This window comes from Pseudomonas sp. 5P_5.1_Bac1 (assembly GCF_025466015.1).
Classification (GTDB): domain Bacteria; phylum Pseudomonadota; class Gammaproteobacteria; order Pseudomonadales; family Pseudomonadaceae; genus Aquipseudomonas.
The window spans coordinates 1-57,671 of the sequence record NZ_JANLNX010000037.1 but is presented as its reverse complement, the minus strand read 5'-3'; the positions used below and the strand labels follow the sequence as shown (position 1 = coordinate 57,671).

The 57,671-nt window shown below is 57.7% G+C and carries 48 protein-coding genes and 5 tRNA genes (1 of these 53 running past the window's edge); 14 read left to right on the top strand and 39 right to left on the bottom strand.

The annotated features are described in order from the left end of the window. On the bottom strand, positions 1-2,036 hold the beginning of the coding sequence (locus tag NTD82_RS06470) for a beta strand repeat-containing protein (RefSeq protein ID WP_262128119.1). The gene continues 3,796 nt to the left of window position 1, outside the view; 2,036 of the gene's 5,832 nt are visible here — the first part of the coding sequence; the start codon lies at positions 2,034-2,036; the stop codon falls past the left edge of the window. 649 nt (positions 2,037-2,685) lie between these two features. Next, entirely contained in the window at positions 2,686-3,573 is an 888-nt protein-coding gene (locus tag NTD82_RS06465; RefSeq protein WP_262128118.1) for a hypothetical protein, read from the bottom strand. Positions 3,574-4,351: 778 nt separating this feature from the next. On the opposite strand from NTD82_RS06465, the gene NTD82_RS06460 reads away from it, so the two are divergent. Together NTD82_RS06460 and NTD82_RS06455 are read left to right on the top strand one after the other, a co-directional pair. Next, on the top strand, positions 4,352-9,235 hold the full coding sequence (locus NTD82_RS06460; protein WP_262128117.1) for an NACHT domain-containing protein: 4,884 nt from the start codon (positions 4,352-4,354) through the stop codon (positions 9,233-9,235). Between the two features lie 435 nt (positions 9,236-9,670). Beyond that, positions 9,671-10,821 (top strand): IS3 family transposase gene (locus NTD82_RS06455; protein ID WP_262128116.1). Its coding sequence is split into 2 segments (ribosomal slippage): positions 9,671-9,908 and positions 9,908-10,821, totalling 1,152 coding nucleotides; the frame shifts between segments, so codons are not numbered across the junction. Between the two features lie 1,388 nt (positions 10,822-12,209). On the opposite strand, the gene NTD82_RS06450 is transcribed toward NTD82_RS06455, so the two are convergent. Beyond that, positions 12,210-14,861 carry an AAA family ATPase gene (locus NTD82_RS06450; RefSeq protein ID WP_262128115.1) on the bottom strand — a complete coding sequence of 884 codons (2,652 nt, stop codon included), beginning with the start codon at positions 14,859-14,861 and terminating at the stop codon, positions 12,210-12,212. Between the two features lie 562 nt (positions 14,862-15,423). Here NTD82_RS06450 and NTD82_RS06445 point away from each other — a divergent pair. Then, the gene (locus NTD82_RS06445; RefSeq protein ID WP_262128114.1) at positions 15,424-17,115 is read left to right on the top strand and encodes a reverse transcriptase domain-containing protein; all 1,692 of its coding nucleotides are present in this window, start codon (positions 15,424-15,426) and stop codon (positions 17,113-17,115) included. Positions 17,116-17,304: 189 nt separating this feature from the next. Here NTD82_RS06445 and NTD82_RS06440 read toward each other — a convergent pair whose 3' ends face one another. From NTD82_RS06440 to NTD82_RS06380, 13 genes are all read right to left on the bottom strand, one after another. After that, entirely contained in the window at positions 17,305-18,159 is an 855-nt protein-coding gene (locus NTD82_RS06440) for a hypothetical protein (protein WP_262128113.1), read from the bottom strand. A 95-nt stretch (positions 18,160-18,254) separates the two neighbouring features. Further along, positions 18,255-21,128 (bottom strand): DUF927 domain-containing protein, encoded by a 2,874-nt coding sequence (locus NTD82_RS06435; RefSeq protein WP_262128112.1) that lies wholly within the window; start codon positions 21,126-21,128, stop codon positions 18,255-18,257. Continuing rightward, positions 21,125-21,409, bottom strand: coding sequence for a DUF3077 domain-containing protein (locus NTD82_RS06430; RefSeq protein WP_262128111.1), 285 nt, complete (start codon positions 21,407-21,409; stop codon positions 21,125-21,127). The genes NTD82_RS06435 and NTD82_RS06430 overlap by 4 nt, the downstream gene beginning before the upstream one ends. Continuing rightward, positions 21,406-21,693 (bottom strand): hypothetical protein, encoded by a 288-nt coding sequence (locus NTD82_RS06425; protein ID WP_262128110.1) that lies wholly within the window; start codon positions 21,691-21,693, stop codon positions 21,406-21,408. The genes NTD82_RS06430 and NTD82_RS06425 overlap by 4 nt, the downstream gene beginning before the upstream one ends. Continuing rightward, positions 21,690-21,854, bottom strand: coding sequence for a hypothetical protein (locus NTD82_RS06420; protein ID WP_262128109.1), 165 nt, complete (start codon positions 21,852-21,854; stop codon positions 21,690-21,692). Before NTD82_RS06420 ends, NTD82_RS06425 begins: the two co-directional genes overlap by 4 nt. A 379-nt stretch (positions 21,855-22,233) precedes the next feature. After that, positions 22,234-22,566: a hypothetical protein gene (locus tag NTD82_RS06415; protein WP_262128108.1), complete on the bottom strand. Its 333-nt coding sequence runs from the start codon at positions 22,564-22,566 to the stop codon at positions 22,234-22,236. Beyond that, positions 22,563-23,192, bottom strand: coding sequence for a hypothetical protein (locus tag NTD82_RS06410; RefSeq protein ID WP_262128107.1), 630 nt, complete (start codon positions 23,190-23,192; stop codon positions 22,563-22,565). Before NTD82_RS06410 ends, NTD82_RS06415 begins: the two co-directional genes overlap by 4 nt. Continuing rightward, positions 23,189-23,437, bottom strand: a complete 249-nt coding sequence (locus NTD82_RS06405; RefSeq protein ID WP_262128292.1) for a helix-turn-helix transcriptional regulator — start codon at positions 23,435-23,437, stop codon at positions 23,189-23,191. The genes NTD82_RS06410 and NTD82_RS06405 overlap by 4 nt, the downstream gene beginning before the upstream one ends. Positions 23,438-23,520: 83 nt before the next feature. After that, positions 23,521-23,754 (bottom strand): helix-turn-helix domain-containing protein, encoded by a 234-nt coding sequence (locus tag NTD82_RS06400; RefSeq protein ID WP_262128106.1) that lies wholly within the window; start codon positions 23,752-23,754, stop codon positions 23,521-23,523. Between the two features lie 83 nt (positions 23,755-23,837). Further along, positions 23,838-24,692 carry a hypothetical protein gene (locus tag NTD82_RS06395; protein WP_262128105.1) on the bottom strand — a complete coding sequence of 285 codons (855 nt, stop codon included), beginning with the start codon at positions 24,690-24,692 and terminating at the stop codon, positions 23,838-23,840. A 313-nt stretch (positions 24,693-25,005) separates the two neighbouring features. Further along, the gene (locus tag NTD82_RS06390) at positions 25,006-26,340 is read right to left on the bottom strand and encodes a tyrosine-type recombinase/integrase (RefSeq protein ID WP_262128104.1); all 1,335 of its coding nucleotides are present in this window, start codon (positions 26,338-26,340) and stop codon (positions 25,006-25,008) included. A gap of 161 nt (positions 26,341-26,501) precedes the next feature. After that, positions 26,502-26,577 (bottom strand) — tRNA-Thr (locus tag NTD82_RS06385). Positions 26,578-26,632: 55 nt separating this feature from the next. Next, on the bottom strand, positions 26,633-27,049 hold the full coding sequence (locus NTD82_RS06380) for a pilin (RefSeq protein ID WP_262128103.1): 417 nt from the start codon (positions 27,047-27,049) through the stop codon (positions 26,633-26,635). Between the two features lie 212 nt (positions 27,050-27,261). Between NTD82_RS06380 and NTD82_RS06375 the strand changes: the two genes are divergently transcribed. The 4 genes from NTD82_RS06375 to yacG are packed head-to-tail and all read left to right on the top strand — an operon-like array spanning position 27,262 to position 30,162. After that, positions 27,262-28,467, top strand: a complete 1,206-nt coding sequence (locus tag NTD82_RS06375) for a type II secretion system F family protein (RefSeq protein ID WP_262128102.1) — start codon at positions 27,262-27,264, stop codon at positions 28,465-28,467. Between the two features lie 2 nt (positions 28,468-28,469). Continuing rightward, positions 28,470-29,336 carry a prepilin peptidase gene (locus tag NTD82_RS06370; RefSeq protein ID WP_262128101.1) on the top strand — a complete coding sequence of 289 codons (867 nt, stop codon included), beginning with the start codon at positions 28,470-28,472 and terminating at the stop codon, positions 29,334-29,336. Continuing rightward, positions 29,336-29,959 (top strand): dephospho-CoA kinase, encoded by a 624-nt coding sequence (gene coaE, locus NTD82_RS06365; RefSeq protein ID WP_095154418.1) that lies wholly within the window; start codon positions 29,336-29,338, stop codon positions 29,957-29,959. Before NTD82_RS06370 ends, coaE begins: the two co-directional genes overlap by 1 nt. Continuing rightward, positions 29,956-30,162, top strand: coding sequence for a DNA gyrase inhibitor YacG (gene yacG, locus NTD82_RS06360; protein WP_095154416.1), 207 nt, complete (start codon positions 29,956-29,958; stop codon positions 30,160-30,162). Before coaE ends, yacG begins: the two co-directional genes overlap by 4 nt. On the opposite strand, the gene NTD82_RS06355 is transcribed toward yacG, so the two are convergent. Then, positions 30,159-30,848: an energy-coupling factor ABC transporter permease gene (locus NTD82_RS06355; RefSeq protein ID WP_110969588.1), complete on the bottom strand. Its 690-nt coding sequence runs from the start codon at positions 30,846-30,848 to the stop codon at positions 30,159-30,161. The two genes, yacG and NTD82_RS06355, sit on opposite strands and share 4 nt — an antisense overlap. A gap of 139 nt (positions 30,849-30,987) precedes the next feature. Between NTD82_RS06355 and NTD82_RS06350 the strand changes: the two genes are divergently transcribed. The 3 genes from NTD82_RS06350 to NTD82_RS06340 all read left to right on the top strand — a co-directional run bounded on the left by NTD82_RS06350 (position 30,988) and on the right by NTD82_RS06340 (position 33,338). Continuing rightward, positions 30,988-31,617: a DUF1780 domain-containing protein gene (locus NTD82_RS06350; protein ID WP_095154412.1), complete on the top strand. Its 630-nt coding sequence runs from the start codon at positions 30,988-30,990 to the stop codon at positions 31,615-31,617. Positions 31,618-31,784: 167 nt separating this feature from the next. Beyond that, on the top strand, positions 31,785-31,958 hold the full coding sequence (locus NTD82_RS06345) for a DUF3094 family protein (protein WP_095154410.1): 174 nt from the start codon (positions 31,785-31,787) through the stop codon (positions 31,956-31,958). Positions 31,959-32,042: 84 nt separating this feature from the next. Continuing rightward, complete coding sequence (locus tag NTD82_RS06340) at positions 32,043-33,338, top strand: NAD(P)/FAD-dependent oxidoreductase (RefSeq protein WP_262128099.1); 1,296 nt, start codon at positions 32,043-32,045, stop codon at positions 33,336-33,338. Between the two features lie 43 nt (positions 33,339-33,381). Here the strand turns inward: NTD82_RS06340 and NTD82_RS06335 are convergent, their stop codons facing one another. The 8 genes from NTD82_RS06335 to rluD form a co-directional block, all read right to left on the bottom strand. Continuing rightward, entirely contained in the window at positions 33,382-35,421 is a 2,040-nt protein-coding gene (locus tag NTD82_RS06335; RefSeq protein ID WP_262128098.1) for a multicopper oxidase family protein, read from the bottom strand. Between the two features lie 242 nt (positions 35,422-35,663). Then, positions 35,664-35,740: transfer RNA gene (locus tag NTD82_RS06330), tRNA-Pro, on the bottom strand. Positions 35,741-35,838: 98 nt separating this feature from the next. Beyond that, a tRNA-Lys gene (locus NTD82_RS06325) sits at positions 35,839-35,914 on the bottom strand. A gap of 5 nt (positions 35,915-35,919) precedes the next feature. Beyond that, positions 35,920-35,996: transfer RNA gene (locus tag NTD82_RS06320), tRNA-Pro, on the bottom strand. 10 nt (positions 35,997-36,006) lie between these two features. Then, a tRNA-Asn gene (locus tag NTD82_RS06315) sits at positions 36,007-36,082 on the bottom strand. Positions 36,083-36,375: 293 nt separating this feature from the next. Further along, on the bottom strand, positions 36,376-38,940 hold the full coding sequence (clpB, locus tag NTD82_RS06310; RefSeq protein ID WP_175652026.1) for an ATP-dependent chaperone ClpB: 2,565 nt from the start codon (positions 38,938-38,940) through the stop codon (positions 36,376-36,378). A gap of 125 nt (positions 38,941-39,065) precedes the next feature. Further along, positions 39,066-39,806 carry a peptidoglycan editing factor PgeF gene (pgeF, locus tag NTD82_RS06305; protein WP_262128097.1) on the bottom strand — a complete coding sequence of 247 codons (741 nt, stop codon included), beginning with the start codon at positions 39,804-39,806 and terminating at the stop codon, positions 39,066-39,068. Further along, a complete protein-coding gene (gene rluD, locus NTD82_RS06300) occupies positions 39,803-40,765 on the bottom strand; it encodes a 23S rRNA pseudouridine(1911/1915/1917) synthase RluD (protein ID WP_095154402.1) in 963 nt (320 codons plus the stop codon). Before rluD ends, pgeF begins: the two co-directional genes overlap by 4 nt. Positions 40,766-40,914: 149 nt before the next feature. On the opposite strand from rluD, the gene NTD82_RS06295 reads away from it, so the two are divergent. Both NTD82_RS06295 and NTD82_RS06290 read left to right on the top strand, forming a co-directional pair. Then, positions 40,915-41,931 carry an outer membrane protein assembly factor BamD gene (locus NTD82_RS06295; protein WP_095154400.1) on the top strand — a complete coding sequence of 339 codons (1,017 nt, stop codon included), beginning with the start codon at positions 40,915-40,917 and terminating at the stop codon, positions 41,929-41,931. Between the two features lie 103 nt (positions 41,932-42,034). Beyond that, positions 42,035-42,265, top strand: a complete 231-nt coding sequence (locus NTD82_RS06290; protein ID WP_095154398.1) for a PP0621 family protein — start codon at positions 42,035-42,037, stop codon at positions 42,263-42,265. 19 nt (positions 42,266-42,284) lie between these two features. Here NTD82_RS06290 and thiO read toward each other — a convergent pair whose 3' ends face one another. Genes thiO through pilV form a run of 5 tightly spaced genes read right to left on the bottom strand, consistent with a single transcriptional unit; the run spans position 42,285 to position 45,385 of the window. Beyond that, on the bottom strand, positions 42,285-43,388 hold the full coding sequence (thiO, locus tag NTD82_RS06285; RefSeq protein ID WP_095154396.1) for a glycine oxidase ThiO: 1,104 nt from the start codon (positions 43,386-43,388) through the stop codon (positions 42,285-42,287). 56 nt (positions 43,389-43,444) lie between these two features. Beyond that, complete coding sequence (locus tag NTD82_RS06280) at positions 43,445-43,855, bottom strand: type IV pilin protein (RefSeq protein ID WP_095154395.1); 411 nt, start codon at positions 43,853-43,855, stop codon at positions 43,445-43,447. A gap of 8 nt (positions 43,856-43,863) precedes the next feature. Further along, on the bottom strand, positions 43,864-44,379 hold the full coding sequence (locus tag NTD82_RS06275; protein ID WP_143501902.1) for a pilus assembly protein PilX: 516 nt from the start codon (positions 44,377-44,379) through the stop codon (positions 43,864-43,866). Then, positions 44,379-45,026 carry a PilW family protein gene (locus NTD82_RS06270; RefSeq protein WP_095154391.1) on the bottom strand — a complete coding sequence of 216 codons (648 nt, stop codon included), beginning with the start codon at positions 45,024-45,026 and terminating at the stop codon, positions 44,379-44,381. The genes NTD82_RS06275 and NTD82_RS06270 overlap by 1 nt, the downstream gene beginning before the upstream one ends. Next, positions 45,023-45,385, bottom strand: coding sequence for a type IV pilus modification protein PilV (gene pilV, locus NTD82_RS06265; RefSeq protein ID WP_095154389.1), 363 nt, complete (start codon positions 45,383-45,385; stop codon positions 45,023-45,025). Before pilV ends, NTD82_RS06270 begins: the two co-directional genes overlap by 4 nt. Before the next feature lie 106 nt (positions 45,386-45,491). Here pilV and NTD82_RS06260 point away from each other — a divergent pair, with 106 nt between their 5' ends. Beyond that, positions 45,492-45,983, top strand: a complete 492-nt coding sequence (locus NTD82_RS06260) for a GspH/FimT family protein (protein WP_095154387.1) — start codon at positions 45,492-45,494, stop codon at positions 45,981-45,983. Positions 45,984-45,990: 7 nt separating this feature from the next. Here the strand turns inward: NTD82_RS06260 and ispH are convergent, their stop codons facing one another. The 6 genes from ispH to murJ all read right to left on the bottom strand — a co-directional run bounded on the left by ispH (position 45,991) and on the right by murJ (position 53,326). Continuing rightward, complete coding sequence (gene ispH / locus NTD82_RS06255; protein WP_095154386.1) at positions 45,991-46,938, bottom strand: 4-hydroxy-3-methylbut-2-enyl diphosphate reductase; 948 nt, start codon at positions 46,936-46,938, stop codon at positions 45,991-45,993. A gap of 14 nt (positions 46,939-46,952) precedes the next feature. Beyond that, positions 46,953-47,390, bottom strand: coding sequence for an FKBP-type peptidyl-prolyl cis-trans isomerase (gene fkpB / locus NTD82_RS06250; RefSeq protein WP_110969577.1), 438 nt, complete (start codon positions 47,388-47,390; stop codon positions 46,953-46,955). Then, positions 47,383-47,898, bottom strand: coding sequence for a signal peptidase II (gene lspA, locus NTD82_RS06245; protein ID WP_095154383.1), 516 nt, complete (start codon positions 47,896-47,898; stop codon positions 47,383-47,385). Before lspA ends, fkpB begins: the two co-directional genes overlap by 8 nt. Further along, the gene (gene ileS, locus NTD82_RS06240) at positions 47,891-50,722 is read right to left on the bottom strand and encodes an isoleucine--tRNA ligase (RefSeq protein WP_262128096.1); all 2,832 of its coding nucleotides are present in this window, start codon (positions 50,720-50,722) and stop codon (positions 47,891-47,893) included. The genes lspA and ileS overlap by 8 nt, the downstream gene beginning before the upstream one ends. Further along, positions 50,719-51,669, bottom strand: coding sequence for a bifunctional riboflavin kinase/FAD synthetase (gene ribF, locus NTD82_RS06235; RefSeq protein ID WP_262128095.1), 951 nt, complete (start codon positions 51,667-51,669; stop codon positions 50,719-50,721). Before ribF ends, ileS begins: the two co-directional genes overlap by 4 nt. Positions 51,670-51,787: 118 nt before the next feature. Further along, positions 51,788-53,326: a murein biosynthesis integral membrane protein MurJ gene (murJ, locus tag NTD82_RS06230; RefSeq protein ID WP_262128291.1), complete on the bottom strand. Its 1,539-nt coding sequence runs from the start codon at positions 53,324-53,326 to the stop codon at positions 51,788-51,790. 253 nt (positions 53,327-53,579) lie between these two features. On the opposite strand from murJ, the gene rpsT reads away from it, so the two are divergent. Further along, positions 53,580-53,852 carry a 30S ribosomal protein S20 gene (gene rpsT / locus NTD82_RS06225; protein ID WP_262128094.1) on the top strand — a complete coding sequence of 91 codons (273 nt, stop codon included), beginning with the start codon at positions 53,580-53,582 and terminating at the stop codon, positions 53,850-53,852. Between the two features lie 128 nt (positions 53,853-53,980). Here the strand turns inward: rpsT and NTD82_RS06220 are convergent, their stop codons facing one another. The 3 genes from NTD82_RS06220 to NTD82_RS06210 are packed head-to-tail and all read right to left on the bottom strand — an operon-like array spanning position 53,981 to position 57,546. After that, positions 53,981-56,284, bottom strand: coding sequence for a PqiB family protein (locus NTD82_RS06220; protein WP_095154374.1), 2,304 nt, complete (start codon positions 56,282-56,284; stop codon positions 53,981-53,983). Further along, entirely contained in the window at positions 56,277-56,900 is a 624-nt protein-coding gene (locus NTD82_RS06215; protein WP_175652012.1) for a paraquat-inducible protein A, read from the bottom strand. The genes NTD82_RS06220 and NTD82_RS06215 overlap by 8 nt, the downstream gene beginning before the upstream one ends. Further along, the gene (locus NTD82_RS06210; RefSeq protein WP_262128093.1) at positions 56,887-57,546 is read right to left on the bottom strand and encodes a paraquat-inducible protein A; all 660 of its coding nucleotides are present in this window, start codon (positions 57,544-57,546) and stop codon (positions 56,887-56,889) included. The genes NTD82_RS06215 and NTD82_RS06210 overlap by 14 nt, the downstream gene beginning before the upstream one ends. Positions 57,547-57,671: the final 125 nt, after the last annotated feature.

The window sequence follows — 57,671 nt, the reverse complement described above, 5'->3', positions numbered from 1 at the left end:
TAGCCCGTGTTGGCACCGCTCAGCGTCAGGTCCCCTGCGCCGCTCTTGATCACGCCGCCGGTGCCGGTGATCGCGCCACCAAGGCTGGTGGCGGTGGCATTGGTCAGGGTCAGGGTGCGGGTGCCCAGGTTGATCGCGTTGGTGATGGCTTGTCCGCTGGCATCCAGTGAGGCATTGGCGCCCAGGCTCAGTTGCCCAGTGCCCAGTGCAGTGTTGCTTTGCAGGATCAGGCTGCCGCCGTTGAGGGCGGTGTTGCCGGTGAAATCGTTGTTGCCGCTCAGGGTCAGGCTGGTGGAGCCACTCTTGATCAGGCCGCCAGAGCCGGAAATTTTCCCGCCCAGGGTCAGATCGTTGCTGCCGGTCAGGGTCAGGTTGCCGTTGAGCTGAACCAGATTGGTCAGGGTCTGGGCGGAACTGGTGTCCAGGGCCGCGCCAGTGACGGCGGTGATGGTGCCCGAACCGGCGGAGCCGGCATTGGCCAGGATCAGCTTGCCGGCATTGAGGCTGAGGCCACCGCTAAAGTTGTTGGCGCCGCTGAGGGTCACGTCGCCGGTGCCGTTCTTGATCAGCGAGCCGGTCCCGTTGACCGCGCCGGCGAGGGTCAGCGCAACGGTGTTGGTCAGGCTGAGCGCCCCGCCGTCGAGCAGGATGGCGTTGGCCAGGTTCATCGTCGTAGCGTTCTGCAGGCTGCTGGCGCCGGTGACCGTCAGCGTCTGGGTGCCGAGGGCACCCACGTTGCCGAGAACCAGGCCGCCCTGGCTCATCGTGGTACCACCGGTGTAGTCGTTGGCCCCGCTCAGGGTCAGCAGGCCGAGCCCGGTCTTGCTCAACGCTCCGCTACCGGTCAGCAAACCGGACAGGGTCAGGTTGTTGTTGCCCGATACCGTCAGGCCGTTGGTGCCGAGGGTGATGGTGTTGCCGATCACCACACCGATGTCCGAGGCCCCGAGCCGGCCTCCATTGGCGGTCACCGAGGCGCTGCCCAGCGCCGAGGTAGTGACGTTCAGCAAACCGCCGTTGAGCTGCACGGTCGGTGTGGTGGCACCATTGAACAACAGGCCGGACAGCGCCCAGGTTCCGCTGTCGACGATCAGGTTGTTGAAGTGCAGGTAATTGTTGCCGTTGATCGTCCCTGTCCCGCCGGTACCTGAGCCACCACCGACAGCGTTCTGCAACGCCAGGGTGTTGGCGGTTGTGGCCGTACCGCCATCGACGATGCCCGCGCCGGCAAAGCCGATGGTCAGCCCCAGCACCGGCAGTGCTATCCCGACCCCGCCACCGGCGCTCACTAGCGACCCGGTAATGGCATTGAAACGGTTGGCGCCACCGCCGGTGCCCATGGACAGGCTGCCGCTCAGGATCCCGGTGTTAGTGAACACGTTGCCGGTGGAGGTCCCCTGGAAGGAAACACGGCCCGTGATAGTGCCATTGTTGATGAAAACCGCCTTGGAGCCGCCCCAGAGCGCGATCAACGGAATATCCGATGCGAGGATCGATACCCCTACCAATGGCATCCCTTCGATGGTGCCGTTGTTGGTGACGGTGGTAGTACCGGCCGCGCCGTTCTGCACGCTCAAGCCGATACCGGTGAGGCCGACGAGCGAAGCACCGAGCAGACCGGAAGTGCCGCGGATAATCCCGGTGTTGTTGTTGGTGACCACCACGATGCTGTTGTTCGCGTTGCCCATCGTTATGCCGGTGGTCAATCCGGACACGGTGCCCAGCAACGATGGGTCGATCAGGCCAGAGTTGGTCAGCCGCGAGTTGTTACCCGTGAGGTTCAGTGCCGTGCCCAGCAGCGGCGCGTTGACAACCGCGCCAGTGAGCACGTTGACCGTGAGGGCGTTGACGCCGGTGGTCAGCCCGACAGTGGTGCCTGTGCAGTTGATGGTGGCACCGGGAGCCGGCGTGTCACACACCGCCAACACCTCGGGACTGAAGAGGCCGGAAACCACACCGGCCGCCGCCAGGCTGATTGCCAGAGGCAGCGGAGCGAAACGAGCGGTAAAGGCTTTTTTGGCGAATCTTCTGTCCACGTGTGACTCCTTCGTGGATCAGGCGAATCCGTCATTGAAATGCGTGTAGGAGCGTGAACAAAACCCCTTGGAAATACACACACTGCGAGTCGAACAGCCTGACCTTGGCGAATACAGGTTCCATTTGGGGTGAATTTGTAGCCGAAAAATTGGATCCACGCAGGACAATTCGTACGTTCACTTAGTATTAATACTTCCTGATTAGTCGCCGGTTTCGCTGGGTGAAAGCGATGCGGGGCGTGGTCTTGAGCCGACGAACGGTAGTTTTGCCGGGAAAAGGGTTGCGATTCAGTGAGATGACTGAATTCATGTCAAAATATTACAAACCTGACCATTGAGATGGTTTTGAATAGGCTTCGCTTCGAACGAAGATCAGTTTGTGGTGATGGGATCTGTGCTTTAGCGAATCCACTGAACTGTCGCTGCATGGCAGCAAATCTGCTCGGCAACAATGTATTGCCCAGACGTTTGCCAGCCCCATGCCTGCCCGCTCCAGAAACAAAAAAGGCCTACATCGCTGTAGGCCTTTGGTTTTTTTCTGGTGCGGAGACAGGAATCGAATGACAGTGATTTTACCCATTATTTACTGGGTCAACCAACGGAAGCCCCAGCTACGTATCCCGTATCCCCAAACTACAAAGTACCCCTGCTAGCTGCGGGCTGGATAGGTAATGGTCGCCAACAGCCCACAGATCAAGCGATGATCATCTACATGGAAAATCGATGGGTCTTCCGCGTCCTGGCGGCCGAGGAAGAAGATGTAGGGCCGATCCTTGCTGCCGCTTTTCTTCGCATCTATACCCTCTTGCCGAACGACCTCTAGTTCTTTGGTGACGATCGTACGCTTTGCGTCCGACCAACCTGCCCAGGACACGCGAACCCTGTATGGCCGGACGTACCTTTTAGCCTCCGTGCCCCACTCCCCGGCTGATAGGGTAATTAGAAGATTGTCATCATCATCTTCAGCCCTGCCCCAACTGAGCTCGCCATAGAAGATTTTTTGTGAAGGTAGATCCTCAACGCCTTCCCCTCGAAGCTTTTTGAACACTTGCTGGTAGGTGGTGGCCTCAACCGCTGGTACCTCCAGCGAGAGATCCCGGTCGTATGGAAAATTGATGAACGCGCGACAGATACGCCTAATGCTTTGCGCGGATCTGCGCCCCTGAGGGCGAGCCTCTCCGTTTCCTGAGGAGCCCGTCCGTACAGATCGTGATGCCCCTGATGGCGAGGGCTGAGCAGTGGGATCGACAATCGGTCGCTCATTTCTAAGGACCAGCCGTGCCGGTGACAAGGCGGGACTTGTCTGTAGCTTGCTCCGCACAGAGCCCTTTTTTCCACTCGCAACGGTTTTCTCATCACCTTCGATATCACATCCCTCCAAGTGCTCCTGGCCGTGGGGGCTTCGAAAATGGGGGCGCTGCAAGTTCGTCTTCAGGTAGGAAGCCGGGTAAACCGTCAGATCACAACCTCGACAGATGTAGCCGTACTTATCGACCGCTGGCAAAAGCCACAGATCTTCAGCATCTACGACCTCCATTGTTACCCTGTTCCGCGCAGACTCCATTACCTCTCCTTGTCTTGTCTTTCTCAGGTCAACGCCATCATCCGGTACACGACACCGGACAGTGACTGCCCGAAATCGAACACGTTGGGGACTGATATGTCCAGTGTCCAAAATGATGCACAGTTCACTCCTATTCACCTGGTGTACCAGTTCACTAACCTGGCCGGCCAGCTGCTAACAAAAGCTCGCGGGTTCCCCGCCCCGTATCCCGCCTAAGCCCCCAGGGTCCCCGACGGCATCGAGAGCCGGAGAACAGGACTCCGCTTCTGCCGCTGGAGGTACGAGAGGATAGAGGGCGTGGGACCACTAGCAGAGCATGGATCTAAAGTCCGTGTAACCGGTGTAACTGGTGCATCTAAAGCTAACAACCAATTGATTTATATGGATATTTTTTCATTACACCTAATAGGAACGCTTCACCTAAGGAGTGTAACAACGGAAATGGTGTAACTTCACCTACCCTTTATCACCCCATGCGACGGTTGTAGAAAGCTTTCGCTCAATGGTGGCTTTCGATCAGGCAACTTATCTTGAGCGCTAGTTTGGAACCGGCCGAAGATTGTCACCATCGGCAACAAGCGAGCCGATACCGACGCCTGAACCCACATAGGTCTGTCAAGGCAATAGCTCGATGCTTTTTCAAGCCGCCTAGCACCAAGCAGGATATTGACTCCACCACATCAATACCCAATATGATGTACAACTACCGGCGCCAATGATAGGAGTCGTATCTGCACATGGATCCTCTAAAATGACGGAAAACGCAATCACCGCTCCGGCAAGTCATATCCCACCTTTTATCTCAGTTCAAACGGCTGCCCAGACGTTGCCATTTAATGAGTTACGATGGGAGAACTTTGAAAAGCTGTGTTATCGATTGGCTGGAAAACAGGCAGATATTGAATCCCATAGCCTATATGGAAGGGCAGGACAAGCGCAGCAGGGAATAGATATTTATGCCCGAAAACGCAATGGCAGATACGAAACTTGGCAGGCGAAATGCTATGCAAAATACACACATGCAAATTTGAAGGATGCCTGTGTAACATTCCTTGCTGGAAGCTGGTCGAGTAGAACTGATATTTTTTACATCGCCGTGCAATGCGCTGTAGATGATGTTGGACTACAGAATGCGATTGAAGAACAAGCGGAGTTGTTTCGGGCCCAGGGAATAACCCTTAAGGTGCTTGGCGGTCATGACTTGTGTACCGTTTTACGAAATAACCCAGACATCGTATTGGAGTTTTTTGGCCGTGAATGCGCCAGAGCATTTTTTGGAGACACAGTAAGCCAAGAGCTGCTGTTGCGGCTGGATGGCAGCGAGCTAGATAAAATTAGGACGCAACTCCATCGTGCCTACCAAGGAGGCTTCGAACTTCTGGACCGAATTCCAGTGAGTGCTCCAACGCCTTTCTCTGATCGACCTCAGGCTTCCATCTCACTACTTGATCGTTTCTCCACACCTGATGTTCTCTTGCGGGAAACTGTTGTTAGTCAAGCGGCGTCCAGCCAAAGCGAGGATTCGACTTCACCGATGTCCAACCCGCAGCGAGCTGACGCACGTTCACCTGTAAAAAAGGAAGAAAGCCGGCAGGCGGAAAACTACCGCCGAACTCCCATCCTGGAATGGCTAGCAGGGGCTGATCAGATCGCCATCGTGGGCCATGCCGGAAGCGGAAAAAGTACCGTGCTGAGGTGCCTAGCGCTTGATTTGCTCGGCGACCAGGGACGATTCACTGACGTTGCTAAACGCTGGGGACGCCATTTACCGTTGTTCATTTCTTTCGCCAAGTGGGTACGCCTTAGTGAGGCCAGTAGGGGAACTGTAGGCATAAAAGAATTAATCCGTGCGACCTGGCAGCCTCAGTTAACTAGTGATCTCGTCGCATTAATTGATCAAGCTATTGATGAGTCACGGGTAGTGCTTCTTGTCGACGGACTGGACGAATGGGCTAATGAACAGGCAGCTCGCACTACCTTGCTTGCCATGCTGACGATTGTGGCCGCACACAAGATTCCGGTAGTGGTCAGTGCTCGACCCGGAGGGCTATCGAAAATCGGCGGGATTCCCGACAACTGGGCAGTGGGACTCCTGGCGCCGCTATCGAAGGTGCAGCAAAGGGAAATTGCAACTACGTGGTTCTCGCGAAATGTAGGTTTCAACAACGATCAACCCTCTCATGAAGAATCAATCGCCTGGCAGACTCAGCGATTCTTCAACGAGCTTGATAAAGGGCGTGGATTGGCCACTCTCGCTGAGACCCCCTTGTTATTGCTGGGATTGATTGCGTTGGCCGTTCGCCAGTTGGTTTTGCCGATCAACAAAGTCCAAGCGCTGAGCCAGTTGACTGACCTGCTGTTGGAGATTCATCCGTCTAGCCGAGCCACGGCTGCGGGAGACGTGAGCCCGCGATTTTCCCCGGCAGCATCCATTGACGTGCGCAGGGAAGCGCTCGCTGCGCTCGCATTTGAGATCCGAGTGGAGGGGGGAGACGCTGGGTATCCTCTCCAATTGGCTCGTAACTGCATAAAAACGTTTCTTACTGACCCTGAAGGGTATTCCTACACCGCTCGCGAGGCTTCCGAAGTCGCCAACGAGATCCTTGCAGTTAACGCAGAGACGATGGGACTGCTGGTTGAGAAAGGGCGCGAGGAGGTAGGCTTTGTGCATGCCAGCTTGGAAGAGTATCTGGCATCCGTCCATATACACGGCTGGCCGATTGAGAAAATCCTAGGTTTTGTGCGCGCGAATGCAAGCAGTTTTCGCTGGAGAAGTGTATTCGGCGATTTGATCGCTCGGAACACCAGGCGTTCTGAAGCAGAGCAAATCGTACAGGTTATTGATGAACCTGAGGCTGATGTGATTGGCGCTTTGCAGCGGCGCTTGCTTCTTGCCGATGTTGTGTTTAGCGGGGCTGAGATTAATCGTCCTACTGCTATAAGACTGGCAGAACGCAGCCTGGATATCATTGAAGGTGCTGGGTGGGGTGGCGAGCGGAGTGCTCACCTTGCAGTTGCACTAGGGGGAATTTATAACCCGACACTCAGGGAGAAGTCTTCGGAGAGCATCAACCGCTGGGGCATACGTACTAAGGAGTATTTGAAAGATTTTTATTCAACACTGACACAGTGGGAGCAGTCAGAGCACCAACTCAGTTTGTTAAAACATGGGCTTAAGGATGATAACCCTGCCAACTCTCGAGCCGCGGCTCAATCATTGGGACTTGTCTACAAAGGCAATTTTGAGGTTGAAAGCTGGCTGATGACGCTCATTCGTGGCGACTCCGATTTAGCAGTGGTGGCAAGGACTCTAGAGGCTCTCACCATTGGCTGGCCCAATAATCCGAATTTGATTGAATTTCTAGCTACAGCGTCTGCCGCTACGGAAAAGGCACTTCAACTGAGTGCTATCTGGTGCAAAGTTCAATTGAGACTACATCAGGAAGTTGATCTGTCAGCGCTACTGTCAATGTCTGCCTGGCATGATAGAGTAAGCTACGAGCATCACGCACAGATTGGGGAAAGTTTGGTACAAGGATGGTTGGACAAAGACAGACTAATAGATATTTGCCTGGGCACCTTGAACGGAGGTTTCGGAGCCTACGGCGAGATCGAGAAAGAAATAGCACGGTATTATATCCTCAGCTGTAGTGCTAAAAATCGTAAGATATGTGCATGGATCGTGAATGAGTTGCAGTCAGAGCATCCCTACGTCTTGCGAATGGGGGAAGACTGGAGCCAGCTTTTGAAGTTCGCGGAAATGGATGGTGAAATTCGAGAGTTACTCGTGCTCGCGGTAACCTCCAAAAGGATAGAGCATCAAGAGTATGTAGCCAGACCAGTATATGACGGCATTCAAGATCCAAGAATTACAAGATACTTGATTGAAAGGACAAAAACAGCAGAGGGGTTTTCCGTCGTCTGGTTACTAGCGCCTTTGATTAGCGGTTGGGCAGCAGAGCTCCCTGAAGTACGAGATTTGATCCAAGAGGTACTTAAGTGGCCGGATGAGCGAAAGGTTAATTTGGTTGGCTTGTACCCTCAAATTTATAGCCACGAAGCGTGCATTGAGGCGCTATTAAAAATCCTAAATTCTGGCCATAAGGTTAGATTTGACATAATAACTTCTGCTTTCAGGCAGTTGAATATCTCTAACCACAAAGAAATTAAAGACATCTTGGTGAGCAGGGGATTGCGCGAGCCAGATCAAATGTATTCAGGTCTAGGTCCATTGGTTGCTCTCTACCCTCAAGATAGCAGGGTCAAAAATTTCGCCCTAGAAAGGCTTAAAGAGCGTAATCCCCCCCTTGGGCTGTTTGCCTCAGTCTATCGGGATGATTTGGTTGTTCAGAAGCTTATAGCTCAGCGTATTGGAGCTCTCTCAGCTATTATGCGTTTGCAAATCATTGATGCCGCCTCCAGTGAGTTCGACCGCAACGATGCTGCCAAGGAGATACTGGAGAGATATGACCATGAAGTAGACGGCCCCCTTAAAGTGCACGCCGCCATAAAAAACTATCAGGCACTCCTCTCAGTCGGTACCGAGAGGAAGCACGTTGTGGATCGTCTGCTCAAAGATGCAATGGCAGTCGGACACGATCATGACGATCGGCGAGCGGCGGCGTTCGCCGGCCTAGTTGTGTATGGAGCAACAGAGCAATTTTCCACTCTAGAGTGGGGCAAAAAGCCTCTAGATATCTCACTAGGGCACTACTCTAATGAACCGCCAGCGCTGATCAGATTAGTGGCCGAGCATTGGGGTGACTTGGAAAAAAGCTTCGACGGAAAGTTTCTCTCAAGGCTTGGACACTTTACTGACGAGTCGCGTTTTTGGGAGCTCGTCGCTCCACATGTCTCTTTCAGTTCAGATTTGCGACAACGCTTTTTAGACTATTGCTTGCGCACAACAGAGTTTCATAAAGTCGCGGTATTGCAGGCTCTCGCCAAGGAAGTCCCCAGAAGTGATTTACTGCTCCGACAGTGTTTAAAAGCAGTGAAAATTCATAGAGATGACAAAGACCGCTCTTGGAATAGATTGCAAAGCTATTACGAAGCCTCTTATATATTACGGCATCAATTCCCACAAAACGTCAATATCCTAGCTCAGTTGCAGTCTATTGCTTTCGAGAGCAATTTCAAGTCTGGTATTGCGGCACTGGCAATCTATGCCCCCCACAACCAAAGCCTCAATGAAGTAGTGTCTGCGCTGACATATGATGACCGTGACGATCATAGCTTTGTAACTCCTATAATCATAGGAACTGAAAGGCTTGAAGGCGAAAAGTTAGAAAAACTTGTCAGTGCGATGGTCAACCGACCGAGACATTCGTTGTGGAGCTTTCAGGACAGAATAAATTACGCCATCAAATTCAGAATCAGCACTGATAGTGAGTTTTCTGGTCTGATTAGTGAACGATTGAGGTCTAGTTCATCTGCGAGCGAAATCTCAAGCTATTCGCGTTATTTGGCTTCCACGGGAAAATTAAATGAAGAGAGCCACGCCTATTGTTTAAGCCTGCTCAACTCGGGTTATTCTTCTTTGCGCATTCCACCACATGGATATGATTCGACAGCCGATGCTGTACGACCTGTCGCCCACTCTCTTCTTGACGTTCTGGCAGGCCCAAATTACTAGTTTTGATTAGCTACCAATTTAAGGTTTACGGGGCTCAATAAGATCAGGTTTAAACGGCAACCGTTTTGGCTCTATACAGGCAATGACCGGCCGTATTAAATCACAAGTATTTTGCCACTGAGACCAATAATAAGCACCATACCAATAGGGCTCAATAGCAAGTAGTTTATATTAAAAAGAGGGCGTCACGCCCTCTTCTGTAATTGTTATATATTGCTCAAGTTCAATCTCGAAAGTGATACAGAAATCGAACTCCTAGAGTTTCGCTGGCAGTGGCTGATGGTTCTGCCGCCCCAAACATTGGTCCTTTCTCTTTTGCGGTCCAAAGGCTTAGCAGTCTGCTAATGCAGACTGCTGCCATCCCTAGGCTCATTGAATCGCCCCGGGTTTCGTAGACACCTCTTTGCCTTAAACTGAGGCCAATTAGGAGGTGCCATGAGCAACCCGCGTTACCCCGAAGAATTCAAAATCCAAGCGGTCAATCAAGTGACCGAAAAGAAGCTGCCTGTCGCTGATGTAGCGGCTCGTCTCGGCGTGTCGACGCATAGCCTCTATGCCTGGATAAAGCGCTACAGTAAACCTCAAGAAGAGCGGCAGCAGGATGATGATCAGCACGCTGAGCTGCGTCGTCTTCGAGCGGAACTCAAGCGGGTGACTGAAGAGCGAGACATATTAAAAAAGGCCGCCGCGTACTTTGCCAAGGAGTGCGGCTGAAGTACGCCTTTATCAAGCAGCGCGCGGGCGAGTATTCGATTCGACGGCTTTGCCTGACGCTGAAAGTCCATCCCAGCGGTTATTACGCCTGGCTGTCTGAGCCGCAATCTCTACGAGCCAAAGACGAGCAGCGACTACTGGGTTTGATCAAGCATTCATGGCTGGAGAGCGGCGGCGTTTATGGCTATCGCAAAATCCATGACGATCTGCGCGAGGCCGGTGAGGATTGTGGTCGTCATCGTGTGGCAAGGCTGATGCGTCTTGAAGGTCTGCGCTCTCAGACAGGTTATCGACGCCGCCCTGGAAAGTACGGCGGTAAGCCAGCGGTCGCCTCACCCAATTTGCTGAAGCGGCAGTTTGATGTCGTAGAACCCAACAAGGTTTGGGTCACCGACATCACCTACATTCGTACGTATGAAGGCTGGCTATATTTGGCAGTGGTGCTGGATCTGTTTTCTCGCCAGGTCGTTGGCTGGTCAATGAAGTCGCAGATGACCAGTGATTTGGCCATTGATGCGTTATTGATGGCGGTTTGGAGGCGGAAACCGAAACAGGAGGTGATGGTTCACTCCGACCAGGGCAGCCAGTACAGCAGCTCAGATTGGCGCAGTTTTTTGAAAGCGAACAATTTGGTTGCCAGCATGAGTCGCCGAGGCAACTGTCATGACAATGCCGTGGCCGAGAGCTTTTTCCAGCTTCTGAAACGGGAACGGATCCGGCGGAAAATCTACCCCACACGGGAAGGTGCACGTAGTGATGTGTTTGATTACATCGAGATGTTCTACAACGCGAAACGTCGTCATGGTTTCAACAATCAGCTGTCGCCGGTAGAGTTTGAAAAGCGTTACGCAATGAGCTTGCAGGGTGTCTAAAGAACCCGGGGCGATTCACCCAACTGATGAAGACGAACGAAAGCCCGCCCAGTGCGGGCTTCGTCGTTTTTGGAGCAAACGAAATAGCTCAACCGCGCTAGAGCTAGTCCTGCACTGGATCGGACTTGCAGCCAGAGCTGGGCGAACTAGGCGCGAGGCGGGATGAAAAAGGGGCAGAAATCCTAATGTTTCCCAGCGCTCATAGCTGCTCATCTTGATAGCCCCATGCTAGCCCACCCAAAAAATAAAAAAGGCCTGCATCGCTGCAAGCCTTGATTTTACTGGTGCCGGAGACAGGAGTCGAATCAGGCACCCATAGACCCTGTTTTTATTGACCTCTAGCCTCTATATCTCCAAACCGTATACCTAACCATATACCTAAAACCCAACTCACCCTCGCCCTCGCCCTCTGCTTCGGCGGCATCGCAAGACACCTTCCGCCAAACTGCAGCTCTGCCTGCCTGTCTTCTGACCGCTTAGCTGGCTGGCTGGCTGGCTGGCTGGCTGGCTGGCTGGCTGGCTGGCTGGCTGGCTGGCTGGCTGGCTGGCTAATGCAGCTGTGCCCTGCTAGCAAGCGTCAAGTCAAGCTTTCGGGATCGTTCGGGCCTCAGCCGAATGAAACAGAAGACGGACATCCCAAGGAAAATCTCAGCTGTAGGGAAACCGCGAGTCCCCGTACCCGTGTAGGGAGGGGGGAGTGGGGAGGACCCAAAAAACTGCAAATGTAGACGCCTATTCCGCGCACCGAATCCAGTGAACTGGCGCTAACAAACAGCTGCGGGCTTCCCGGTCCAAGCCTCCGCCAAGCGGCCAAAGTCCCAAGCCAGTTCAGGCAGTCCAGGGGCTTACATCGCTGTAGGCCTTAGCCGCTTCCGGGGCGCGGGGAAGGTAATCGCTAAAAAATGGTGTTCTTGGTGTTCTTGGTGTTCCGAAACCGCTGAAAGCCACATAACATGGGACCTGTAGCCGAGGAACACGATTTAGCAAGGTGTGGAACACGAAGGCGCAGGAACACAAAAGGTGTTCCATGGCTGCGAAAGGCACGTGGCCCAATGGTGGCTACAGCTCAGATTAGCCTGGTGCATCACTCAGGTGCGACGGCCAACAGGACAACAGCGGGGCTGTACCCTCCAGCCGAGTTGGGCCTGCACTTGCAGATTCGCAGTGGTTTGAAATCACTATCGTAAAGAGCGACGCCTTTACATGTAACATAACCACGCGTTTGTACAGAGTCTGACCAGTGACACTCGCACCCTCCATTGGCTGATTTGAAATTGAAGCTGCTTAATTAATTTATATCCAACCAGCCAATGAATTCAGCCCATGATCAATTGGGTGGAAATATTTTATAAATAATAAATCCACCCTTTATTTACCGCCTCCTGAACCTATCCAAAGGTGCTAATAAGAGGCTGTACCTGAGCCTTGAATGCTTTATCAGCAGCCTTTCTACGGGTAGCAATGTCGCTTGCAAACGCTCTTAGCTCGTTAATATGATTTTTTATCTCTGCTGGCTCCGGCCTATTTTCCGAGAGAGCCCGAGATTTATCATGACCGTACATCCAAGTGCTCGCAAGGGACATATTAGCAGTCACTCGAGCAGCATCTAAAGACTCGATTGTTATCTGTCCTATTCTCGTAGTTTGTACGCTATTCCTTCCGCGACTAACTATATCAAAGAAAAGATCTTGCTCAATCGACGACTCCCAAGCCTCCCTCAGCAGACAATACAACATCGCAGATTTCTCGTTATAAGCTGAAATATCCGCCTCATAAAGATCTTTGAATGACTGTAACTCTTGTTCCAGATGGTGCGCCCTGCTACTTGTGCTCATCCCACGCCAAGGCGCATCTAAATGGCAGAAGCCAGAATCTCTACCATTTCTTCTGACTGTGAATGTTGAAACGGCAGGGCGTGTATTCTGATTCAAAGCCATTTCAGTACACTTGCCATCAATCTCCATGATAAGTGCGAGATCATGTGTAAAAACTATTATTTGTCTAGACAAGGCTTCCGAGCAGAGGCGGGAGGCAATTTTTTCACGATATACGTGATCAAGAGAGCTAACTGGATCATCAAAAACGATGGGGGACAAGTTTGCAAATGTTTTTATTTCCGCGAGATACGCAGCCAACGAAACAACTTTTTGCTCGCCCTCACTCAGAACTTTCCCTGGCTTTTGCGCGCCTATCGAGAAACTATGAGAAGTATCGCTATCCCTCACGATCGGGGCTATATCAACCTCCAGCCTGATACCAAATGCATTTAGCTCCGCTTTGAAATTATCGATGAAATCAGGCGTGACTAGTTGAGAGATAATTGATTTCGCCTTGCCAGAAAACCGCGTCTTAGTCTGCCTAAGTGAATTTATGCCACTCTCAACTTTCTTGTTGTGCTTGAGGTCATCAATATAGCTAGCGATTCTTTCGGAAGCATCTGAAAGCAGCTTCTTGTTGGTCTTCTTTTTTAAGCTTACTTTATCTGACTCGTACTTTTCTGGAGAAATGTTCTTCCGAAGCTCATTCAGCTTATTTTGAATATTCTCAGAAATACTGCTTTTAATATTCTCAGCAGAAACAATGCTCTTGTCGTACAAGATGTCATGAGGCTGGTCTGAGGTAAAAAAGTCTTGCCTAGCCTTTAAGATACGAAATGCTTCAGCAAGTCCACAGTCTGAGCCTAGGGTCTCCACCAACTCATTACAAAGAGGCTCGTATGCTTCCGGCTCGGGTAAAACCAAACCGGAAATTTCATCTCTAGTGCTTTTTAAAATTATGCAAGCTGCGTCATAAGTCAACTTACTTTTGTCTTGCATAAATTGCCAGAAACGTTCAAGACGCGCTTTTGCATCGTCGTCCAGTGGTTGCATACAAAGGACACACAAGGCGTCAGCACTAGTGTTTGGAAACCCAATTTCAGTGTAGGCATGAGAAGTTGAGTAGTCTCGGGCGGCCGTAAAGAGAATTTTCCAAGGATCGGAGTGAACTCCTTCTAACGGGTCTTTTTTGTCAAAGCTAGTTAAAGAGAGGTCGTAGGCTTTTTTTGCGGCAACTTCAGCAGCTTGTAATTTCGCGACTTCCTCCGGCTTCGTTTCGGCTAGTATTTTTACGGCGGATGCGAGTTTCTGGATCGCTCGAGGAAGTCTCTCTGCTGAGATTTTTGTTAGCTTCGCAATGGTTTTTACTGTAGTGCCGTTTTCGTAGTCAGCAATAGCGCTTGTCAACAGCGTTAGTTCGGTGGCGTCAGCATCGCTCCAAGCCAGACTACTTTTTAGCTCGTCAATGTTAGTTTTTTCCGACAGTCGACTCAACCAAGCTTGAACTTCTGCACTATCTTCTAAGCCGCTAATAGCCGGCTTTTTCGCATCCCGCATCTTTAATTGCATTGTATCTTTGACGCTTTCTATGACTTGGGATACATGATCGAATATATTCGCGCCTCGAGGCTTGTAAGTCACACGATTATTGCTATCAAGCAAGGTTTTTCCGCAGTCGGTGTCAAACACATTGATCGAAGCTAATTCAGCATGTTTTTTTCCCGGCACCCACGTCCACTCTTCTCGATTACCGCTTTTTAAATAGCTTATGCGAGCGGATTGCCTAAGTGTTTTGGGCTTATAAATATTTCCAAGAAGAGTAGACTCAACATGCTTAGCAAAACAGGCGCTTTTCAATATACGACTGTACCCAGATTTGCCTGAGCCATTTTCTCCATATATCAGTGTAATCCCTGAGTGTCCAAAAGGCAGCTTAGCTTCTGAATGAATGGCATTGATATTTTCCACCATATCAATACTGCACAGCTTTATTGGTTCGACGGAGGTTTCGGCAAGCAATCCGTCTAGCTCATAAACTGGAGGCGAACACTCCTTACATTCGTTATCCTCATTAAGCCCAAAAGCGCAAAGAGCGTTTTTCGCTATTTGCTTAAGCTGCTCTGGATCTAATGCTGGGTCTTGTAGAAGACGACGGACAAGGTCTGCCTCCCATTCTGGCAGGTCTTTTGCAGCCCATTCCACAATCGCTTGATACGAGTTCATATACGTTCCCTGTAGTGGCTTTTTGATGCTTTTTACGCGTAATGCGCTCTGCCGTCTAGAAGACACTAGATCGATCAAACCTGACCAATAACGCATACTAGTAGTGGCCTACGATGGATGAGCTTAGTCGTAGATACGGGGGCTACTGCCGTTGAGCGTGTGGTGATTAGTCATCCAGCGTAGGTTTGCTTGATCATTACGACCGGGTGCGGCATCGCTTTACGGGTGACCATCCAATAGCCGCACTGGACACTCATTTGAATTTATCTTGAGAGACAGCGCCACTCGAAAGGGTAGCGAAACCTTAAAAGCTGTATGAGGGATCCAGAGCAAGCATTCCATGCGTCGATTGGTCCCCTGCCCCCATCGCTTGCGGCCACTTCTCGGACAGCCACCAGGGTCATCGCGAGGGGCTTGCGGTTGGTAGTTTTTTGACGTACTTTCGCTTTGCCTCCATTCAGGTATTAAATAGGGTTGTTCAAATGCGACCCGATTCAAAAAAGCCACAAGCAACGGCACTCAGCGACTCTGAGACGTTACGCTCAAAGGAATAGGGTGAAATATGAATGGAGGCTTTTTTTTAAGCTTTATCCCACTAAACTCTTCGACCACACCTGGAGAACTTGCGGAGCTGCTCGGCACGGATTACGGCAAGATCAAGCGCCTATACTACGCTGGGGACATGCACCGACATTACTTGGCCTTCGACATAGCCAAAAAAAGTGGGGGCAAGCGTAGGATTCTGGCTCCGTCCGATAAGCTTAAAACGCTTCAGGGTAGGCTTGCATCTTTGCTTGAAAAAATTTACACGCCACGCGAGCCTGTAAAGGCGTTCCGTGAAGGAAGCTCCATTGTTGCAAACGCACATCCCCACTGCCGAAAGAAGTATGTTTTCAACATTGATTTAGAGAACTTCTTCGGCACTATAACTTTCCGGCGAATTCGCGGAATGCTAATTGCCAAGCCCTACTCGCTAACAGCCGAGACGGCGTCTGTTATTGCCCACCTAGCAACGGTTAACGGTATACTCCCTCAGGGGGCGCCTAGCTCTCCAATTCTTTCAAACATGCTATGTTCTAGCCTAGACCGCGAACTATATTCTTTGGCTAAGAGAAACAGGGCTGTTTATACGCGATATGCCGATGACATAACGTTTTCATTTTACAGCCCTGCAGAATACCTACCGAAGAATGTAGTTGAATACAGCCTCTCAAACGGCAAACCGAATCACTACTACAGTAGAGTAGGCCAGGAGCTTGAGGCAATAGTGCACCAGCACGGATTCGCAATTAACCTTGACAAGGTGAGACTACAAGGACCAGGAGAGAGGCGTCTAGTCACGGGGCTGGTTACCAATCAAAAACCAAATGTTCCTCGCACCTATATTAGGAAAACTGCCGCATTGATACATTCCCTTGAAAAACATGGGGAAGAAGCGGCTAATGTTATTTACAAGAAGAAAAATCCAAATAGCTCCGGAATTCTTGAATCACACCTTCAAGGTCGTTTGCTATTCATAAAACAAGTTGTTGGTGAAGAGTCAGAAGTCTATCGAAGGCTTGCGCAACGCTATAATATGCTGCCTATTAAGAGCAAGGTGCCTAATACTCCGATCTCCACCCCTGAAGACTCAAACAACTTCAAGGTCGGCGAGTTCATCAAGAGCAAATGCTGGGTAACTGAGGTATCAGAAACAGTTGATGGCGAACTGGTGCAAAACCAAGGTACTGCTTTCATGATTCAAGGCGGCCTGCTAATCACCTGCGAGCATAATCTCGCCCATCGCAGTGAAAAGAGAAGACATGAGTTTTCCGAGTGCTGCGTGTATAGAGTTGGCGAAGGCGAAGGTATATATGAAGCCAAAGTCATAATTCGAAACAAAGACCTTGACCTTGCTGTCCTTCGGATTAACGATACTCCTACCGGACTCGAACACTTTACACTTGAGGTAACGAGAGAGCCAAATATTGGGGAACGCGTCGCGGTCCTTGGATTCCCCAATCATAAGATCGGCAGTCACGTTGGCATTCTGAAATGCCGTATTACTTACAAATACCCATTGCATGATGTTAAGCACAGCGAGGTCGACAAAACCTTGTACGCAGGAAATAGCGGAGGGCCTGTTATCAACTCAAGTTATCACGCCGTCGGTATAGCTGCTAAAGGTGCAGAAGGTAATCCCAATGGCAAAAATACATTTATTCGCATTTCAGAACTAATAGATTACTTACAGAAAAGCGGCTTTGTAATGTAATTTATTGCTTTAAACCATTGCTTCACCGGCCCATTCTCAAGGGTAAAGTTGCCCATTCAAAAAACGGCTCAAGAACCATTGACAAATAGCCGAAAACTTCCTAAGCACATAGAAACCCAAACACCATCGCCCAATATCCGAGGATGGTGTTTTGATTTGGTAGTTAAGATGGTTTCGGTGTGACTAGGGTTAGATATCTGTCAGCTGCTCAAACTTCACATTGCTGCGTCGATCCAGAACCCTACGATGAGAAATGAAGCGACCTTTTGCAGGAGATACAGTTGGAATATAGAAGTCACTCAAACTATCGCCATATCCAAGTAGTTTTTCGGCGGCTGCAACATGGGCTGCCAGGGTCGCCAGTTCATGTGCAGCCTTCTCAAATCGGTCAGCCCAATAAAATCGAGCAGCCTGCAGGATTTTAGAGTTCAAGCTATCAAGCTCGGATTGCTTCTGTTGAATTGCATCGTCAAGTTCCGCGAGCTGATCACTCAGTGCAGAGGAAACTGTATGAGCACCTTGAAGCGTTTGTTTAATTACCGCCAATGCCCGGGATGCTTTCTCCAACAACCCCTCTGCCTTGCTCTCAACCCCGCTATCATTCTCCCCTATCGCTTTGGCATAAGCTTGGGCGGCCTCATGCTCATCGTGCTCAGCCGCTTTAAATTCACGCTCGTGCTTCGCAATAAGAGCAGCCCTTTTGGACTCGAGCGTCTCTCGCTTATCACGCAGAGTCTTTATTTCGCTCTCGGCCTTGGCTATATCCTTTCTTGCCAGACGCACATCCTCAGAGGCAGACTTTACACCCTCCTCCCAATTCACCAGCCCCTGAAGTTTTGCAATCTCACGGGACAGCTCATCAATTCTGGCCTTAGCATTCGAATAAGGGTCGATCTGATCCCGAGGATAAACAGGTCTTCCCTGACGGCTATTCGAAAAGTTTTTCGCTGCCTCATCAGAAACTGCCTTTAGCCTGGGAAGTTCTTTCTTCAAGCTCTCCAGTTCAGCCTGGCATTGTTTTAGCGCAGAAGAATTCGTACTCATTTTGGTCTCCAATAATTAAATTTAGATAAGCGCAGGCGTAGGCAGGCCGAGCCTATAATTGGCCAATAATCTCCAGACTCGTTGAGCGCTATTATTTAGTCGCTAAGCAATGCGTTTGAATTCACAACATAAACCCGGCCTTTCGGCATTCCGGGTAGTGTTACGGATTGGGCGGCTTTTCCGTCTCCACTCGGCTCAAGTATTCCGCGCGCAACCAGCTCCCTGTTGACATTGCGCAAGTTCATCCCTTTGAAAACCTCATCGCGCCAAGTGGTGCCGAGGAAGTAATAGGTCACCGACGTGTATAAAGAGTCACCAATGCCATGATCCATAGTCCTGCGAAAGCCAAGGCGGTCTGCTGTACGAGGCGCATGGTCATCGGTCTTCGCGGCAATCGCATCCCATCGCGTGAAGCGACTTTCTCCATAGCGCTCCACTATGCCGCGCAGTCTGGCCACAATGGCGTCACCTTCCAGGTTTCCAGCACCGCCACGCTCAGCCAACCAAGCATCCAAGCACACACGGGCAGATTGGAGGGCTAGACCGTCTGGCCATCCTGTAACGCCCAAGGCTGTGGCCAACTCACCCGCCGCCGCTGCCAGTCCGAAGCGAGTTGCGGCACGCTGTGCCTGGCCGCTGGCGTTGGCAGGTAATGCCTCAGCGGTAAAGCGCTCTAGACTGCGGCGCACCATGGCCGCATACGCTCGCAACTTGGCGGGATCACAGAGGGCCGACAGGAAAGCCGGGGCAGGCGTGCCATAGCATCGGCTCACCCGGGCTTTGAGCGCATCCGAAAGCGCGGCGGCATCATCGAAGCCATGCAGCTCTTCGAACAACCCTAGTCCTTTGCTCGCGTCAGCAGGTACAGCGAGCAGTCGCACCTCCATACCGGCTTTCAATTCCTTGTTTGCCTCGGCCATGTGCTGCGCCAAGGTCTTTTCCCCGGTGGAGAGAAACAGCAAGCGCCACTCCTGAACTTGGCGCCCACTCATGCCCCGATCATTGGCCCGTGCCTTACCGGTGCCGTTACCCAGCATGTAGACGGTTTCTCCAATGATCCGTGGGTCGCACATCCCGATCTCATCTAGCACCAGCAACCCGTCCGAGTGCGCTGCCGCGATACTTTCCAAGGCGTTGTCTGTAGAACGCCAGGAACGCACTAGGCGTGGCCCCCCCCACACCGAGGCAGCCACCTGCAGGTGAGTGGTCTTCCCGCCCGAGCTATCCCCATACAGGTGGAAGCCACCCGACTCGTGCCCCAGTAGATGCAATACCGCACCTGCGAAAGCCACGCATACGACGAAAGCCAAGCGGTTGTTGCCCACGCAAAGCGCACCGATTTGCTGCTGCCATTGTTCCAGTGTCCCTGCCTGAGTGATCGGCGGAAGCTGGGCACCGGCTTCGTAGAAGTGCAGATACTCGGCGCTGGCACCTATCTGCCGATCTGGCAGCAAGTAAGCATCCCCGTGCCAACCTAGACGCGTGACCAAGCGAGCACGCTCAGTACCGTCATAGCCTTGTAAGTAGCTCTGTAGATCATTGCGCGAATTGCGAGCGGTGCGCACGGGCGCCAGGCGCAGCCCCATATCTACCAGTGGCGCGAGCACTTCCTTGCCAAAGTCGCCCGCCATTGCCCTCGCCGGAATGTTGAGGCGCTTATTGGCCCCATCCGGGTCATCGAACTCCACCAGCAGGCCCCAGCCGTGACCCTTTTCATCACGCGTGCGAGCCAATATCTCTAGCCGTGAACAAACCGGGCGTGCTTCGCCATCGTCACTGGCATAGAACACCCCATCCTTTGTGACACGGAAGCCGCTCGGGGCCTGGGCGGTTTTCTTCTCAGGTTGCGGCTTGGCCCGGCCAGTGGCCTTGCTCTGCTTGGTGGGTGTAGGGGTAGCGGCAGGTGCGGCGAACAGTTCCCCGGTGCGTTGCAGCTCTGCCAAGTGTTGGGCAGTCCAGCCTTTGAATTGGGCATCAGCCGCATCGTCACCTTCGAGCAACTTCCCGCCAGGGGCGAAGGTGGGGTGCTCACCGTCCATGCCGGGGTGTTGCCCGAACACCGCCAAGGCTACCGTTTGTACCGTAGCTGCTCCGAGCTTTCGCAGGTGCTCGGCCAAGGCATCCATGCACTTCAAACCTGGGGCGTCGTTGTCTGGCCACAGCAACACGTCACGCCCGACTAACGCGGCGAAATCAGCCTTCTGCCAAGAGTTCGTCCCGTTAGGCCAGCAGGTGGCAACATGCTCGGGCAATAGCTCGGCAGCGGCATCGGCAGCCTTCTCGCCCTCGCACAGCACGACGGGTGCCGAGGAGCGTTTAGCCAGCTCATCAAGACGCAGCAGCGGACGAGGCTCCGATAAGCCCTGCCAGCGCCAGGCCCGTGAGTCATTAGCAGTTTGTTTACACCAGGTGAGGGGCGCGAACACTTTGCGTGGCGTGCCGCTTTCATCCGGCCCGAGGTCGAAGCGGTACAACACCATGAGCGGCTGACCGGTGGCATCACGGTAAATCCAAACTTTGGAAGGTTTACCGTGTTGCCGGTGCGCTTGCAGCACCTTCTGCATTGCCTGCTCAGGAATGGGGAGCACAGGCACCCACTCTGGTTTCTTAGCCTGGCTAGCGGGCGGCGTGACGTTGGAGCTGCTCGTCGCCTCAACACCGAGAAAGGCCGCCAATTTGTTGCACGCCTCCACATCGGTGCATCGATCGAGGTAGCGCACCAAGTCAATCAAATCACCGCCTTTGTCACCGGTGGCGAAGTCGCACCAGGTGGCTTTGGCTAAGTTCACCTTGAGCGAGCCTGAATGCTTGTCCGCTCTTGTTGGGTTGGGGGCGGTATATTCCTTACCACCGTCCACGCGCTTGCCACCGGGAAGCCAGTGGGCAAGCACGCGGTCAATCGCTGCGCAGGAGGCGGCCTTGACCTGCGCAAAGGTCGGATGCCTGGAGTTGGGCATCTTCCTACTCATGCCTGGCCACTCTCGGCAATCTGAATCCCAGTGGTCACATCATCGACAAGAGCCTTAGCCTGCTCACCCAAATAGTGCGCAGCCCACACCAGCGCATTGTTGTCGTCGTTCACGCCGGCCAGTTGAGTCAATTTGTTCACGCAGCTCATGAGCACCGAAGCTTGCTCCAACGCTTCCTCACCGGAGATATCGGGGCACACCTGGAAGAATGGGACATTCGACGAGTTGTGATTAGAGAAGCTGGCACCACCCGCTGTATTAACCTGAAAGCGCCCGCTCATTTCCGCCCCCTTTCCGCAACATGACGGGTCGAGTCGTCGGCATGCACGACCAGGGTACGAATCTGCTCCAGCGTTCCACGCACGTCCCACAGGGCGCCGATAATCACGCGGTTAGTCAGGCGCTGCCCCTGCTCCGCCTCGAACTGATCCTCCAGCAAACACAGCACTGCCTGAGCTCGCTCAACGGCACAGGTGATCGCATCTATTGGAACGCCAGTGGGCGCCTTTGCGGTAACACAAAACAGGTCTTCGGGCTGAGAGCAGTGCTGTACTGGAGTAATCATTGGGCACCCCCGCTTGCTTCCAGGGCGCGGGCACGGGCCATCGCCGCGTTGTAACGCGCTAAGCGGACGGAGAGGGATGAGTTGGCGTGCAGTGCCGCAATGGCACGGGCCTTCAGGGCGGCAATGTGGCTCTGCAGAGCAGGCGGATTGAGGGTGTGCATGGGGTGACGCTCCTTATGTGTGGAGCTGCCACAGTCCGTCGCCAAACGAATTAGGGTGGCAGCTGTGCGCAGGTTGGCGAACCGGTACATAAGGAAACCGGCAGACCCGAAGGTCTCCCACGCACAGCCGCCATAACACGGACGTACGGGCACAAAAAAAGCGCCTGCAATCGTGATGGGGGCGCCTGTGCGCCTTATGTTGATCGGGTCGCCAAACCCGGTCGCTGAATTTGCAGCGACAGGCGCAGAGTAACGGGTGAGCCGACGGAGCGCAAGCTGAGAGGTGCGTGCAGCTTGCATGGTTCTTGGCCATGGCATAGATTGAGCGGGCACAATGAAGATCCTCAAACGCCCTCGGTTGCAGCCGGGGGCGTTTTCGTTAGTGGGTAGTGGCTGGGCGACGCTCAAGCTTGAGCCAAGTGAGATTGCGGCCTTGCCTGGCCTTCTCATACATCTGTCCTAACGCATCGGGATTGGCCAGCACATTGGGCACCAACTGCGCTGCATCCCGAATTACTACGTCCCCAGGCGCCTCGACAGCGAGCAGCACCCAATCGAGGGTCGGCCAAATCAGCAGCAGAACGTGAGCCCCTTTGGCCAGTGCTTCGTCGCGGAGTTTTTGCAGTCGCTCCAGTCGCCCAGGCGAAGGAGCCTTTGGGCCCAGTTCGCCCATGGCATCAAGGGCAGCGGCGGGCAGGAAAATAGGTTTCATGCGGCGCACCCTCGCAACCAGGCCGCAACTCGCTGATCCTCCGCACATTCGCGCTCATACTCAGCACGCAGCATGCGGCGGCAATCCTCAGTGTTTACGCGGACCCATTCGGACAGACCATCACAGGTCGGCTCATGCTCTGAGGACTGCCAAGGCAAGTCAGTGGACTGCTCTGCGCGTTGGCTGATACGGCGGGCATCAACGTAGTTGTGTTCGGCCGCTTTGCGCTCAGCCGCTGCTTGAGATTCCACATAGGCATCCCATACCTCTGGGCAATTTGCATAGGCCGCATCACTCCCTACGAGCCAGTAAGTGACCCACTGGTTTGATTCGCTCGAATCTCCAGCTGGATGGGTCGTAGCAAATACGCCTGACCCCATAACTTGTGCTGGCTCCATTCGCGTCCTCTGTTGGCGCAATACGGTAGGCAGTTCCCAAGGGGAAGGAACCAGCGGAAGCACCAAGCCATCAGGGTTGAAAAAGTGCGCTTTTCCTTCCAGGCCGTTCCAACTTACACCTGCGACGGTACGTTGCTTCCAGTTGTTGCGGCCCGGCTGGTACAGGGCAAAGCCAATTCCGTAAGTGTCGAAGAAGGGGCCAGTAAAGGGCGTACGAGCGGGTCTCATGCAGTGATCCCCCGAGCTTCAATACGTTCACGCGCCCAGCGCTGTACCTCTGCGAGAACAAAACCCACTGGCGCTCCGCGTGACGTGCTGTTGCTCAACGGCACGGGGCGGGGAAAGGTCGGATCGTCCTTGAGGCGCTTGTAGATAGTTGCGCGAGCTAGGCCGGTCATAGCCACCACATCGGGAAAGCGAATCAGCGTGGCAGCAGGGTCAAAGCCTGGAGCTTGACCAATATCCTGGCGCAGATTACGCCCCGAGACCTCGCGGGCAAGCGCACGGCAAGGGGTCGATTGGGCAGGGGTTTTGCCAAAGGTCTGATGCGAGGACATTAGATTTCCCCCCGAGGCACGGCGGGGGTGTGGTGCCGATCTGCTAGCCAGGCGACCAGCTCGTTGCGCTGATAACGGATACGTGCGCCGCAGCGGATGAACGGGAGAGCGTGCCGACCAGTGCTGCGCCAGGTGGCCAGGGTCTTGACCGATAGGCCCAACAATTGGGCCGCCTGCTCAGGTGTAAGAAGGTCAGCGGGTGAAACAGTTGTCACAGTTCGATTGAGTTGCATGTGATGCCCCCGGGTTTGATGAAACCAACGGGGGCGAAGATAAGAGGCATGAGGGAGGTGAACATGGTTCACCTCCCTGTAATTTAGGCGGGATCTAGAACAAGTCCTTTGCGTAGCACGTCCCGTACGCCCTTGGACCCAAGGTTTCCCGAAACTTCCATTCGTGAAATGATCCCAGAGATTTCACTGGGGGCCCTACCAGACGCGAGTAGCTTCCGGCCCGCATCACATATTTCCCTGTCACGCCCGGCATTCTTCTCCTGCCTGGCGGCCCCGCTTCTTGCCCCGGCTTTTCTGCCTGTCGCTGCACGAGACTTCTTTACTGCTTGCTCATTAAGTCGTGCCATGGCTTCGGGTGAAATATTTGGATTCCGATAAAGCTCCGCGAAGATGATGGAATTGCGTGCGCGCCCCAGCAGATCGGCAGCCGACTCCCTTGCCTCGATCTCAGCTATCGAATCTTCAATTCGGCAATCATTAACGATGGTGGCGTAAATCCCAGGATCATTAACCCTTAAGTCATCAACAAGCGCACGCCCAAATGCCTCCATAACATCGTCAGCCAATTGCGCTTGCCATTTGCGAATAGCATGTATAGCCCGACAGCCATAAGCCATAGCGAGGGCTGCCACAAGCTGTGAGTCGGTGGCACGCCTTTCCCACGACCCCGCGTTGCGCACCGCCCAAGCCAAGCCTAGTGCTGGAGACCGGTCCAGCGCCTGCCCAATGCTAGAGAGCTTTCGGCTTATCTCCGCTGCCGTCTCAATTGCCCATTCTTCGCTCTCATGAGGGCGCCACATTTCGATAGCAGCCGCTACTAGGTCAAGCGCCTCATTGAAGCGCTCGGCGAATTCGCCATAAAGCGGCAACCACTCCAACTCCAATTCAAGCGCGTCGAGGTCGAGGCTCAAAGGACTAATTAATTTGCCCAGAGTCATAGCAACGCGCCGTTAGCTATTTGACGATCCCCTCGCCCCGGTTGGCGCAGACAAAGCCGCGCCGGGCCGTGACTGAGTGCGTGAGCGCATCGGAAGAGCGGCCAGCAGGAGGGGGAGGAGGCTCGCGCTTGCGTAGACGGGCGCACGGGGCGAGCCGCCTCGTTCAGAGAACACCCTGGGTGTTCCGGCGTCTTCGTGTTCCGCCGTTTAGGCAAAGGTGTTCCTTGACTACAGACCGCGTGTTTTTTGGCTTCCAGCGATTTTGGAACACCAAGAACACTAAGAACACCGGCTTTTAATTGAATACTTGTTTTCATTGCCGTTGCTGTCCAACCATGCCAAATGTTCCACGCACTACATTGCTTACTCCCTCCCCCACGCGAGCAAAGTCATAAGGCGTGATGTGCTTCTCTCGGTTGGCATCCAGATAATCGGCCCACCACTGAACCATAAGCCGGCGTTCCTCAATGTACTCGGCCTTGTGGATGTAAGCTGCCCGCACACTATTACGCTCTTGGTGGCTCATCTGGCGCTCTACCGCGTCCTTGCTCCACAGTCCCGATTCGACCAAGGCAGAACAGGCCATAGCCCTGAACCCGTGCCCGCACACCTCAGTTTTGGTGTCGTAGCCCATGCGCCGAAGCGCCTTGTTCACCGTGTTCTCGCTCATCGGCTTCCAGTGGTTGCTGTCACCCGCGAACACCAAGTCGAAGCGTCCGGTGAGCTGGCGCACCTGCTCGAGCGTGGCTAAGGCCTGGCGACTGAGAGGTACCAGGTGGGGCGTGCTCATCTTGGAGCCGCGATGCGAGTTCTTCACACCCTCGATCTCCTGGCGCTCCCCGGGGATCTCCCACATGGAGCGACCGGCGTCGATCTCTGGCCAGCGCGCAAACCGCAACTCGCTGGATCGAATAAAAACCAGCAGGGTGAGCTGGGTGGCCAACCGTGTCAGCGGCCGACCAGTGTCGCTGTCGATTCGTTGCAGCAGCTCAGGCAGCCGATCCAGCGCCAGCGCAGGCCTGTGAACGGTCTTGCGTGTGGCGGTTGCGCCCTGTAGGTCCACCGCTGGGTTGGTGTCGATGTGCCCGTGCTGTACGGCCATACGCATGATTCCGGTCATGTACTGCCGTAGCCGGCCAGCGGTATCCAGAACCTCACGCTTCTCCACCGCCTTGAGCGGCGCCAGCAGGTCGCGAGTCTTCAGGCCGGCCACCGGGCGCTGGCCTAAGGCCGGGAGCAGGTATGTTTCGATCCGCCGCCACACCGTCGCCGCATGACCTGGTGACCATTTCTTGGAACAGGCCTCATGCCAATCCTTGGCCAGCACGCCGAAGGTGTTGGCCCTCGCATTCGCCACTTCGACCCTCCCCTGCCTGGCGCTCTCAATCGGGTCTTTACCATGCGCCAGCAACTCCAGCGCTTCGGCTCGGCGCGCGCGGGCGGCTTTGAGTGTCAGCGCTGGGTAGTTGCCGAAGGTGGCCAGCCCCTCTCTGCCATCCGGCCGCTTGAACTTCATGCGCCAGATCTTGCTGCCGTTCTTCTTGACCAGCAGGAACAGGCCCTGACCGTCGAACAGGGTGTAGTCCTTGTCCCGCGGCTTGGCAGCCTCGCATTTGGGGTCTGAGAGGGGCGTAACGGTGCGTGCCATAGGTATACGTTTTCTCGTCGAACCGGCGTATACCCTAACGTATACCTAAAATCGGTACATGCCTAGAGACAGACTGAGACAGCCAGAGACAAGAAAGCCCGCACTTGGCGGGCTTTTCAGGGCGTTCCGTGTACAAGAAGAGACGTATCGGAACAGTTGCATGGTGCCGGAGACAGGAATCGAACCTGCGACCTTCGCGTTACGAGTGCGCTGCTCTACCGACTGAGCTACACCGGCGTGGCGCCAACGCTACCACTGCCGTGAGCCTTACGCAATTTACTGTTTAATAAGGCTATTGATCCTTCGCCTCGCACCCTTTCGGCGCCTGGTCGGTGCCGATGTTGGTGCTGCAGGTCCAACCGGTGGCCGAGCGGTTCAGGGTCAGGGTCTTGCCGAGCACCGGCGCCGGTGCATCCATCAGGGTGCAGGCGATGCTGCCAGTGCCGCTGGCGGCTACCGCCGTGGCGCTGATGGTGCAGTTCGCGGTGCGTTCCTGGCCGCCGATCTGCGTGACATTGGCGATATCCGCCCCCTGTGTCAGTCGAACCTCGAAACCGGTCTTCAGCGCGCTGATTTCGGCCAGGCCAGCCGTGGCTTTGGCCTGTGCCTGGTGGTTGGTGTAGAGCGGCATGGCGATAGTCGCCAACAGGCCAATGATCGCCACGACAATCATCAGCTCGATCAATGTAATCCCGCGTTGCTCCTTCATGGATGCATTCCCCAATTACTGAAACTTCAAGTCATATCGGTCGGTTGTGCCGACAGGCGCGCCAGTAGGCCCGAGCCGACACCTTTTGTCACCCTGCCAGGCAGGACCGCCGGGGCGGCTCGACTACTCTAGTGCGGGCCGGGAAGCACTGCCGGCTGGAGCTGTTACGGAAATTGTGTTTGGCCAATTGCTACAAGGACGTCGCCATAACCATGAAAACCAGAACCTACAACTGGCAGGGAGTCGATCGGAACGGCGCTCGGGTCAGCGGCCGCAGCGATGGGCAAAGCCCGGCGCTGATCAAGGCCATGCTGCGCAAACGCGGCATCCATACCACTCGCATCCACCATTCGCGCCGCGTCTCGACATTGAAGTTCTCGCGGCAGATCAGCGCGGCGCAACTCACCCAGTTAAGCCGCCACCTGGCGACCCTGTTCCAGGCAGGCATTCCTCTGCTGCACGGCCTGGACATCATCGCCGAGGGCAGCAAGAACACCCGCATGATCACGCTGCTGCACACCCTCAAGCGCGACATTAGCGCCGGCCACAGCCTGGCCGAAGCCCTGCGCAAGCACCCGCGCTACTTCGACACGCTTTATTGCAATCTGGTGGCGGTCGGCGAAGCCTCCGGGCGCCTGGATACCCTGCTGGAGCAACTGGCGACCTTCCAGGAAAAACGCGCCACCCTGCGGGCGCGAATGAAGAAGGCGATGATCTACCCGCTGCTGGTGCTAATGGTGGGCTTGGGGGTGTCGAGCCTGCTGTTGCTTCAGGTGGTGCCGCAGTTCGAAGTGCTGTTCGCCGGCATGGGCGCGGAGCTGCCGGCGTTCACCTTGATGGTGATTGGCCTGGCCGACTGGCTGTCCAATCACATCCTGCTGATGGCGACCCTGCTGTTGGCCGGCGGCGTCACGGTGCAGCAGGCGTTCCGCCGTCATCTGAAATTCCACCGGTGGCTGTTGCGTATCGGCCATCGCCTGCCCGTGGTCGGCACCCTGCTGCAGCACGCGGCGCTGGCCCGCTTCGCGCGGACCTTATGCACCTGCTTCGCGGCGGGCATTCCCTTGGTCGAAGCCTTGGGGCCAGTGGCCAGAGCCTGCGGCGACGCGCTGTACGAACAGGCGATTCTTCGCCTGCGCCACGACCTCGGCAATGGCCTCTCGATGAGCGCAGCGATGCGCGGCAACCCACTGTTCCCCAACCTCTGCGTACAGATGTGCGGGATCGGAGAGACATCCGGCACGCTGGACGATATGCTCGAACGCATCGCCAACCACCACGAACAGGCCATTGATCAATTGATCGAAAACCTCACCAGCCTGCTCGAACCCGTGATCGTGCTGATACTGGGGCTTCTGATCGGAAGCCTGGTGATTGCCATGTACTTGCCGATCTTCCAGCTGGGTGACGTGATCTGAACATGAACCTGTGGGACACCCTCGCCAGCCAGCCGCTGGCCTATCTGGGGAGCGCCCTGCTGCTGGGCCTGATCGTCGGCAGCTTCCTCAATGTGCTGATCCATCGCCTGCCGCTGATGCTCGAACGCCAATGGCGCGACGACGCCCGCCAGGCACTGGCGCTGCCGGTGCAGCCGAGCGAGCGTTTCGACCTGTTTCTCCCGCCTTCGCGCTGCCCGCATTGCCAGCAGCGCATCCGGCCCTGGCAAAACATACCGCTGATCAGCTACCTGTTCTTGCGCGGTCGCTGCTCCGGCTGCAAAGCGCACATCAGCCTCCGCTATCCCCTGACCGAACTGGCCAGCGCCGGGCTGACCCTGTTTGCCGCCTGGCACTTCGGTTTCAGCACCAGCGCGGCGGCGTTCATGCTGTTGAGCTGGGGACTGCTTGCGCTGAGCCTGATCGACATCGAACACCAGCTACTGCCCGACGCGCTGGTGTTGCCGTTGTTGTGGCTGGGCCTGATCGTCAACGCATTCGGGCTGTTCGTGCCGTTGGAACAGGCGCTGTGGGGCGCGGTGATCGGGTATGTCAGCCTGTGGTCGGTGTACTGGCTGTTCAAACTGATCACCGGCAAGGAAGGCATGGGCTATGGCGACTTCAAGCTGCTGGCACTGCTCGGTGCCTGGGGTGGTTGGCAGATTCTGCCGTTCATCCTGTTCTTTTCGTCGTTGCTGGGAGCCATTCTCGGCCTGGTCCTGTTGCGTCTGGCCGGTAAACGCGCCAGCACGCCGATACCTTTCGGCCCCTATATGGCTGTGACAGGCTGGATCGCACTGCTCTGGGGTGGTCAAATAACCACTTCCTATCTGCATCTCGCTGGATTTTGATGACAACGCCCGCTTTCACTCCCTGGATTCTCGGCCTCACCGGAGGCATCGGTAGCGGCAAGAGCGCAGCCGCGCAACGCTTCGTCGAGCTGGGCGTGCACCTGGTGGACGCCGACCAGGCCGCCCGCTGGGTGGTCGAACCCGGTCGTCCGGCACTGGCCAGCATTGTCGAGCGCTTCGGACCCGGCGTCCTGCTGGAAGACGGCCAGCTCAATCGCGCCGCGCTGCGCGAGCTGATCTTCGCCGACCCGGAACAACGCCGCTGGCTGGAAGCCCTGCTGCATCCGCTGATCGGCCAGGAGATTTTCAGCTACCTGGCCAAGGCCGAATCCCCTTACGCCGTGTTCGTCTCGCCATTGATGGTCGAGTCGGGCCAGTACCAGCGTACCGACCGCCTGTTGGTGATCGACGCGCCGCAGAATTTGCAGATCGAACGCACCCTGCTGCGCGACCAGACCAGCCCGGAGCAGGTCCAGGCCATCCTCAAGGCACAGGCCAGCCGCGAAGAGCGCCTGCGCCATGCCCATGATGTGCTGGTCAATGACCGCGACCTGGCCTGGCTGCATTCGGAAGTCGACCGCCTGCACCACTTTTACCTGACTTTGCGAGGAGGCCGAGCATGAGCCAGCCGCTGAATGTTGATTGCCCAACCTGTGGCGCCCCTGTCGAATGGAGCGCTACCAGCCCGAACCGACCGTTTTGTTCCGATCGCTGCAAGCTGATCGACCTGGGCGCCTGGGCCGCCGAGGAGCACAAGATTCCGGTCGCACCGGATGCCGAGGACGAATTGTTCTCCGGCGAATTCGACCCGCGCGAGCCGCATTAAGGCTCCGGTCCGTCATCCTTCCACGGGGCCTGCAAATAGCGGGTCCTGTTGAACGTCTCCAGCCATTCCGGGCAGAACACCACCAGCGCGCTGACCACCATCCCGTTGATAAAAGCTTCGGGGAAGAGCACCAGCCACAGGTAGCCGATAAAGTCCTCCAGCCACACCGGCATCACGAAGCGCCCATCCAGCCACAGCACGCCCAGGCTTGCCAGCAGGCACACCAACGCCGACAGCGCCGCGGCAAAGAATCCCGAACAGAAGATATAAACGAACAGATTGCGTGGTTGTGCCCGCTCCACAAGCATCGCGCACACCTCAGTGACCAGCACCGGAAGGCCGATCAGCAGCACGCCATTGACGCCCATTGCCGCCAGATCCTGGCGACCCAGCAACACTAGGCCGATCTGCGCCATGAACGCACCGAGCACGGCCAATGGCCAGTCCAGCAGCAGGGTAACGGCGGTCATACCGATGAAGTGGTAGGACAGGCCCGTTTCGAAATCCCGTCGTACCAGCCAGAGCGCAAACAACGCGAACACCGTGCCCAGAAACAGGTGCTGGCGCCGGCTGTCGGTGAACAGCTCGACCCAACGGGTACTCGCCACGGCCCAGGCCAGCAGCGGCACGAAGATGATCCAGCCGAGGGTCAGGCTTAGATCCGACAGCAGTTGTGCACCAATCACGGCAGGCAGCCCTTCTTCACGGGGGATTCTGGCAGTCTACACCCGGCTCGCCGGCGTTCCCTGCGCTGGCGCAGCTAAAACCGACCAGAATCAGCCACTTGCTCCCTCAAAGCGGAATTGGACGCTAAGCTTGTTTCCTATGGATGACTCAGACTACCTGCGCCTGCTCACCATTCAGGCCGAACAAGCCAATGCGTTTCTCTCCAATGCCCGCAAATGGGAACGCGAGCGTTGGGTCTGCCAACGCCTGCTGCAAGGCTTGAACATCCCCTACCGTAGCGAGGATTTCACCGCCGCCGGCCAGGAGCCGCCTGACGTTTTGTTCCGCGACGCGGCGTTCGAGGTGTTTTTCGTGCTGGACGAGGGCCGTCGCCTGAACGACGAATGGCGCGAAGAACTGCAGCGTCGGCGCAGCGCGTTTTCGTTGTCGCAACTGGTCCGTCGCGAAGCTCGCCCACGGCGCATCGGCGCGCCCGAGTTGCTGCAACGGCTGGCCCCCACCCTGCGGAAAAAGGCCCATAACTACCGCGAGCGCGGGCTGGACCTGGGTGAGCTGGACATCATTGCTTTCGCCAGCCTCAAGCGCGAAACCCTCGACCTCAACAGCCACTTCCCGCCGCCCACCGAGTACCTGCGCCAAGGCTGGCGCTCCCTCTCTCTGGTCGGCCCGACCTTCGCCCGGGTGATCTTCGCCCACCCCGACGCGCCCGATTTCCTGCGCGGCAACCTGGGGCGCAGCATTGTCTTCGACGTTGGCATCAGCCTCTGATCCGGCCTCCTGCTAAAGCGGGATGGCATAAATCCGGCGCCGGTGATACAAAGCGCAATCATTCGCTATTGATGCGAGCTTTTGCCGGCAGGTACGCCAGTGGCAAGCGACTACAGTGAACCCTGTAGCTTTCCCACAACTCCAAGCGTCTACCTGCCGAGGCCATCATGACCAGCCGCCTGACCCCCGAAGACCAGCGACGTGTCGATCAGTACCTGCAAGCCCCCCAACACCAAGTCGAGCGCAAGCCTTTCCGGCCCTGGCTGCTCCTTGCGTTGGTCGTGGGCGTGACCGTGGTACTGGGGCTGGTGAGCCGCCTCCTGAGTTTGTTGGTGCTATGAGCTGCCTTGCGCTCGCCCACTTCGCCCGCCCCACGCGGCCGGCCAGTCAGGACCCGAATTCCGTAAACCTTATGAGATATCTCCATGACTCACCGCATCGTGATTGTCGGCGGCGGCGCCGGCGGCCTGGAACTGGCGACCCGCCTGGGCAAGACCCTGGGTAAAAAGGGCACGGCCAGTATTACCCTGGTCGACGCCAACCTGACCCACATCTGGAAACCGTTGCTGCACGAAGTCGCAGCAGGCTCGCTGAATTCCTCCGAGGACGAACTGAACTACGTGGCCCAGGCCAAGTGGAATCACTTCCAGTTCCAGCTCGGACGCATGAGCGGGCTTGATCGTGCCTCCCAACAGATCCAGTTGGCCGCCACCCTCGACGAAGAGGGCCGCGAGCTGCTGCCCGCACGCACCCTGGGCTACGACACCCTGGTCATCGCCGTCGGCAGTAACACCAACGATTTCGGCACCCTGGGCGCCGCCCAGCACTGCCTGTTCCTCGACACCCGCAAGCAGGCCGAGCGCTTCCACCAGCAACTGCTGAACCACTACCTGCGCGCCCACGCTGGCGATCAGGCCAAGGAAAAGATCAGCGTCGCCATCGTCGGTGCCGGCGCCACCGGCGTCGAGCTGGCCGCCGAGCTGCACCACGCCGCCCATGAGCTGGCAGCGTATGGCCTGGACCGGATCAAGCCGGAAGACATGCACATCACCATCATCGAGGCCGGGCCGCGAGTTCTGCCGGCGCTGCCAGAGCGCATCAGCGTGCCGGTGCACAAGACCCTGGAAAAACTCGGCATCACGGTCATGACCAACGCCTCGGTCAGCGAAGTCAACGCCGACTGCCTGAAGACCGCCAATGGCGACGTCATCGAAGCCAGCCTCAAAGTCTGGGCCGCAGGCATCCGCGCCCCAGCCTTCCTCAAGGACATCGATGGCCTGGAAACCAACCGGATCAATCAACTGGTAGTACGTCCTACCCTGCAATCCACCCTGGACGACAACATTTTCGCCTTCGGTGACTGCGCCGCCTGCCCACAGCCGGGCAGCGACCGCAATGTGCCGCCACGGGCACAGGCCGCTCACCAGCAAGCATCGCTGTTGGCCAAGAGCCTCAAGGCTCGTCTGGAAGGAAAACCGCTGGCGACCTACGCCTACCGCGACTACGGCTCGCTGGTATCGCTGTCGCGCTTCTCGGCGGTGGGGAATCTGATGGGCAACCTGACCGGCAGCGTCATGCTGGAAGGCTGGTTGGCGCGGATGTTTTATGTGTCGCTGTACCGCATGCACCAGATGGCGCTTTACGGGACGTTCCGGACCTTGATGCTGATGCTTGGTAGTCGCATTGGCCGGGGAACCGAGCCGCGCCTGAAACTGCACTGATCCGCATTTTGGGGCTGCAATGCAGCCCCAAAATCGTTAGACGCTAGTGATGCGCACCGTGCGCGTCACCCGGCGTCCCATCCAGCGAAATCCGCACGTTCTGCATCATGCCCTGGTCCTCATGGTCGAGGATGTGGCAGTGCAGCACGTATTCACCGATGTAGCGCTGGTAACGGGTGTTCACGTAGATCGTGTAGTACTTACCGTCATCCGTCATGGGTTTGACGAACAGGGTGTCCTTCCACACGCCCTTGAGACCGGCGTACTGCGCGTCGGGATGATCCTTGTCGAGGTTATCCACAACGCCTGGATCACTGAGATCGGTCACACCGTCCGGCGCGATGATCTTCTGGATCTGGAACGGGTTGACGTGGATATGGAACGGATGGCCCGCCACGGCTGATTGCAACACCCACTTCTGCGCATCACCCAGCTTCAGCTCGCGATTGACCACGGCCGGGTCGTAAGGCTTGGCATTTTCCGCCGTGGTGCCGATGGCGAACTCGGTGACACCCTTGTCGTTCTTGCCAATCTTGAACACCAGTTGCTGCACATCCTTCACCAACTCGCTTTCTTCGATGGTGCGATGCGGCACGAAGCTGGTCAGCAGAAGGTCTTTCTTCAGGTCGGCCACCACTTGCTCGCGAACCGGGCCTTCCGGCATGTTCGCCTGGGCAGCAGCGATCAGCACGTTGCTGATGTGGTTTTTCTTGTCGGTCACGGCCTGCCCGGCCTCGGCATCGACAAAGCCCAGCAGCTGGTGATCGCTGGTGAGCTGGGTCACGTTACCCGCAGGGGCTTCGGAACGATCGATCACGCAGTAGCGACCTTTCTCCGGGAAGGCAATCAACAGGTCGTTGCGATAGCCGGGTTGCAGGGTCAGCAGCTCCTTGCTCTGGGCCTTGGCCATGGTCAGGCCGTCTGCGGCGATGACCTGGTACGGCACCACTTCGCCATTACAGTTCTGCTCAATGAACTTCTGCGAATCGGCCGCCGCCACACCCGCCAGGCTCTGGGACGCAGCGCTGTCCTTGAGTTTGACGAACTGCAGGGTCACGGTTTCGCGGATACCGGCATGCACCAGACGCCAGCGTTGCACTTCACCGGTGCGCGCCTCGAACGTAGGCTGGACCATGCCGTTCACGCTGGTGTAACGACCCGACTTACCCCACTCGCCCGGCCCGAATGCGTCGTAGGACTCCACCACACCCGTTTCGCCGGAGCTACAACTCCAATCCACATCACCGTCTTTGGTTCGCTTGGTTTTGCCGTCCTTTCCGAGGCACACGTAAGGAATTTGCTGAAGCACCACCAGGCGCTCGACAAAATCCTGGCCCTGGATCGGCTTGAGCAGGGTATCGATATCGCCGTTGGACTCCGAGGTGGGCAAACGATCGCCACGAATCACCAACGCCCCAGCCATGCCGCTGCCGACTTGCAGCGCTGTCGAGCCGTGCAGGTGCGGGTGATACCAGAAGGTGCCCGCCGGGTGATCCGCCGGGATGTTGTATTCGTACTGGAATTTCTGCTTCGGCTTGATCTTCAACAGCACGTTGTCACTGTTGCCCGCCGGGCTTACCCACAAGCCGTGAGAGTGCAGGTTGGTGCCGTTGAAGCAATGCGGCTTGTTGATGGGCAGATCGCTGGCGGTGCAACTGTCTTCCGGTGGAAGACGGTTATCCAGGTTGATCCGCACGGTATCGCCGGGCGTGACATTGATGGTTGGCGCCACAAACGGGGTGCGTGGGTCGACGCCGGTGCCTTTGTAGCTGCGCAGATGGACCGGCACAGAATTCTGGGTGGCCGGGTCATAAATGGTGCTGTCGGTGTAGTCGATCACCAGATTCAGCAGACGCTCTTTACCGGCGTGAGGATTGACCACCGCGCCAGCCGGCGCTTCGGCCTTCATCAGCAAGGTGCCGCGGGCTGTCTTGAGCGTCGGTGCGACCTGCTCGATGGAAGGTGGGTTGGCAAAGGTCCGGGCTTGTTGCTCTGCCTGTACCGCTGCGGCGCTGCACATCAGTGCCAATGCGCTCAGGCCAAACGGCCAGCCGTGCCGGCGGCGCGTGTGAAATCCTGTCATGCCAATGCTCCTGCGTTATTTGTCGGGAAACGACAATAAAGCGGACGCGGGCAGACTCCCCGCCTGCCACGGCCGCTGTTGGCGCAGGGAAAAGCCCGAGCGGTGAGCTCGACGAGAAGAATTAATGGCTTAGTGCTATCCCTGCCCGCACACCCTAGGGAAAACAGGGGCGTGAGCGCAACAGGAAAAGGTTGAGGCACAAACGAAAAAGGGCACCCTTGCGGGTGCCCTTCTTCTGAATATGGTCGGGGTAAGGGGATTCGAACTCCTGACATCCTGCTCCCAAAGCAGGCGCGCTACCGGACTGCGCTATACCCCGGTAAAAAAAAGGCACCGGTTAAGGCGCCTTTTTCGTGGCTGGACGCTAATGGCGTTCCAACCTTTTAAGATTCAAACCCAGCGAACCGGACTCGAAAATGGTGGGTCGTGTAGGATTCGAACCTACGACCAATTGGTTAAAAGCCAACTGCTCTACCAACTGAGCTAACGACCCAAAAATGGTCGGGGTAAGGGGATTCGAACTCCTGACATCCTGCTCCCAAAGCAGGCGCGCTACCGGACTGCGCTATACCCCGGCTTGAAATTTGGCTCCGCGACCTGGACTCGAACCAGGGACCCAATGATTAACAGTCATTTGCTCTACCGACTGAGCTATCGCGGAACTATCAATTTCAGTACTGCAATTTCGAATGCTGTATCACTACCGCCTCGAACTCTTCGACCTTGTGCATCGCTGCGTTCATGTCTCTGAGGCGCGTCATTCTACAACCTTCAAAACCTTTGTCAACCCCTCAATTTGCATTCAACTTACTGATTTGCAACTTGTTTTCAGATTTCTTCTACCGCCGGAAATCTGGGGTGACATACAGCGGGGCGCACTTTACAAGCACTCGAAAGAAAATGCAAAGAAAAAAGGCCTCGAATTTCGAGGCCTTCTCTCAACCCGCCGAAAAATCAGGCGAAAACGATCTCGTCGCCATCCACCGTTGCGGTAATCGACGTGCCTGGCAGAAAGCGCCCGGCAAGGATCGATTGCGCCAGCGGGTTCTCGATCCAGCGCTGGATCGCCCGTTTCAGTGGTCGTGCGCCATAGACCGGGTCGTAGCCGACGGCAATCAGCTTGTCGATGGCTTCCGGACTCAGCTCCAGGTTCAGCTCGCGCTCGGCCAGGCGGCTGCGCAGGCGGCCGAGCTGGATCTGCGTGATACCGGCGATCTGATCGCGGCCCAAAGGCTCGAAGACCACCACCTCGTCGATCCGGTTGACGAACTCCGGCCGGAAGTGCGCGCCCACCGCATCCATCACCGCGGCACGTTGCGCCTCGCGATCACCGACCAGATCCTGGATCTGTGCAGAACCCAGGTTGGACGTCATGACGATCACCGTATTGCGGAAGTCCACCGTGCGTCCGTGGCTGTCGGTCAGGCGACCGTCTTCCAGCACTTGCAGCAACACGTTGAACACATCCGGATGGGCCTTCTCGACCTCATCGAGCAATACCACCGAATACGGCTTGCGACGCACCGCCTCGGTCAAGTAACCGCCCTCCTCGTAACCGACATAGCCTGGCGGGGCACCAATCAGGCGAGCCACGGAGTGTTTCTCCATGAACTCGGACATATCGATGCGGACCATCGCCTCTTCAGTATCAAAGAGGAACTCCGCCAACGCCTTGCACAGCTCGGTTTTACCGACACCGGTCGGGCCGAGGAACAGGAACGAACCACTTGGCCGGTTCGGATCGGACAGACCGGCGCGGGAACGACGCACGGCGTTGGCCACCGCCACCACCGCCTCATCCTGGCCAATCACCCGCTCGTGCAGCAGGCCTTCCATCTTCAGCAATTTTTCCCGCTCGCCTTCGAGCATCTTGGCCACCGGAATACCGGTCCACTTCGAGACCACTTCGGCGATTTCTTCCTCGGTCACCTTGTTGCGCAGCAGTTGGTTCTCGGACTTGCCGTGTTGATCCACCATCTGCAGGCTGCGCTCCAGATCCGGGATCACCCCGTACTGCAGCTCGGCCATGCGGCTGAGGTCACCTTTGCGCCTTGCCGATTCCAGCTCCTGACGCGACTGTTCGATTTTTTGCTGGATCTGCGCCGAGCCCTGTACTTCGGCTTTCTCCGACGTCCAGATCTCCTCCAGGTCGGAGTATTCACGCTCGAGCCGGGCAATTTCCTCGGTCAGTTTTTCCAGGCGCTTGATCGCCGCTTCGTCGTCTTCTTTCTTCAGTGCCTGGGATTCCACCTTCAACTGAATCAGACGGCGCTCCAGACGGTCCAGCACTTCAGGCTTGGAGTCGATCTCCATGCGGATGCGGCTGGCGGCTTCGTCGATCAGGTCGATGGCCTTGTCCGGCAACTGGCGATCCGTGATGTAGCGATGGCTGAGCTTGGCCGCGGCAATGATCGCCCCGTCGGTGATCGCCACCTTGTGGTGCACTTCATAGCGCTCTTTAAGGCCGCGGAGGATGGCAATGGTGTCTTCCTCGCTCGGCTCTTCCACCAGCACCTTCTGGAAACGCCGCTCCAGCGCCGCGTCCTTCTCGATGTACTGGCGATATTCATTCAGCGTGGTCGCACCGACGCAATGCAGCTCACCGCGGGCCAATGCCGGCTTGAGCATGTTGCCTGCGTCCATGGAGCCTTCGCCTTTGCCGGCGCCGACCATGGTGTGCAGTTCATCGATGAACAGGATGATCTGCCCTTCCTGCTTGGACAGTTCATTAAGCAGCGATTTGAGCCGCTCTTCGAACTCGCCACGGAACTTGGCGCCAGCAATCAGCGCGCCCATATCCAGCGACAGCAGGCGCTTGCCTTTCAGGCCGTCCGGCACTTCGCCATTGATGATGCGCTGGGCCAGGCCTTCGGCGATGGCGGTTTTACCCACGCCAGGCTCACCGATCAGCACGGGGTTGTTTTTGGTCCGGCGCTGCAGGACCTGGATGGTGCGGCGGATTTCGTCGTCCCGGCCAATCACCGGGTCCAGCTTGCCTTCTTCGGCGCGCTTGGTCAGGTCGACGGTGTACTTGTCCAGCGCCTGACGGGACTCTTCGGCGTTGGGGTCATTCACCGCATCGCCGCCGCGCAGGTTGCTGATGGCATTCTCCAGGGCTTTCTTGGTCACGCCCTGGCCGAGCAACAATTTGCCCAGTTTGCTGTTCTCGTCCATTGCCGCCAGCAGCACCAACTCGCTGGAAATGAACTGGTCGCCTTTCTGTTGGGCAAGGCGGTCAGCCTGGTTGAGCAGGCGCGCCAGATCCTGCGACATGTTCACGTCGCCAGTCGGATTCTGGATTTTCGGCAGTTGGTCGAGCTCTTTGCTCAACGCGGTACGCAGGCTGGGCACGTCGAAACCGACCTGCATCAGCAGTGGTTTGATCGAACCGCCCTGCTGGTCAATGAGGGCCTGCAACAAGTGCGCGGGCTCGATGGCAGGATGGTCCATACCCACAGCCAAGGATTGGGAATCGGATAACGCCAGCTGTAATTTGCTGGTCAAACGGTCTATTCGCATAAGTTACCTTCCTTAAAAGGGCAGGCCGGAGCGATGGACACACCTGATGAAGAGAAGCCTGCCTGAGATACCACTGTAGATGTGGATCATTTTGGAAGATTCAAGGCTGACGCCGTTGACTCAGGTCAGTTGGGTTCGAGCCAGACCAAGGATGCGAAGCGACCCGTGTGCGGATTGCGTCGATAAGAGAAGAAGCGCGAGTCGGTCACTGTGCAGTAACCACCACCATAGACAGCCTCGACACCTCGCGCAGCCAGGCGAATACGCGCCAGGGCATAGATGTCGGCCATGAACTTGCCTGGCTGGGCGCCGGGCACGAAAGCCGAAGCGGCTTGAGGATGAATGGCCATGAACGCCTCGCGAACCTCGGCGCCCACTTCGAAGGCCTGCGGCCCGATGGCCGGACCCAGCCAGACCAGAACATCCTTGGGATCCACTGCCAGGGTGTCCAGCGTGGCTTCCAGCACACCGCCCGCCAGACCGCGCCAGCCGGCATGCGCCGCAGCTACCCGGGTGCCCGCGCGATCACAAAACAGCGCGGGCAGACAGTCGGCGGTCATCACCGTGCAGGCGATACCGGGAATATCTGTCCAACTGGCGTCGGCTTCAGCAATCACCTGCGGGTCGGCATAAGCCACCGCAAGACCATGCACCTGCTTGAGCCAGGCCGGACGAACGGTACATTCTTCGGTCAGACGCCGGCGGTTTTCGGCCACCGCTGCCGGCGCATCGCCAACATGGTCACCGAGGTTGAGCGTGTCGTAAGGCACCTGGCTGGTCCCGCCCGCGCGCGTTGTCACGCACGCCCTGACCCGGACTGGCGCTGGCCAGTCCGGAATCAGCAGGCTGGGAGCCAGGAGGCTCATCCGACGAACGCCTCGCGGTCCTGCTTGAGCAGCGACAGCATCCAGACGAAATCATCCGGCAGCGGCGATTCCCACTTCATGCGCTGACCGGTGGTCGGATGCGCCAGTTCCAGGAAGCGCGCGTGCAGCGCCTGACGCGGGAAGGTCTTGAGTGCATCAACCATGGTGGGGTTGGCGGCTGGCGGAATGCGGAAACGCCCGCCATAGACCGGATCACCTACCAGCGGGAAGTTGACGTGAGCCATATGCACCCGAATCTGGTGAGTACGCCCGGTCTCCAGCTTGACCCGCACATGCGTGTGGGAGCGGAAGCGCTCCAGAACACGGTAGTGGCTGATGGCCGGCTTGCCGCTGTCCATCACCGCCATTCGCTGGCGTTGCGAGCCGTGGCGGCCGATAGGGGCATTGATCTTGCCACCAGCAGTCACCACGCCCACCACGATGCACTCATAGATGCGGCTGACCGTGCGACTCTGCAACTGCGCGACCAGGTTGGTCTGCGCTTCCAGGGTCTTGGCCACCACCATCAGACCGGTGGTGTCCTTGTCCAGGCGATGGACGATGCCGGCACGCGGCACATTGATGATGTCCGGGACGTGGTGCAACAGGGCATTGAGCAGGGTGCCGTCGGCATGACCGGCAGCCGGGTGAACCACCAGGCCAGTTGGCTTGTTGATCACCAGGATCTGGTCGTCTTCGTAGACGATGTCCAGCGCGATGTCCTGGGCGATCCACTCGCCCTGGGCTTCCTGCTCGGCCTCGAGGGCCAGGATGGCACCGCCATGGACGATGTCACGCGGGCGCACGACATTGCCATCGACGGTCAGTAGGCCCTCTTTGATCCAGGCGGATAGGCGCGAGCGCGAGTGCTCAGCGAATAATTGGGCGGCGACTTGGTCGAGGCGTTGACCGCCCAATTCGGACGGCACCTCTGCGCTAAGTTGAATGATCTCGGACATGCTCGAATCAGGCGACGGCACAGCCTTTGGTTTCGGCTGCGCGCTTGTGGTTAAATACGGCGTCTTTTGCCCCGAGGGTTCCACGGGGCGCTCATCATAACAGGACGGCCACGCCCAAGACAGCGGCCGTCATAGGGACGCAAGCCGCCATGCAAGTGAAACACCTGCTGCTGATCGCCATCCTCGGACTGACCGCTGCTTGTTCTTCGAAGGAAGTCGTCGACGAAAACCTGAGCGAAGCCGAGTTGTACCAGCAGGCGCAAGCTGACCTGGACAACCACAGCTATACCAGCGCCACCGCGAAACTGAAGGCACTGGAGTCGCGTTATCCGTTCGGTCGCTACGCCGACCAGGCGCAGCTTGAGCTGATCTTCGCGAACTACAAGAACGCCGAGCCTGAAGCGGCCAAGTCCGCGGCAGAGCGTTTCATTCGCCTGCACCCCCAGCACCCGAACGTCGACTACGCCTACTACCTGAAGGGCCTGACGTCTTTCGACCAGGACCGTGGCCTGCTGGCGCGCTTCCTGCCGCTGGACATGACCAAGCGTGACCCGGGTGCCGCCCGCGACTCGTACAACGAATTTGCCCAGCTGACCAGCCGCTACCCCAACAGCCGCTACGCGCCTGATGCCAAGCAGCGGATGATCTACCTGCGCAACCTGCTGGCTTCCTACGAAATCCACGTTGCCGACTACTACCTGACCCGTCAGGCCTACGTCGCCGCCGCCAACCGCGGTCGCTATGTGGTCGAGAACTTCCAGGAAACCCCATCGGTCGGCGACGGTCTGGCCGTGATGGTCGAGGCCTACCAGCGTCTGCACCTGGACGACCTGGCGGCTACCAGCCTGGAAACCCTGAAGCTCAACTACCCTGACCATCCGAGCCTGGTTGACGGTCAGTTCGTGCCGCGTCAGGAAGAAGCCGACAACCGTGGCTGGCTGTCCAAGGCGACCCTGGGCCTGATCGAAACCGCCGCGCCACTGCCGCCGGGTGAAACTCGCGCCAACCAGGACGTGATCAAGCAATACGAAGATGCCAAGGAAGCGATCCCTGAAGACCTGCTGCCGAAGGACGGTGATGTCATGCAGGAAGAGCATCACGAAGCCGAAGGCAACAATGATGACCGTTCGTGGTTCAGCTACATGACCTTCGGCGTGTTTGACTGATCGCAAAGAAATGAAAAAAGGGAGGCTTGGGCCTCCCTTTTTTATTGGCCGCCGTCAGCAGCTCTTCTAAACTGGCGCATCTTCACTGAATAAGCTGGACACCATGGTTCGCCTACTTTTCTGGATTGCCCTGATTGCCGCCGCGTTCTGGCTGTGGCGCAAGTTCAAGGCAGGCAGTGCCGCCTCAACCTCCACGCCTCTGGACGCCCCGCTGAAGATGGTGCGCTGCTCTCACTGCGGCGTGCACCTGCCAAACGACCGCGCCCTGCATCGCGGCAACGAGTGGTATTGCAGCACGGCACATCTGGAACAAGGCCCCAGCGACAAACGCTGAGGCCAACGGCTGCCGCCGGTCAGAGCGCTTCCAGGCGCCCGTGGGGCGCATAAGGTGCCGGATCGATGATCGGCTCGCGTCCACTCAGCAGGTCACTGAACAATTGGCAGGAAGCTGGCGCCAGCACCAGTCCATTGCGGTAATGCCCGCAGTTCAGCCACAGACCCTCGCAGCCCGGCACCCGGCCAATGTACGGCACCCCTTCCGGAGAGCCGGGACGCAATCCCGCCCAATGCCCTACCGGTGTCGCATCCGCCAGCGCCGGTAGCAATTCGATCGCCGAAGCCCGCAGGCTTTGCAGCGCGTCCGGGGTCGGCGTCTTGTCGTAACCGGCATGCTCCAGCGTACTGCCCACCAGAATGTGGCCATCACGGCGCGGGATCGCATAGCGCCCCTTGGCCAGGACCATGCTGGGCAGGAAGTCCTCGGCGCACTTGAACAGAATCATCTGCCCTTTGACCGGCTCCACAGGCAGGGAGAAACCTAGCAGGCGCAGAAGGTCACCACTCCAGGCCCCGGCCGTGAGTACTACCTCATCCGCCTCGATAGTCCCCGCAGTGGTCTGGACGCCGGCAATGCGCTCGCCTTCGCGGACGAAGCCGGTGATTTCGCAATGTTCCTGGAGGGTAACGTTGGGCAGCGCCTGCAATGCCGCCTTGAGTGACTTCAGCAAGCGCGGATTACGGACGTTGGCAACACCGGCCATGTACACCGCACTGTTGAAGCCCGGCCCGAGCACAGGCACGGCGGCATATGCCTCGGACACCGCGACCTTGCTCAACGGACGCCCTTCCCGCTTCGCCCAGGCCAGCGCTTCGGCTTCGTCATCCAGATCAAGCCAGTACAGACCGGTCACATGAACCTGCGGATCGACCCCGGTGCTGCTGAACAGATGTTCGCCAAGCTGAGGATAGAAATCCTGGGACCAGTGCGCCAAGGCAGTCACCGCCGGGCTGTAGCGCCAGGGATAAAGCGGCGAAACGATACCGCCGCCCGCCCAGGACGACTCACCGCCCAACTCGCCCTTGTCGCACACCACCACCCGCTCGACGTCCTTGGCCAGGTTGAACGCCGTCAGCAGGCCGATCACACCGCCACCCACAATCACTACTTGCTTGGTCATCTGTAGATCCAGTACCCGAAATGAACCGCGGCGCCAGCCCGGCGCCATGAATGACTTCAACCGCCCCAGCAGCCCAGGCGCGCATCTTCGCCGCGCGAAGGATTGGACCGCACTCCTCGATGATCAAGCTCGAAATCGCCGCAGGCGTCAGAAGCCATGGCCGCGCCGACCCGCCGTCTGGCAGTCAGGACGTAGCTGTCGGCTTCGCGCTTGGCATACAGGCTGTAATGGGCGTTTCCGTCCGGCAGTCGGGCCGCCCCCGCTTCGGAGTCGGTATAGCGACCGGTGCGGGAGTGGTGCTGCTCCAGGTGCTGCGCGCTTTCGAACAAGATCCCGACTATTTCCGTGCGCGCGGCCTTTTTGACCATTTCGCTGTAGCTGGGGTAGGCAATGCTCGCCAGCATGCCGACCAGTGCGACGACAATCAACAATTCAATGAGGCTCAGGCCCTTCTCGGTTCGCTGCATGAATACTCCTAGAATATTTGCCGCCAGGCGACACGCCGGGCAGGCACATCACCCGGCAGCTCCGGCCACGCAAAGGTGCTTTCAAGGACGACCCGGGATTCACCCTCCAGGCCGATGGCAGTAATACGGAATAGCGTGACGGACAGCTCTTCCGGCATGCCCCGCGCGCGATTGCTTGGCCCCAGGTTCTGGATCAGGTACAGACCGGCGTCCCCACCCTGCCAGACAAGTCCGGAGCCACTGCCTCCATGATGGATACCAGCCGCCTGCACCCACTCGGCTTCCGGGGGCGGCAGGCAGACACCACAAGGACCGATGACGGCCCCTGGCAGACGCGCCTCCCCTACCCGCAACAGGCGCTCCGCCGACTCGAACGCCCGCATCGAAGCCAGCAGATTACTGGCCATGCGTTGCTGCTGGATCGCACCCTGCATGGCCGACAGACCCAGCAAGCCCAACAACATCAGCAGCGTCATGCACAGCAGCAGAACGTTTCCATGCTGCTTTGCCGCACGCCGACGCATCAGGGCCACCCGTTGCGAAGCGCGACCGCCAGATGGTAGGTCTGCGCCCGTACTCGCCGTTGCGGATCATCCAGGGTGAGGCGGAGTTTCAGGAGGTCCGTTTCCTGCTCGACGTCCAGCCGGCTGATATTTCCAATCAGCACCGCATTGCTGCCACCACTGCTGAGCAACAGGTCGGCGGCGTTCAACCGATACACCTGACGGCGCAGCGGTACCGTGAAGGTACCTGCGCGAGGAGGCGCAACGCCCTCAACGACATCGGCAGTGGTCCGGCAATCCGTGATCAGCGTCCAGTCCGGCGCACCGCCCAACTCCCCAGCCTGGGCACTGATCAAGGTGAGGCTGTGCAACGTGCCGTCACCCGTGCGCTCCAGACTGACAGGGCGGGAGAATGCCTGCGCGGTGGCCGGACTTGTGAAGGTCATGGCCTCAGGCCGCAGGCAGCCGAACATTCCCGCCATCCGGATATCCCGCGCCAGCCGCTGCAGGACAAAACGCGCATCTTCCTGTAGTCCGGCGGCAACCTCCTGCGCCTGCCAGCTCTGCAAGGCAGCAATGAAAACCCGGCTGCCGGCCATGACCACCAGCAAACCGAGGCTCAGCGCCAGCAACACCTCGACCAGGCTGAAACCCGCTGCCGCCCTCATCGCACACCGCCCAGCTCATGGAGCCGCTGCCCACCGCCAGTCCGCTCCTCGCTCCAGCCAATGCTCACACGGACCTGACCGGCGTCTTCCCGAACCTTTCCTTGCCCTGCCCCGCCGACAAACGCCTCGACCGACTGCTGAAACTCAAGCCGGTCTGCGGCATCGATACCGCCCGCCGAACGCGCCCGCTCCAACATCCCCTGCGCCAGCCAGGCAACCTGGCTAGTGATCCGGGCGCCATCGGAGCCCTGCAATGCGCGCCCTTGCAACGCCGCCATCGCCAACAGCCCTGACGACAGCAGCACCAGCGCAACCATGACTTCAATCAGGGTCAATCCCTGCTGTGGCTTCCTTGCCATGCACACCTCCGCGAATATTCCTCGGCAAACTGCAAACCTGGCTGACTCGACGCCATCCGGTTCGCGGTCGAACCTACAGAGAAGCACTTCCAGGGAGGAACGCACGGTGAAGCAAAAGGGCGTAACACTGATTCAAATGATGTTCGCGCTGGCGCTGGTGGCTTTGCTGACCCAGCTCGGAACAACGACCTACAGCAAAATGAGCAGTGACCTGCAACAGCAAGCCGCAGCGAAACACCTCGCCCAGGCACTGAGAGCCGCGCGCAGCGAGGCCTTGCTGCGAAACCGGGTGATCACGCTTCAAGCAATGGAGGGAGGCTGGGGCAACGGTTGGCGCATGCTGCTCGAACAGAGCGACACACCATTGTTACGAGAGTATTCAGCGAAGGGGCACGTGAGGATTATCGGCAATCAGCCGGTCGCCCAACAGGTACGCTTCAGCGGGTTGGGGGTGCCGTTGCGGCACGGAGGTGCTTTCCTGTCCGGGTCCCTGCAGGTGTGCGGGGAGCCCAGGCAGGAAAACCTGTACCAGATCGTGCTATCACGCAGCGGGCGTATCAGCCTGCTGCATGAGCCGACCAACAAGCCCTTGTGCTAAACGAAGCTCAGTTGATCGGGCGAACCCGCAGCTCCTTGGGCATCGAGAAGGTGACGTTCTCCTCGCGACCGTCCAGTTCCTGAGCCCCGGTGGCGCCCCAATCGCGTAACTGCTGAATCACGCCGCGCACCAGCACTTCCGGTGCGGAGGCGCCTGCGGTGATACCGATCCGCTCGACGCCATCGAACCAGCTGCGTTGCAGGTCTTCGGCGCCATCGATCAGGTAGGCCGGCGTCGACATGCGCTCCGCCAGCTCGCGCAGGCGGTTGGAGTTGGAGCTGTTCGGGCTGCCGACCACCAGTACCACATCGGACTCGGCGGCCAATTGCTTGACCGCGTCCTGGCGGTTTTGCGTGGCGTAACAGATGTCGTCCTTGCGCGGCCCACCGATGCTGGGGAAGCGCGTGCGCAGCGCATCGATAACGCGACTGGTGTCATCCATCGACAGCGTGGTCTGAGTCACGAAGGCCAGTTGCTCGGGGTTGCGCACCTCAAGCTGGGCGACATCTTCTTCATCCTCGACCAGGTAGATGGAGCCGCCATTGGCGGTGTCGTACTGACCCATGGTGCCTTCGACTTCCGGGTGACCGGCATGGCCGATGAGGATGCACTCCTTACCGTCGCGGCTGTAGCGCGCCACTTCGATATGCACCTTGGTCACCAGCGGACACGTGGCGTCGAAGACTTTCAGGCCACGTCCGGCCGCTTCCTGGCGCACGGCCTGGGAAACGCCATGGGCACTGAAAATCACAATGACGTCGTCCGGCACCTGATCCAGCTCTTCGACGAAGATCGCACCACGGGCGCGCAGGTCTTCGACGACGAACTTGTTGTGCACGACTTCGTGACGGACGTAGATCGGCGGCCCGAAGACCTCCAGCGCCCGATTGACGATTTCGATCGCCCGGTCCACGCCGGCACAGAAGCCACGGGGGTTGGCGAGTTTGATCTGCATGAGGGACTCCAGGCTCAGAGGGCCTTCACCTCGAGGATTTCCACCTCGAAGTTCAGGGTCTTGCCAGCCAGGGGATGGTTGAAGTCGACGGTCACCTGAGCGTCGTCGAACGCCTTCACCACACCGGGCAGTTCCGCGTTGGCCGCGTCGTTGAAGATGACCAGCAGGCCCTCGGACAGCTCCATGTCCTGGAACTGCGAGCGCGGCATGATCTGTACGTTCTGCGGGTTGGGCTGGCCGAAGGCGTTCTCGGGGGCAACGGCTACGCTGCGCTTGTCGCCCGCCTTGAAGCCAAAGATGGCTGCCTCGAAGCCGGGCAGCAGGTTGCCGTCGCCCACTTTGAATACCGCCGGCGCCTTGTCGAACGTGCTGTCGACGGTATCGCCGTTTTCCAGATGCAGTGCGAAGTGCAGGGTGACTTCGGTGTTCTGGCCGATACGGGTTTCAGTCATGGACGGGTTCTCCGGACTTTTTGCTCTTGAACATATCCAGCGCCAGCATCACCGCACCTGCGGTAATGGCGCTGTCGGCCAGGTTGAAGGCCGGGAAGTACCAGCGGTTCTGCCAGTGCACCAGAATGAAATCGACCACATGGCCCAGTACGATACGGTCGTACAGGTTGCCCAGGGCGCCACCGAGCACCAGCGCCAGCGCGACCGCCAGCCAGGTTTCGTTGCGTCCAAGGCGCTTGAGCCAGACCACCAGCACGGCACTGACCACTACCGCGATCAAGGCAAACAGCCAGCGCTGCCAACCGGAGCTGTCAGCCAGGAAGCTGAACGCAGCACCGGTGTTGTAGGCCAGGGTCCAGCTGAAGTAGTCGGGAATGACCACGATCTGCTGGTACAGGCTCAACGCACCTTCGAAGTAAAACTTGCTGGCCTGGTCAAGGACCAGGACCAGCACGCTCAGCCAGAGCCAGGCAAGGCGTCCGAAACGCCCCGCAGCCACATTAGGCATAGTGACGCACCTCACCGCTGCCGCTGATGTTGTCGACGCAACGACCGCAGATTTCCGGATGCGCAGGGTTGATCCCGACGTCAGCGCGGAAGTGCCAGCAACGGCCGCACTTGGCGTGACCGGACTTGACCACTTTCAGCTTCAGGCCGGCGACATCGGTAACCACGGCATCGGCCGGCGCTTCGACAAACGGCGCGACGCTGGCCGCAGACGTGATCAGTACGAAGCGCAGTTCGTTGCCCAGCTTGACCAGATCGTTGCCCAGGGACTCGTCGGCGAACAGGGTCACTTCGGCTTGCAGGTTGCCACCGATGGCCTTGGCCGAACGCTGGTTCTCCAGTTCCTTGTTGACCGCGGCCTTCACCGCCATCACGCGATCCCAGTAGGCGCGATCCAGTTCGATGCCTTCCGGCAGCTCAGTCAGGCCCTGGTACCAGGTGTTGAGCATGACCGACTCGTTGCGCTCGCCCGGCAGGTACTGCCACAGCTCGTCGGCGGTGAACGCCAGGATCGGCGCGATCCAGCGCACCAGCGCTTCGGAGATGTGGTACAGCGCGGTCTGGCAAGAACGACGGGCAACGCTGTTGGTGCCAGTGGTGTACTGACGGTCCTTGATGATGTCCAGGTAGAAACCACCCAGCTCCTGCACGCAGAAGTTGTGGATCTTCGAGTAGACGTTCCAGAAACGGTATTCGCTGTAGTGCTCTTCCAGCTCACGTTGCAGCAGCAGGGTACGGTCAACCGCCCAGCGATCCAGCGCCAGCATGTCTTCGGCTGGCAGCAGGTCGCGGGCCGGGTCGAAGCCGGACAGGTTGGAAAGCAGGAAGCGCGCGGTGTTGCGGATGCGGCGATAGGCATCGGCGCTGCGCTGCAGGATCTGGTCGGAAACCGCCATCTCGCCGGAGTAGTCAGTGGCCGAAACCCACAGACGCATGATGTCGGCGCCCAGGGTGTCGTTGACCTTCTGCGGCTCGATGGTGTTACCCAGCGACTTGGACATCTTGCGACCGTTTTCGTCGACGGTGAAGCCGTGGGTCAGCAGTTCGCGGTACGGCGCATGGTTGTCGATCGCGCAACCGGTCAGCAGCGAGGAGTGGAACCAGCCGCGGTGCTGGTCGGAACCTTCCAGGTACAGGTCGGCGCGCGGACCGGCTTCGTGGCCGATGTTGTGCGAACCGCGCAGTACGTGCCAGTGCGTGGTGCCGGAGTCGAACCAGACGTCGAGGGTGTCGGCGATCTTGTCGTACTGGGCAGCCTCTTCACCCAGCAATTCGGCGGCGTCCAGCTTGAACCAGGCCTCGATGCCTTCTTGCTCGACGCGCTTGGCCACTTCTTCCATCAGTTCGACGGTGCGCGGGTGCAGTTCGCCGGTCTGCTTGTTCAGGAAGAACGGGATCGGAACACCCCAGTTACGCTGACGCGAGATACACCAGTCAGGACGGTTGGCGATCATCGAATGCAGGCGCGCCTGGCCCCAGGCCGGGACGAACTTGGTGTCTTCGATAGCCTTGAGTGCACGCTCACGCAGGGTGTCGCCGGTGTCCGGCTGCTTGTCCATGCCCACGAACCACTGCGCGGTGGCGCGGTAGATCAGCGCGGACTTGTGGCGCCAGCAGTGCATGTAGCTGTGGCTGATGGTTTCGGTGAACAGCAGCGAGCCGACTTCGGCCAGCTTGTCGACGATGTGCGGGTTGGCTTTCCAGATGAACTGGCCGCCGAAGAACTCCAGCGAGTCGACGTACACGCCGTTGCTCTGCACCGGGGTCAGGATGTCGTCGTTGACCATGCCGTAGCGCTTGCAGGTGACGAAGTCGTCCTCACCGTAGGCCGGCGCGGAGTGCACCACGCCAGTACCGGCGCCCAGCTCGACATATTCGGCGAGGTAAACAGGCGACAGACGGTCGTAGAACGGATGGCGGAAGTTGATCAGTTCCAGCGCCGAGCCCGGCGCGGTGGCAATGACCGAACCTTCCAGCGAGTAACGCTTGAGGCAGGACTCGACCAGTTCTTCGGCCAGCACCAGCAGCTTGTCGCCGACGTCGACCAGGGCGTAGGTGAATTCCGGATGGATGTTCAGCGCCTGGTTGGCCGGGATGGTCCACGGGGTGGTGGTCCAGATCACGATGGAAGCCGGCTTGGGCAGCGAAGCCAGGCCGAAGGCGGCGGCCAGCTTGTCTTCATCGGAGGCCTTGAAGGCTACGTCGATGGTCTGGGATTTCTTGTCGGCGTACTCGACTTCGGCTTCAGCCAGGGCCGAACCGCAATCGAAGCACCAGTTGACCGGCTTCAGCCCCTTGAACACGAAACCGTGCTTGACGATTTCAGCCAGGGCACGGATTTCGCCGGCCTCGTTGGCGAAGTCCATGGTCTTGTACGGGTTGTCCCAGTCGCCCAGCACGCCCAGACGGATGAACTCGGCCTTCTGGCCTTCGATCTGCTCGGCGGCGTAGGCACGGCACAGCTCGCGGGTCTTGTCCGCGGTCAGGTGCTTGCCATGGGTGACTTCGACCTTGTGCTCGATCGGCAGGCCGTGGCAGTCCCAGCCCGGAACATAAGGCGCGTCGAAGCCGGACAGGGTCTTGGAGCGGACAATCATGTCCTTGAGAATCTTGTTGAGCGCGTGACCGATGTGGATCTTGCCGTTGGCGTAGGGCGGGCCGTCGTGCAGGACGAACTTCGGACGATCCTTGCCAATTTCGCGCAGCTTCCGGTACAGGCCAATACTGTCCCAGCGCTGCAGGATCTGCGGTTCGCGCTGTGGCAGGCCGGCCTTCATAGGGAAGGCGGTGTCCGGAAGGTTAAGCGTGGCTTTATAGTCGGTCATTTCAGGCTCTTCGTTAGCGGTTGAGCGTGCCAATGGGCACGTGCGGCGGCGATATCCGCATCGATCGCCGACTTGAGCGCCTCCAGGGAGGCGAAGCGCTGCTCTTCGCGCAGCTTGTGGTGGAATTCCACCGTAAGGCGCCGGCCATACAGATCACCGGCAAAATCCAGCAGATGCACTTCCAGGTGGGCGCTGCCATCCCCGGAAACGGTTGGCCGCACGCCAATATTGGCAACACCGGGCCAAGCCTTGCCATCGATTGGCACACTGACCAGGTAGACCCCGCTCAGCGGCACACGACGGCGCTTGAGTTGTACGTTGGCGGTGGGCGTGCCCAACTGCCGAGCCAGCTTCTGTCCGTGCAGTACTCGACCACTGATGCGGAATGGCCGCCCCAGCAGGCGCTCGGCCAGCACGAAGTCCGCAGCGGCCAGTGCATCGCGAACCTGCGTGCTGCTGACCCGCAGCCCGTCGAGTTCGACGGTCTGTGCCGCCTCGACGGAGAAGCCATGGCGGTTGCCCGCATCCTGCAGGAAGGCGAAGTCGCCGAGACGGTCGCAACCGAAGCGGAAGTCGTCACCGACCTCAAGGTGCTTCACACCCAGCCCGTCGACCAGGATGGTCTCGACGAACTCGCTGGCGCTGAGCCTGCTCAGGCGCTGGTTGAACGCCAGGCACAACACCCGGTCGACACCTTCGGCAGCCAGCAGGGCCACCTTGTCGCGCAGGCGGGCCAGACGGGCCGGAGCGGTTTCCGGAGCGAAATATTCACGCGGCTGTGGCTCGAAAATGACCACGCAACTGGGCACACCCAGCTCTACCGCGCGCTCACGCAGACGCGCCAGGATGGCCTGGTGGCCGCGGTGAACACCGTCGAAATTGCCGATAGTTGCAACGCAGCCCCGGTGCCGGGGGCGAAGGTTGTGGAGGCCTCGAACCAGCTGCATAACGCGCTTCTTGCTCATAAAGTGGTCGATTATAACCACACCCGGGCGCCGACGACAGGCAACAGCGCGAAGCCAGGACGTGGATCGTACAAAACCGACGTCCGGCCCGCGCCGTCCGTCAGTGCAGCGCCTTGCGGGCGAAGTCCCGGGGGCGGAAGCCGAACAGGAACAGGCTGCCGAAATAGGTCAGGATGCCGGCCGCAATCAGCGCGCCCAGCCGCAAGAACCGCATCAACATATCGCCCTGCGCCCAAGGCGGCATGAACATCAGGCCAACGATCAGTACGGCCGACATCAGAATTACTGCAATCACGAGCTTGAGCAGAAAACGCCCCCAGCCCGGTTGAGGTTCGAAAAGACGCTGCTGACGCAACTTCCAATACAACAGACCGGCATTGAGGCAGGCACCGACGCTGATCGCCAAGGCCAGTCCGGCATGCTGCAGTGGCCCGACAAATACCAGGTTGAGCAATTGGGTCGAGATCAGGGTGAAAATCGCGATCTTCACCGGAGTACGGATGTTCTGCTGCGCATAGAAACCGGGAGCCAGCACCTTGATCAGGATGATGCCGAGCAACCCCACCGAGTAGGCAATCAGCGCACGCTGGGTCATCTGCGCATCGAACGCGCTGAACTTGCCATATTGGAACAAGGCTACCGTCAAGGGCTCCGAGAGGATCGCCAGGGCCAGGGCACACGGCAGCACCAACAGGAAACACAGGCGCAGCCCCCAGTCGAGGATCTGCGAATACTGTTGGCGGTCCCTGTTGGCGTAGGTCTTGGCCAGGGTCGGCAGGAGGATGGTGCCCAGCGCCACGCCCAGGACGCCGGAAGGCAACTCCATAAGGCGGTCGGCGTAGTACATCCACGACACCGAACCCGCCACCAGGAAGGACGCGAAAATGGTGTTGATGATCAGCGAGATCTGGCTGACCGAGACGCCAAGGATCGCTGGCAGCATTTGTTTCAGCACTCGCCAGACACCGGTATCGCGGACATTGAGGCGAGGCAGCACCAACATGCCAATCTTTTTCAGATGAGGCAGTTGATAAAGCAGTTGCAACAGGCCACCCGCCAGCACCGCCCAGCCGAGCGCCATGACCGGCGGATCGAAATAGGGCGTGAGGAACAACGCGAAGAAAATCATCGCCACGTTGAGCAGGGTTGGCACGAACGCCGGCACCGAAAAACGGTTCCAGGTATTGAGGATGGCGCCGGCCAAGGATGACAGCGAGATCAGCAATATATAAGGAAAAGTCACACGTAACAGATCGGTGGTGAGGTGAAACTTTTCCTCGCTATCGACAAAACCAGGTGCCGTAGCCCAGACCACCCAAGGGGCGGCCAACACGCCGACCACAGTGACCAGTGCCAGCACCAGGGTCAGCAGGCCGGCGACATAAGCGACAAAAGTGCGGGTCGCTTCTTCACCCTGCTGGGTTTTGTATTCGGCCAGTATCGGCACAAATGCCTGGGAAAATGCGCCCTCGGCGAAGATCCGGCGCAACAGATTGGGCAGCTTGAAGGCAATGAAGAAGGCGTCAGTTGCGACTCCAGCACCGAAAATACGCGCCAGAATGGTGTCCCGTACAAAACCCAGCACACGCGACACCATGGTGATGGAGCTGACCGCAGCCAGGGATTTGAGCAGATTCATCGAAAGTTTTTCATGGCAGATAGATGAAGGGCAGGCCGAAAGCCATCCGGATATGCGATACTGCGCGCCGCGCAAAAGAGGCAGCGCAAAAGCTCCCGAGTTTACAGGTCATGCACCAGAAGGGAATCATCCCGATGGAGAGATTGGCCATTGGGCGGAACTCCGCCCTCGGCCTTGACAACCGGTCAACTCATCGGCATGATTCGCGGCCTATTTTGTTTGCTATTTACCAAGTCTTTCGAGGAGCTCGACGGTGGCCAACTCACCTTCCGCCAAAAAACGTGCAAAACAGGCTGAGAAGCGTCGCAGCCACAACGCCAGCCTGCGTTCCATGGTTCGTACCTACATCAAAAACGTAGTGAAAGCCATTGACGCAAAAGACGCCGAAAAAGCGCAAGCTGCTTACACCCTGGCTGTACCTGTAATCGACCGTATGGCCGACAAAGGTATCATCCACAAGAACAAAGCTGCCCGCCATAAAGGCCGTCTGAATGGCCACATCAAGGCGCTGAAAACTGCTGCCTAAGCGACAAGCTTGTTAAAAAACCGACCTCAGGGTCGGTTTTTTATTGCCTGCGATTTGGCGAGAACCCTTGGGAGCGCGGTGTGATTCACATCCAGGCCCGCGGAAAACTCCACGGGCCCGGGCACGGATTACTTACCGAGCGGGATCTTCGGCGCCCATTGCAGCCACTCATCTTCTGCCTTGTCGAACAGTGCGAAGGTCTGCTGCGGTAACGCCGGCTTGCCGATCTGTTCACCATCCGGTGTCGCAAAGGCGATACCGCCCTGGATCAGGGTTTCCAAGGACTCGGTCCGTACGGTTGCGCCTTTGAAGAGACCCAACTCAAAGCCGAAGCCACTGCTGTTCCAGAAGCGGCTGCCGCCCCGAACCAACGCCGCGTAGCGCGGTTCGATCAAGATGTGGATCAGCACCCGATCCGCCGTCTGCCCCAATTCGAACCCCGTCACCTTGCCGACCGGTATCTCGCGATAAGTCACAGGCACACCAGGCTTGATCGACCCGCGTCGCGCCGCACTCAGCACAAGCGCCAGACCCTCTGGAGGCCCAAGGACCTCTGGCTTCTCGGGCAAGGCCACGAAGTCACGCTGCGGGCCCGGGCTCTTGGCCGCAGGCTGCACTTCCAGATACTGGCCCGTCACCAGAGTGCCCAGGTTCTCGGTCTTGACGATACCGAGCGCTGGCTTGACCACCCAGAACTGGGTACCGACCCTGGCGATTCGCTCCGGCACTTCGGTTATGCGCGCCTTGAGCAAGACGGATTGCAAGTCTGCACTCAGGTCGACCCCTTCTACCTTGCCAACATCCAACCCCTTGAAGCGAATAGGCGTACCGACTTTCAGTCCATCGGCATCAGCCACCTTGATCGTGATCGCGGTACCCGAAAGGTTCGCCGCCTCCTGATTCTCGTGCAGGCGGAATGTAGGAATACGTCGCTTGAGAGCAACGTTCGGTACCGGTGTATCGAAGGATATCCCTCCTGCCATCAAACTCTGCAGCGACTCACTCTTGATCTGTATGCCTGACAGGCCGCCCGTAAGGGTAATGCCACTGGCGTTCCAGAACCGTGTAGAGCCATTGACCAGGCCCGCATATTCCGGCTCGATGTGCACGCCAATCAGCAGGCGCTTTTGCTGCTTGCGGGAGAACTGGTAGCTCTGCACCGTACCCACCTTCACTTGCCGGTAGAGGACGGGACTTCCCACCTCCAGCGAGCCGAGGTTGTCGCTGAACAGCACCAGGTGCAGACCTGGAGCCTTCAAGTCGAGCGGAGGGGCCTTGGCGCGGGCTTCGAACTCACGCTGCGGGGATGCCCCTTTATCACCCGGGCGAATCGCGATGTAGTTACCCTTGACCAAGGCCTCGAGACCGGTGATGCCCGCCAGGGAAATCGAGGGCTTGACCACCCAGAATTGAGTGCCCTCCACCAGATAGTCTTCCGCCAACGGGTCCAGGGTGAGCTCGGCCATCGCACTGTTCAGATCGCTCTCGACCTTGAGAGCCTTCAGCGAGCCAACCTGGATGCCCTTGTACATGACCGGGGTACGGCCAGCTTGGAGCCCCTCGAAGTCATTCAGCTTCACCTTTACCCGAATCCCGGCCTGGGCAGCATCGAAGTCTTCATACAGCCGGAACGGCAGGCTCGGGTCGGTGGGCGGGCTGTCCTTGCGGTGCTCTGGCGTGGCAAAGGCAATGCCGCCCGCCACAATACTGGCCAATGATTCACTGCGGATCTTGACCCCGGACAGGTTGGCATCGACGCTGACGCCGCTGGCATTCCAGAAACGCGTGTGTTTACGCACCAACGGCGCATAAGCCGGCTCAATGAAAACCTTGATTTCCACAGTGCCCTGGTCTTCTGCCAACCGGTAACTCTTCACCCGACCGACCTGAATCTGCTTGTAGAACACCGGACTGTCACGATTGAGCGAACCCAGCCGGTCGGCCTTGAGCGTCAGATGCAGCCCCGGCTCACTATCGGATAACGGAGGAGCTTCCGGCAGCGCGACGAATCGCTTGGTTGGTTCTCCATCTCCTGGGCTGACCGCGATGTAGTTACCGGAAACCAGCGTTTCCAGCCCGGTAATGCCCGCGAGCGTTACGCTGGGCTTGACCAGCCAGAAGCGCGTATTGGCCAACAAATGAGGCTCGGCGGCCGAGCTCATCTCGATGGTGGCAATTACACCGGTATTACTGCCTTTGGCGTCCAGCACCAGGCTCTTTACCTTACCGACCGGCATACCTTTGTAGACCACTTCGGTCTTGTTCGCGACGATACCCTCGCCACTCTCGAAACGGACCTCGATATCTACGCCTGACTGCCGGTAGGCCTGCCAGCCCAGCCAACCACCGATGACCAGCGCGATCAAAGGCAAAATCCAGATAGCCGACCAATTCGAAGCTGGGCGGGTTCTAGCCGTAGGCAAATCACTCATGGTCGTCGTCCGACTCCGTGTTATCCCAGATAAGTCGGGGATCGAAAGTTACTGCTGCAAACATCGTCAATATCACCACACTGGCAAAGGCAATCGCCCCCAGGTTGGCCTCGACACTGGCGATGCGACCAAAGTTGACCACCGCCACGAGGATGGCGATGACGAAGATATCCAGCATCGACCAACGCCCGATGAACTCGATGAAACGGTACATAAGGATTCGCTGGCGAGCGGACAACGGCTGATGGCGCTGCACTGAATAGAGCAACAAGGCGATGCCTACCAGCTTGAAGGTTGGCACCAGAATACTGGCAATGAACACCACTGCAGCAATTGGCAACATACCGTGCTTCATCAAGGTAATGACGCCGGACATGATCGTGTCCGGACTACCCTGACCCAGCGTGCTGACCGTCATGATCGGTAACAGGTTCGCCGGGATATAAAGAATGGCTGCAGTAATCAGCAAGGCCCAGGTTCTAGCCAGGCTATTGGGCCGGCGCGCATGAACGATCGCACCGCAGCGCGTGCACGTCTGGACGCTTGTATCGGGCTCCTGACGGTTGAGTTCATGGCACTCACAACAAATCAGGATTCCAGCATCAATCGCCCGCATGCAGGTCTTCTCCAGATAACGCAACCCAGATCTGATGTGGCGACATCACCACCTCGAGCCAGACCTGAACCAGCAACAGACTGATGAAACACAGGAGGCCCAGCCCAAGGCTCAGCTCGGCAAGGTCCACCAGCTTGACGATAGCGACCAGCACACCCATGAAATAAACCTCGAGCATGCCCCAATCGCGCAGATGGTGATAAATGCGATAGAGGAGCAATCCGTAATTCCTCCCGACATTCCAGCGAATACTCAGCAGTACAGCGAGCTGACACAGCAGTTTAAGTAGCGGGATCGCCATGCTGCACAGGAACACCACAACAGCGATGCCTCGCATCCCAGTGTTGTACAGCCCGATCACACCACTCCACACCGTATCGTCGGCGCTCTGCCCCAACAAATGGAGTTGCATGATCGGCAAGAAGTTCGCAGGCACATAGAGTAGTAAAGCAGCCAGGACCAATGCCAGGCTTCGCTCAACCACATTATGGCGGTGGGCAAAGAGTTCGTATCCGCAGCGCGGGCAGTGAGCCTTTTCATCTCGCTTGAGCTGCGGCTTGCACATCAGTAGGTCGCACTCGTGGCAGGCCACCAATTGGTCAAGAGGCAGATTCTCGAGCGGCCGAACGTCGGCGGGATCGGACATAAATAGCTTCTGAATAAGATGTCGGGCTCTATTCTAGTGCTCTTGCTCACATTTGTGGGAGCAAGGACAGCCAGTCTGAGCATTCTGCTGAAGCGTTCAAGCCGCCAAAACAGCGCTGCCTAAGC

Excerpts from the sequence above, each read along its gene's own strand:
- NTD82_RS06435 (WP_262128112.1), bottom strand. The coding sequence starts at position 21,128 with ATGAGTAGGAAGATGCCCAACTCCAGGCATCCGACCTTTGCGCAGGTC.
- NTD82_RS06220 (WP_095154374.1), bottom strand. The coding sequence starts at position 56,284 with ATGAGTGATTTGCCTACGGCTAGAACCCGCCCAGCTTCGAATTGGTCG.
- NTD82_RS06410 (WP_262128107.1), bottom strand. The coding sequence starts at position 23,192 with ATGAGACCCGCTCGTACGCCCTTTACTGGCCCCTTCTTCGACACTTAC.
- NTD82_RS06450 (WP_262128115.1), bottom strand. The coding sequence starts at position 14,861 with ATGAACTCGTATCAAGCGATTGTGGAATGGGCTGCAAAAGACCTGCCA.
- NTD82_RS06380 (WP_262128103.1), bottom strand. The coding sequence starts at position 27,049 with ATGAAGGAGCAACGCGGGATTACATTGATCGAGCTGATGATTGTCGTG.
- NTD82_RS06425 (WP_262128110.1), bottom strand. The coding sequence starts at position 21,693 with ATGATTACTCCAGTACAGCACTGCTCTCAGCCCGAAGACCTGTTTTGT.
- NTD82_RS06465 (WP_262128118.1), bottom strand. The coding sequence starts at position 3,573 with ATGGAGGTCGTAGATGCTGAAGATCTGTGGCTTTTGCCAGCGGTCGAT.
- NTD82_RS06270 (WP_095154391.1), bottom strand. The coding sequence starts at position 45,026 with ATGAGGGCGGCAGCGGGTTTCAGCCTGGTCGAGGTGTTGCTGGCGCTG.
- ileS (WP_262128096.1), bottom strand. The coding sequence starts at position 50,722 with ATGACCGACTATAAAGCCACGCTTAACCTTCCGGACACCGCCTTCCCT.
- NTD82_RS06375 (WP_262128102.1), top strand. The coding sequence starts at position 27,262 with ATGAAAACCAGAACCTACAACTGGCAGGGAGTCGATCGGAACGGCGCT.
- NTD82_RS06430 (WP_262128111.1), bottom strand. The coding sequence starts at position 21,409 with ATGAGCGGGCGCTTTCAGGTTAATACAGCGGGTGGTGCCAGCTTCTCT.
- NTD82_RS06280 (WP_095154395.1), bottom strand. The coding sequence starts at position 43,855 with ATGCAGCGAACCGAGAAGGGCCTGAGCCTCATTGAATTGTTGATTGTC.
- rluD (WP_095154402.1), bottom strand. The coding sequence starts at position 40,765 with ATGTCCGAGATCATTCAACTTAGCGCAGAGGTGCCGTCCGAATTGGGC.
- ribF (WP_262128095.1), bottom strand. The coding sequence starts at position 51,669 with ATGCAGCTGGTTCGAGGCCTCCACAACCTTCGCCCCCGGCACCGGGGC.
- pgeF (WP_262128097.1), bottom strand. The coding sequence starts at position 39,806 with ATGAGCCTCCTGGCTCCCAGCCTGCTGATTCCGGACTGGCCAGCGCCA.
- fkpB (WP_110969577.1), bottom strand. The coding sequence starts at position 47,390 with ATGACTGAAACCCGTATCGGCCAGAACACCGAAGTCACCCTGCACTTC.
- coaE (WP_095154418.1), top strand. The coding sequence starts at position 29,336 with ATGACAACGCCCGCTTTCACTCCCTGGATTCTCGGCCTCACCGGAGGC.
- NTD82_RS06390 (WP_262128104.1), bottom strand. The coding sequence starts at position 26,340 with ATGGCACGCACCGTTACGCCCCTCTCAGACCCCAAATGCGAGGCTGCC.
- NTD82_RS06400 (WP_262128106.1), bottom strand. The coding sequence starts at position 23,754 with ATGCAACTCAATCGAACTGTGACAACTGTTTCACCCGCTGACCTTCTT.
- NTD82_RS06210 (WP_262128093.1), bottom strand. The coding sequence starts at position 57,546 with ATGTCCGATCCCGCCGACGTTCGGCCGCTCGAGAATCTGCCTCTTGAC.
- thiO (WP_095154396.1), bottom strand. The coding sequence starts at position 43,388 with ATGACCAAGCAAGTAGTGATTGTGGGTGGCGGTGTGATCGGCCTGCTG.
- clpB (WP_175652026.1), bottom strand. The coding sequence starts at position 38,940 with ATGCGAATAGACCGTTTGACCAGCAAATTACAGCTGGCGTTATCCGAT.
- NTD82_RS06215 (WP_175652012.1), bottom strand. The coding sequence starts at position 56,900 with ATGCGGGCGATTGATGCTGGAATCCTGATTTGTTGTGAGTGCCATGAA.
- NTD82_RS06290 (WP_095154398.1), top strand. The coding sequence starts at position 42,035 with ATGGTTCGCCTACTTTTCTGGATTGCCCTGATTGCCGCCGCGTTCTGG.
- lspA (WP_095154383.1), bottom strand. The coding sequence starts at position 47,898 with ATGCCTAATGTGGCTGCGGGGCGTTTCGGACGCCTTGCCTGGCTCTGG.
- murJ (WP_262128291.1), bottom strand. The coding sequence starts at position 53,326 with ATGAATCTGCTCAAATCCCTGGCTGCGGTCAGCTCCATCACCATGGTG.
- NTD82_RS06415 (WP_262128108.1), bottom strand. The coding sequence starts at position 22,566 with ATGAAACCTATTTTCCTGCCCGCCGCTGCCCTTGATGCCATGGGCGAA.
- NTD82_RS06295 (WP_095154400.1), top strand. The coding sequence starts at position 40,915 with ATGCAAGTGAAACACCTGCTGCTGATCGCCATCCTCGGACTGACCGCT.
- NTD82_RS06395 (WP_262128105.1), bottom strand. The coding sequence starts at position 24,692 with ATGACTCTGGGCAAATTAATTAGTCCTTTGAGCCTCGACCTCGACGCG.
- NTD82_RS06420 (WP_262128109.1), bottom strand. The coding sequence starts at position 21,854 with ATGCACACCCTCAATCCGCCTGCTCTGCAGAGCCACATTGCCGCCCTG.
- ispH (WP_095154386.1), bottom strand. The coding sequence starts at position 46,938 with ATGCAGATCAAACTCGCCAACCCCCGTGGCTTCTGTGCCGGCGTGGAC.
- NTD82_RS06340 (WP_262128099.1), top strand. The coding sequence starts at position 32,043 with ATGACTCACCGCATCGTGATTGTCGGCGGCGGCGCCGGCGGCCTGGAA.
- NTD82_RS06275 (WP_143501902.1), bottom strand. The coding sequence starts at position 44,379 with ATGCGTCGGCGTGCGGCAAAGCAGCATGGAAACGTTCTGCTGCTGTGC.
- pilV (WP_095154389.1), bottom strand. The coding sequence starts at position 45,385 with ATGGCAAGGAAGCCACAGCAGGGATTGACCCTGATTGAAGTCATGGTT.
- NTD82_RS06440 (WP_262128113.1), bottom strand. The coding sequence starts at position 18,159 with ATGAGTACGAATTCTTCTGCGCTAAAACAATGCCAGGCTGAACTGGAG.
- NTD82_RS06370 (WP_262128101.1), top strand. The coding sequence starts at position 28,470 with ATGAACCTGTGGGACACCCTCGCCAGCCAGCCGCTGGCCTATCTGGGG.
- yacG (WP_095154416.1), top strand. The coding sequence starts at position 29,956 with ATGAGCCAGCCGCTGAATGTTGATTGCCCAACCTGTGGCGCCCCTGTC.
- NTD82_RS06350 (WP_095154412.1), top strand. The coding sequence starts at position 30,988 with ATGGATGACTCAGACTACCTGCGCCTGCTCACCATTCAGGCCGAACAA.
- NTD82_RS06460 (WP_262128117.1), top strand. The coding sequence starts at position 4,352 with ATGACGGAAAACGCAATCACCGCTCCGGCAAGTCATATCCCACCTTTT.
- NTD82_RS06345 (WP_095154410.1), top strand. The coding sequence starts at position 31,785 with ATGACCAGCCGCCTGACCCCCGAAGACCAGCGACGTGTCGATCAGTAC.
- NTD82_RS06335 (WP_262128098.1), bottom strand. The coding sequence starts at position 35,421 with ATGACAGGATTTCACACGCGCCGCCGGCACGGCTGGCCGTTTGGCCTG.
- NTD82_RS06445 (WP_262128114.1), top strand. The coding sequence starts at position 15,424 with ATGAATGGAGGCTTTTTTTTAAGCTTTATCCCACTAAACTCTTCGACC.